At 70.0% G+C, this 57,671-nt stretch carries 45 protein-coding genes and 3 pseudogenes (1 of these 48 running past the window's edge); 33 read left to right on the top strand and 15 right to left on the bottom strand.

The annotated features are described in order from the left end of the window. The 3 genes from trxB to ACILSK_RS14555 all read left to right on the top strand — a co-directional run. A protein-coding gene (trxB, locus tag ACILSK_RS14565; protein WP_395727906.1) for a thioredoxin-disulfide reductase crosses the window boundary here: on the top strand, positions 1–1,007 show its 3' portion. 73 nt of this gene lie to the left of the window's left edge; the window shows 1,007 of its 1,080 coding nt (coding positions 74–1,080); its start codon lies beyond the left edge, outside the window; the stop codon is at positions 1,005–1,007. Positions 1,008–1,057: 50 nt separating this feature from the next. Further along, complete coding sequence (gene trxA, locus ACILSK_RS14560) at positions 1,058–1,381, top strand: thioredoxin (protein WP_395727883.1); 324 nt, start codon at positions 1,058–1,060, stop codon at positions 1,379–1,381. A 283-nt stretch (positions 1,382–1,664) separates the two neighbouring features. After that, complete coding sequence (locus ACILSK_RS14555) at positions 1,665–2,816, top strand: N-acetylmuramoyl-L-alanine amidase (RefSeq protein ID WP_395727882.1); 1,152 nt, start codon at positions 1,665–1,667, stop codon at positions 2,814–2,816. A gap of 59 nt (positions 2,817–2,875) precedes the next feature. Here the strand turns inward: ACILSK_RS14555 and ACILSK_RS14550 are convergent, their stop codons facing one another. After that, complete coding sequence (locus tag ACILSK_RS14550; protein WP_395727881.1) at positions 2,876–3,598, bottom strand: GNAT family N-acetyltransferase; 723 nt, start codon at positions 3,596–3,598, stop codon at positions 2,876–2,878. A gap of 202 nt (positions 3,599–3,800) precedes the next feature. On the opposite strand from ACILSK_RS14550, the gene ACILSK_RS14545 reads away from it, so the two are divergent. Both ACILSK_RS14545 and ACILSK_RS14540 read left to right on the top strand, forming a co-directional pair. Then, a complete protein-coding gene (locus ACILSK_RS14545) occupies positions 3,801–5,090 on the top strand; it encodes a PLP-dependent aminotransferase family protein (protein ID WP_395727880.1) in 1,290 nt (429 codons plus the stop codon). 37 nt (positions 5,091–5,127) lie between these two features. Beyond that, the gene (locus ACILSK_RS14540; protein WP_395727879.1) at positions 5,128–6,075 is read left to right on the top strand and encodes a D-alanine--D-alanine ligase; all 948 of its coding nucleotides are present in this window, start codon (positions 5,128–5,130) and stop codon (positions 6,073–6,075) included. A gap of 124 nt (positions 6,076–6,199) precedes the next feature. Here the strand turns inward: ACILSK_RS14540 and ACILSK_RS14535 are convergent, their stop codons facing one another. The 9 genes from ACILSK_RS14535 to rpmH all read right to left on the bottom strand — a co-directional run bounded on the left by ACILSK_RS14535 (position 6,200) and on the right by rpmH (position 13,511). Continuing rightward, the gene (locus tag ACILSK_RS14535; RefSeq protein WP_395727878.1) at positions 6,200–7,321 is read right to left on the bottom strand and encodes a ParB/RepB/Spo0J family partition protein; all 1,122 of its coding nucleotides are present in this window, start codon (positions 7,319–7,321) and stop codon (positions 6,200–6,202) included. Beyond that, complete coding sequence (locus ACILSK_RS14530) at positions 7,318–8,232, bottom strand: ParA family protein (RefSeq protein ID WP_395727877.1); 915 nt, start codon at positions 8,230–8,232, stop codon at positions 7,318–7,320. Before ACILSK_RS14530 ends, ACILSK_RS14535 begins: the two co-directional genes overlap by 4 nt. Before the next feature lie 469 nt (positions 8,233–8,701). Further along, positions 8,702–10,048: an aspartate aminotransferase family protein gene (locus tag ACILSK_RS14525; RefSeq protein ID WP_395727876.1), complete on the bottom strand. Its 1,347-nt coding sequence runs from the start codon at positions 10,046–10,048 to the stop codon at positions 8,702–8,704. A gap of 83 nt (positions 10,049–10,131) precedes the next feature. After that, positions 10,132–10,914 (bottom strand): 16S rRNA (guanine(527)-N(7))-methyltransferase RsmG, encoded by a 783-nt coding sequence (rsmG, locus tag ACILSK_RS14520; RefSeq protein WP_395727875.1) that lies wholly within the window; start codon positions 10,912–10,914, stop codon positions 10,132–10,134. A 12-nt stretch (positions 10,915–10,926) separates the two neighbouring features. Then, positions 10,927–11,478, bottom strand: coding sequence for a protein jag (locus ACILSK_RS14515; protein WP_395727874.1), 552 nt, complete (start codon positions 11,476–11,478; stop codon positions 10,927–10,929). Between the two features lie 90 nt (positions 11,479–11,568). Continuing rightward, on the bottom strand, positions 11,569–12,513 hold the full coding sequence (locus ACILSK_RS14510; protein ID WP_395727873.1) for a YidC/Oxa1 family membrane protein insertase: 945 nt from the start codon (positions 12,511–12,513) through the stop codon (positions 11,569–11,571). Then, the gene (yidD, locus tag ACILSK_RS14505) at positions 12,510–12,953 is read right to left on the bottom strand and encodes a membrane protein insertion efficiency factor YidD (protein WP_395727872.1); all 444 of its coding nucleotides are present in this window, start codon (positions 12,951–12,953) and stop codon (positions 12,510–12,512) included. The genes ACILSK_RS14510 and yidD overlap by 4 nt, the downstream gene beginning before the upstream one ends. Then, positions 12,950–13,351 carry a ribonuclease P protein component gene (gene rnpA / locus ACILSK_RS14500; RefSeq protein ID WP_395727871.1) on the bottom strand — a complete coding sequence of 134 codons (402 nt, stop codon included), beginning with the start codon at positions 13,349–13,351 and terminating at the stop codon, positions 12,950–12,952. Before rnpA ends, yidD begins: the two co-directional genes overlap by 4 nt. A gap of 22 nt (positions 13,352–13,373) precedes the next feature. Further along, on the bottom strand, positions 13,374–13,511 hold the full coding sequence (gene rpmH, locus ACILSK_RS14495; RefSeq protein WP_395727870.1) for a 50S ribosomal protein L34: 138 nt from the start codon (positions 13,509–13,511) through the stop codon (positions 13,374–13,376). Between the two features lie 455 nt (positions 13,512–13,966). On the opposite strand from rpmH, the gene dnaA reads away from it, so the two are divergent. The 5 genes from dnaA (at position 13,967) to ACILSK_RS14470 (ending at position 20,421) form a co-directional block, all read left to right on the top strand. After that, the gene (gene dnaA / locus ACILSK_RS14490) at positions 13,967–15,568 is read left to right on the top strand and encodes a chromosomal replication initiator protein DnaA (RefSeq protein ID WP_395727869.1); all 1,602 of its coding nucleotides are present in this window, start codon (positions 13,967–13,969) and stop codon (positions 15,566–15,568) included. A gap of 570 nt (positions 15,569–16,138) precedes the next feature. Further along, positions 16,139–17,332, top strand: a complete 1,194-nt coding sequence (gene dnaN, locus ACILSK_RS14485) for a DNA polymerase III subunit beta (RefSeq protein ID WP_395727868.1) — start codon at positions 16,139–16,141, stop codon at positions 17,330–17,332. Positions 17,333–17,363: 31 nt separating this feature from the next. Continuing rightward, positions 17,364–18,275 carry a phosphogluconate dehydrogenase (NAD(+)-dependent, decarboxylating) gene (gene gnd, locus ACILSK_RS14480; RefSeq protein WP_395727867.1) on the top strand — a complete coding sequence of 304 codons (912 nt, stop codon included), beginning with the start codon at positions 17,364–17,366 and terminating at the stop codon, positions 18,273–18,275. Positions 18,276–18,396: 121 nt separating this feature from the next. Beyond that, positions 18,397–19,689 carry a DNA replication/repair protein RecF gene (gene recF, locus ACILSK_RS14475; RefSeq protein ID WP_395727905.1) on the top strand — a complete coding sequence of 431 codons (1,293 nt, stop codon included), beginning with the start codon at positions 18,397–18,399 and terminating at the stop codon, positions 19,687–19,689. A 129-nt stretch (positions 19,690–19,818) separates the two neighbouring features. Beyond that, positions 19,819–20,421, top strand: a complete 603-nt coding sequence (locus ACILSK_RS14470; protein WP_395727866.1) for a DUF721 domain-containing protein — start codon at positions 19,819–19,821, stop codon at positions 20,419–20,421. A gap of 127 nt (positions 20,422–20,548) precedes the next feature. On the opposite strand, the gene ACILSK_RS14465 is transcribed toward ACILSK_RS14470, so the two are convergent. Beyond that, positions 20,549–21,199: a hypothetical protein gene (locus ACILSK_RS14465; RefSeq protein ID WP_395727865.1), complete on the bottom strand. Its 651-nt coding sequence runs from the start codon at positions 21,197–21,199 to the stop codon at positions 20,549–20,551. A 532-nt stretch (positions 21,200–21,731) separates the two neighbouring features. Here ACILSK_RS14465 and gyrB (ACILSK_RS14460) point away from each other — a divergent pair. The 8 genes and pseudogenes from gyrB (ACILSK_RS14460) (at position 21,732) to ACILSK_RS14425 (ending at position 34,467) form a co-directional block, all read left to right on the top strand. Then, positions 21,732–23,737 (top strand): annotated as a pseudogene (gyrB, locus tag ACILSK_RS14460) (DNA topoisomerase (ATP-hydrolyzing) subunit B). 252 nt (positions 23,738–23,989) lie between these two features. After that, positions 23,990–25,604 (top strand): annotated as a pseudogene (locus ACILSK_RS14455) (DNA topoisomerase (ATP-hydrolyzing)); the annotation flags it as partial. A gap of 1,151 nt (positions 25,605–26,755) precedes the next feature. After that, complete coding sequence (gene gyrB, locus ACILSK_RS14450) at positions 26,756–28,762, top strand: DNA topoisomerase (ATP-hydrolyzing) subunit B (RefSeq protein ID WP_395727864.1); 2,007 nt, start codon at positions 26,756–26,758, stop codon at positions 28,760–28,762. A 253-nt stretch (positions 28,763–29,015) separates the two neighbouring features. Beyond that, positions 29,016–31,448 carry a DNA gyrase subunit A gene (gyrA, locus tag ACILSK_RS14445; protein ID WP_395727904.1) on the top strand — a complete coding sequence of 811 codons (2,433 nt, stop codon included), beginning with the start codon at positions 29,016–29,018 and terminating at the stop codon, positions 31,446–31,448. Between the two features lie 77 nt (positions 31,449–31,525). Beyond that, positions 31,526–31,990 (top strand): DUF3566 domain-containing protein, encoded by a 465-nt coding sequence (locus tag ACILSK_RS14440; RefSeq protein ID WP_395727863.1) that lies wholly within the window; start codon positions 31,526–31,528, stop codon positions 31,988–31,990. Positions 31,991–32,031: 41 nt separating this feature from the next. Beyond that, on the top strand, positions 32,032–32,904 hold the full coding sequence (locus ACILSK_RS14435; protein ID WP_395727862.1) for a bile acid:sodium symporter family protein: 873 nt from the start codon (positions 32,032–32,034) through the stop codon (positions 32,902–32,904). A gap of 235 nt (positions 32,905–33,139) precedes the next feature. Next, positions 33,140–33,823 carry a hypothetical protein gene (locus tag ACILSK_RS14430; RefSeq protein ID WP_395727861.1) on the top strand — a complete coding sequence of 228 codons (684 nt, stop codon included), beginning with the start codon at positions 33,140–33,142 and terminating at the stop codon, positions 33,821–33,823. A gap of 215 nt (positions 33,824–34,038) precedes the next feature. Next, entirely contained in the window at positions 34,039–34,467 is a 429-nt protein-coding gene (locus ACILSK_RS14425; RefSeq protein WP_395727860.1) for a hypothetical protein, read from the top strand. Positions 34,468–34,631: 164 nt separating this feature from the next. Here ACILSK_RS14425 and ACILSK_RS14420 read toward each other — a convergent pair whose 3' ends face one another. Then, positions 34,632–35,963, bottom strand: coding sequence for an amidase (locus tag ACILSK_RS14420; RefSeq protein WP_395727859.1), 1,332 nt, complete (start codon positions 35,961–35,963; stop codon positions 34,632–34,634). Between the two features lie 42 nt (positions 35,964–36,005). Beyond that, complete coding sequence (locus tag ACILSK_RS14415) at positions 36,006–36,419, bottom strand: organic hydroperoxide resistance protein (protein WP_395727858.1); 414 nt, start codon at positions 36,417–36,419, stop codon at positions 36,006–36,008. Between the two features lie 97 nt (positions 36,420–36,516). On the opposite strand from ACILSK_RS14415, the gene ACILSK_RS14410 reads away from it, so the two are divergent. The 6 genes and pseudogenes from ACILSK_RS14410 to ACILSK_RS14385 all read left to right on the top strand — a co-directional run bounded on the left by ACILSK_RS14410 (position 36,517) and on the right by ACILSK_RS14385 (position 40,549). Further along, positions 36,517–37,029: a MarR family winged helix-turn-helix transcriptional regulator gene (locus tag ACILSK_RS14410; protein WP_395727857.1), complete on the top strand. Its 513-nt coding sequence runs from the start codon at positions 36,517–36,519 to the stop codon at positions 37,027–37,029. Between the two features lie 131 nt (positions 37,030–37,160). Further along, positions 37,161–37,553: a hypothetical protein gene (locus ACILSK_RS14405; RefSeq protein ID WP_395727856.1), complete on the top strand. Its 393-nt coding sequence runs from the start codon at positions 37,161–37,163 to the stop codon at positions 37,551–37,553. Between the two features lie 46 nt (positions 37,554–37,599). Continuing rightward, positions 37,600–38,379: pseudogene (locus tag ACILSK_RS14400) on the top strand (DNA glycosylase AlkZ-like family protein); the annotation flags it as partial. Next, positions 38,375–38,845, top strand: coding sequence for a MarR family winged helix-turn-helix transcriptional regulator (locus ACILSK_RS14395; RefSeq protein ID WP_395727903.1), 471 nt, complete (start codon positions 38,375–38,377; stop codon positions 38,843–38,845). The pseudogene ACILSK_RS14400 and the gene ACILSK_RS14395, both read left to right, overlap by 5 nt. A gap of 131 nt (positions 38,846–38,976) precedes the next feature. Further along, positions 38,977–39,369 (top strand): hypothetical protein, encoded by a 393-nt coding sequence (locus tag ACILSK_RS14390; protein WP_395727855.1) that lies wholly within the window; start codon positions 38,977–38,979, stop codon positions 39,367–39,369. 46 nt (positions 39,370–39,415) lie between these two features. Further along, a complete protein-coding gene (locus tag ACILSK_RS14385; protein ID WP_395727854.1) occupies positions 39,416–40,549 on the top strand; it encodes a winged helix DNA-binding domain-containing protein in 1,134 nt (377 codons plus the stop codon). A gap of 18 nt (positions 40,550–40,567) precedes the next feature. Here ACILSK_RS14385 and ACILSK_RS14380 read toward each other — a convergent pair whose 3' ends face one another. Further along, a complete protein-coding gene (locus ACILSK_RS14380; RefSeq protein WP_395727853.1) occupies positions 40,568–41,092 on the bottom strand; it encodes a hypothetical protein in 525 nt (174 codons plus the stop codon). Between the two features lie 208 nt (positions 41,093–41,300). Here ACILSK_RS14380 and ACILSK_RS14375 point away from each other — a divergent pair, with 208 nt between their 5' ends. The 5 genes from ACILSK_RS14375 (at position 41,301) to ACILSK_RS14355 (ending at position 50,972) form a co-directional block, all read left to right on the top strand. Beyond that, the gene (locus ACILSK_RS14375; protein WP_395727852.1) at positions 41,301–43,295 is read left to right on the top strand and encodes an alpha/beta-hydrolase family protein; all 1,995 of its coding nucleotides are present in this window, start codon (positions 41,301–41,303) and stop codon (positions 43,293–43,295) included. A gap of 142 nt (positions 43,296–43,437) precedes the next feature. Next, positions 43,438–47,643 (top strand): BTAD domain-containing putative transcriptional regulator, encoded by a 4,206-nt coding sequence (locus ACILSK_RS14370; protein ID WP_395727851.1) that lies wholly within the window; start codon positions 43,438–43,440, stop codon positions 47,641–47,643. Positions 47,644–47,747: 104 nt separating this feature from the next. Continuing rightward, positions 47,748–49,451 carry a calcium-binding protein gene (locus ACILSK_RS14365; protein WP_395727850.1) on the top strand — a complete coding sequence of 568 codons (1,704 nt, stop codon included), beginning with the start codon at positions 47,748–47,750 and terminating at the stop codon, positions 49,449–49,451. A gap of 112 nt (positions 49,452–49,563) precedes the next feature. Continuing rightward, positions 49,564–50,679 carry a WD40/YVTN/BNR-like repeat-containing protein gene (locus tag ACILSK_RS14360; RefSeq protein ID WP_395727849.1) on the top strand — a complete coding sequence of 372 codons (1,116 nt, stop codon included), beginning with the start codon at positions 49,564–49,566 and terminating at the stop codon, positions 50,677–50,679. Continuing rightward, positions 50,676–50,972 (top strand): MoaD/ThiS family protein, encoded by a 297-nt coding sequence (locus ACILSK_RS14355; protein ID WP_395727848.1) that lies wholly within the window; start codon positions 50,676–50,678, stop codon positions 50,970–50,972. The genes ACILSK_RS14360 and ACILSK_RS14355 overlap by 4 nt, the downstream gene beginning before the upstream one ends. Here ACILSK_RS14355 and ACILSK_RS14350 read toward each other — a convergent pair whose 3' ends face one another. After that, positions 50,973–51,353, bottom strand: coding sequence for a hypothetical protein (locus tag ACILSK_RS14350; RefSeq protein WP_395727847.1), 381 nt, complete (start codon positions 51,351–51,353; stop codon positions 50,973–50,975). A 179-nt stretch (positions 51,354–51,532) separates the two neighbouring features. Between ACILSK_RS14350 and ACILSK_RS14345 the strand changes: the two genes are divergently transcribed. From ACILSK_RS14345 to ACILSK_RS14330, 4 genes are all read left to right on the top strand, one after another. After that, positions 51,533–52,396, top strand: coding sequence for a hypothetical protein (locus ACILSK_RS14345; protein WP_395727846.1), 864 nt, complete (start codon positions 51,533–51,535; stop codon positions 52,394–52,396). A gap of 376 nt (positions 52,397–52,772) precedes the next feature. Further along, positions 52,773–55,244, top strand: a complete 2,472-nt coding sequence (locus tag ACILSK_RS14340) for a glycogen/starch/alpha-glucan phosphorylase (RefSeq protein ID WP_395727845.1) — start codon at positions 52,773–52,775, stop codon at positions 55,242–55,244. Positions 55,245–55,357: 113 nt separating this feature from the next. Continuing rightward, on the top strand, positions 55,358–56,485 hold the full coding sequence (locus ACILSK_RS14335) for a flagellar motor protein MotB (protein ID WP_395727844.1): 1,128 nt from the start codon (positions 55,358–55,360) through the stop codon (positions 56,483–56,485). Between the two features lie 465 nt (positions 56,486–56,950). Then, positions 56,951–57,667 (top strand): hypothetical protein, encoded by a 717-nt coding sequence (locus ACILSK_RS14330; protein WP_395727843.1) that lies wholly within the window; start codon positions 56,951–56,953, stop codon positions 57,665–57,667. Positions 57,668–57,671: the final 4 nt, after the last annotated feature.

Raw genomic sequence — 57,671 nt, 5'->3', positions numbered from 1 at the left:
TCGGGTCGGGTCCGGCCGGCTACACGGCCGCCATCTACCTGGCCCGGGCCGAGCTCAAGCCGCTGGTGTTCGAGGGTTACACCTACGGTGGCGCCCTGATGAACACCACCGATGTGGAGAACTTTCCCGGTTTTCCCGCCGGGATCATGGGCCCGGAACTGATGGGCCAGATCCGCGAGCAGGCCGAGCGGTTCGGGGCCGATCTGCGCACGGTCGATGCGGAGGCGGTCGATCTGTCCGGGCCGATCAAGACGGTGACCGTCGACGGGACCGTGCACCGCGCCCGGGCGGTCGTCCTGGCGACCGGGTCGGCGGCCCGGTACATCGGGCTGCCGGAGGAGCAGCGGTTGGTCGGACGCGGCGTGTCCGCCTGCGCGACCTGTGACGGGTTCTTCTTCCGCGACCAGGACATCCTGGTCGTCGGCGGTGGCGACTCGGCCATGGAGGAGGCAACCTTCCTCACCCGGTTCGCCCGGTCGGTGACGATCGTGCACCGGCGGGAGGAGTTCCGGGCCAGCGCCATCATGCTCGAGCGCGCCCGCAAGGACCCCAAGATCAAGTGGCTGACCAACGCCGTGGTCAGCGCGCTGCACGGGGAGACCAGCCTGACCGGGGTCACCGTCACCGACACCCGCACGGGCGAGCAGACCGAGGTGGCCGCCACCGGCCTGTTCGTCGCGATCGGGCACGACCCGCGGTCGGAGCTGTTCCGCGACCAGGTCGCGGTCGACCTCGAGGGCTACGTGCTCACCGGGCATCACGTCGAGGCGATCGCCTCCACCGGCACCAGCCTCGCGGGCGTCTTCGCCTGCGGAGACCTGGTCGACCACACCTACCGGCAGGCGATCACCGCGGCCGGCAGCGGATGTGCGGCCGCCCTGGACGCCCAGCACTACCTCGCGGCGCACCCGGCCCCGGACGGCGAAGCGGTCATCGGCGCCGCGCACCCGAACGATCCGATGCCGGAGAGCCCCCGGGCCGCGTTCTCGGACGCGCTCAGCGTCTGATCGTCCCCACCACCACAGCCATCCCCGCACCACCGACAGAGAGGTCCACCATGGCCACCGTGAAGGTCACCGACGACAGTTTCACCACCGACGTCCTGCAGTCCGAGAAGCCCGTCATCGTGGATTTCTGGGCCGAATGGTGCGGTCCGTGCCGGATGGTCGCGCCGATCCTCGAGGAGATCGCCACCAAGCACGAGGACAAGGTGACCGTCGCCAAGCTCGACATCGACGCGAACCCGCAGATCGCCCAGCAGTACCAGATCCTGTCGATCCCGACCATGCTCGTGTTCAAGGGCGGGAAGCCGATCAAGCAGGTCGTCGGGGCCAAGCCGAAGGCCGCCCTGCTGAAGGAATTCGCCGACGTCCTGGCCTGATCCGGCCTCGCCCGTCACGCCGCCGCCGCCGCCCGGAGGACCCGGTCGGCGGCGGTGCTCGTGTGGCCGGGGGTCGGTGCCGTTCGACGACGTCGGCCCGGCAATGGCGGGCATCGGGCCGGATCGGGGGCACAATGATGGACGGCGCGGGCCCATCGGACCAGTGTGAGAGACGACTGCACGACTGATGTGAACCCGTTCGGGGCTGATGCGTCAGTCGAAGGGGTGGTCGTCCGACCACCGCGGCCGATCCGACCGGATCGACGAGACTTCAGGGAGAACGATGCTGCTGCGGCGCGGAGATCGAGGGCCTGCGGTGGCCGACCTGCGGGACGCATTGGCCAGCCTGCAGCTGCTGCCCGGACTGAACGGCTCGGACCGTATGCAGGTCGAGTTCGACGACGGCGTGGACCGGGCCATCCGGGACTTCCAGCAGCGCCGTGGCCTGATCGCCGACGGCATCGTGGGACCGGTGACCGCACGCTCGTTGACCGACGCCCGGTGGACGTTGGGCGCCCGGATCCTGTCACACACCCTGTCCGCGGCGATGACCGGCGACGACGTGATGGCGCTGCAGACCAGACTGGCCGAAATGGGCTATAACACCGGCCGGCCGGACGGCATCTTCGGTCCGCTCACCGACCAGTCCGTCCGGGACTTCCAGCGGCACCGCGGTCTGACCGACGACGGGGTTTTCGGACCCCAGACCTACAAGGAGCTCAACCGGATCGGCCGGATGGTCACCGGCGGGCGGCCGCAGTACCTGCGGGAGTACCAACTCGTCCGGCAGGCCGGTCCGCGGCTGCACGGCAAGCGCATCGTGCTCGACCCCGCGCACGGGGCGGACGACGCCGGTTGGACATCCGGTGGCGTGCGGGCCGCCGATCTCACCTTCGACGTCGCGCAGCGGCTCCGTTCCCGCATGACGACCGCCGGGATGTCCGTGGTACTCACCCGGGAGGCTCACGAGAATCCCTCGCAGGACGAGCGGGCGGCGTTCGCCAACTCGGTGGGCGCCGACCTGCTGCTCAGCCTGCACATCGACGGCTCGCCATCACCGCACGCCTGCGGGATCGCGACCTTCCACTTCGGCACCGACTCCGGGGCCACCTCCACGGTCGGCGAGACGTTGGCCGGGCTGGTGCAGCGCGAACTGGTGGCTCGGACGCGGTTCGCGGACTGCCGGGTGCACCACCGTCCCTGGGACATCCTCCGGCTCACGCGGATGCCGGCCATCCAGGTCGAGATGGGCTACCTGTCGAATCCGGCGGAGCGTGGGCGGTTGGTGTCCTCCGAGTTCCGCAACCAGCTGGCCGACGGCATGCTCGTCGCGGTCAAGCGGCTCTATCTGGACGGCCGCGACGACCCGCACACCGGGACCTTCACGTTTTCCGATCTGCTGGCCCACGAACGACGCATCCGCGATTCCGCCTGAGCCCCCTGCCCACCGGAGCCATCGGCACCTTTCCGGGGCCTACGGAAGGTGCTTCCGGCTCACGTCGGCGGGGTGCGATTGGCGCCGGCGCCGACCAGTTCGCGGACCGCGGGTGGCGGCGACGCGGGTATCGACACGCTGGCGAACAGCTCCTCCAGGGCCGCCTCGACCTGGGCCTTCCAGCCGATGTCCCGGTTCAGCTCCAACCGGAGCCGCGGGAATCGGTGGTGCGGCTGCACGTCGGTGAAACCGACCGTACGGGCGAAGCCGGCCGGCAACACGCACGACGGTAGGTCGCCCTCGCCGACCGGGTGCGCGTCACCCGGCGACGCGACGGTGCCGACCTCGCCGTCCGGGCCGCCCTCGCGGCCGAACAGCTCGATGGCCCGCACGCCACGCCGGGTGAGCTCGCGGATCACTCCGTCCATCAGATAGCGGGCCAGCCCCTGTCGCCGGTACGCGGGTTCGATCCGCGCGGTGGTGAGCAAGACGGCGTCCGGAGACACCGGCGCAGTCGGGAAGGCCGCTGCGCCGGGAACCGCGGTGGGTGGCGCGAACAGGGCAAAGCCGACCGGCTCGTCGTCGACGGTGACGATCTGCCCGGCGGAACCCCAGGTCAACATGACGCCGGAGAGCCAGATCTCCTTCTCGAACTCGGCCTCGCCGGAATCGGCGGCGGCCCGGGCCGCGGCGGCCTCGAGCTCCCAGGCGACGCAACCGCGGCAGCACTTCGGAATCAGTCCGATCGTCGACATCGACAGTGGCACCAGCGCTTGCGTCACACCGCTCCCTGTCAACGACGTCCGGCAATCGATCGGGTCCGCTCGCGCCTGCGCGCCGGGGGCCGGCGCAAGCCGCGGATCCGCTCCGATCAGGATAGGCGGGTCCGGACGGCCGACCACAGCCGCGCCACCGGCGTCACATCGGCGTTTGCGCCCGGCCGGCCGACTACGATGGCGCCCAACCTTCTGCGGGGTGAGAGCGATGACGGGCACGAGCCTGGACCGGCACGTCCAGCGCTACGCGCAACGCACCAGCGGCATGCGGGCATCCGCGATCCGCGCGCTGTTCGCGGTCGCGAACCGCCCCGAGGTGGTGTCCCTCGCCGGTGGCATGCCGTACCTGCGCTCGTTGCCGCTGGAGTCGCTGGCCGCCGAAGCGGCGGCGCTGGTCGCCCAGGACGGGCTGGTCGCCCTGCAGTACGGATCCGGGCAGGGCATCGTGGAGTTGCGGGAGCAGATCTGCCAGGTGATGTCGCTGGAAGGGATCAAGGCGCATCCGGACGACGTCATGGTCACGGTCGGATCGCAGATGGCGCTGGACCTGACCACCCGGATCTTCATCGACCCGGGCGACGTGATTCTGGCCGAGGCGCCGTCGTACGTCGGCGCGTTGGGCACCTTCCACTCCTACCAGGCCCAGGTCGTGCACGTCGCCATGGACGACGACGGCCTCATCCCCGCGGCGCTGGTCGCCGCAATCGACGCCTGCCGCACGGCCGGGCGCCGGGTGAAGCTGCTGTACACGATCCCGAACTTCCACAACCCGGCCGGCGTGACGCTGGCCGATGCCCGTCGGGCGGAGATCGCCGAGATCTGCCGGACCGCCGGCATCGCCGTCCTGGAGGACAACCCCTACGGGCTGCTCGGGTTCGACGACCGCACCCGCCGGGCGATCCGGGCCGACGACGCCGAGAACGTCATGTACCTCGGCTCCTTCTCCAAGACGTTCGCCCCCGGCCTGCGAGTCGGCTGGGTCCTGGCGCCGCATGCGGTGCGCGAGAAGCTGGTGCTGGCCAACGAGGCGGCGACGCTGAACCCACCGGTGTTCAACCAGATGCTGATCTCCCGCTACCTGGCCACCTTCGACTGGCAGAGCCAGATCAAGGCCTACCGCCACACCTACGCCGAGCGCCGCGACACCATGCTGGCCGCGCTGACCGACCTGATGCCCGAAGGGACGACCTGGACGTCACCGGACGGCGGCTTCTACGTCTGGGTCACGCTTCCTGAAGGTTTCGACGCGTCGGCGATGCTGCCGCGGGCAGTCACCGCCCGCGTCGCCTATGTGCCGGGGACCGCCTTCTACGCGGACGGTCTGGGCACCCGCCAGCTGCGCCTGTCCTACTGCTTCCCGACGCCCGACCGGATCACCGAGGGGATCCGCCGGCTGGCCGGGGTGATCGCCGGCGAGCTGGACGTCATGCGCACGTTCGGTACGAGTCCGCTGCGGGCGGTCGGCGGACCTTCGTCGCCGGCCCCGGACACGGCGTGACCACGCAGCCAACCCGGAGAAGACCGAAGGAACGTCGATGACCCGACATGTGGTGGTGCTGGCCGGCGGGCTCTCGCACGAGCGAGACGTCTCCCTGCGGTCGGGTTCCCGGTTGCTCGACGCGCTGCAGGATCGGGGCCTGGAGGTGACACAGCGGGATTCCGACGGCGAACTGCTCGGCTGGCTCACGGCCACCCGCCCGGACGCCGCGATCGTCGTCCTGCACGGCAGCCGCGGAGAGAACGGGTCGATCCAGAGCATTCTCGAGATGATCGGAATTCCGTACGTCGGTTCGGTCGCGAGCAGCTGCCGGCTCTCCTACGAGAAGAACATCGCCAAGAATCTCGTACGGCGATCCGGGTTTGCGACTCCAGATTGGATTGCGCTGTCACACAGCACTTTTCGCGATCTAGGTGCCGGTGCGCTGATGGACCTGCTGGTCGCGCACCTGGGCCTGCCGTTGATGGTCAAGCCGCAACACGGCGGTTCGGCCCTGGGCGCGGCGTCCGTCCGCACCGCGGAGGAACTGCCGGCGGCGCTGGTCGGGGCCTTCGCCTACGGCGAGATCGCCCTGGTCGAGCAGTTTATCGAGGGTACCGAGGTCGCCGTCACCGTCCTCGACACCCCGGACGGCGCAGCCGCGCTGCCGGCGGTCGAGATCGTGCCGCGGAGCGGGGTCTTCGACTACGAGTCGCGATACACCGCCGGGCTCACGACGTATTACACCCCGGCCCGGCTGCCGGACGAGGTCGGCACCGCGGTGTCCGAGCTGGCGCTCGGTGCGCACCGGACGCTGGGATTGCGCGACGTCTCGCGTACCGACGCCGTCGTCGCGCCCGACGGCACCGTGCTCTTCCTGGAGGTGAACGTCTCGCCCGGGCTGACCGAGACCTCGCTCCTGCCGATGTCCGTGCTGGCCGCCGGACGCGACCTCGGCGGGGTCTACGCGGAACTGGTCGAACACGCCGTCCGACGTGGCGTCTGACCCGTTGTCCCGAGGGGGACGACCCGCCTGGGTGGGCGCACTACCTGCCGCCGCGCCGCGCTGATCATCTCGGCGCATTTCGTCCGAAATGTCGGTCTTTTCGCCGAGATGATCAGCGCGCTCGTCAGCCGGCGGCCTGGTGCGCCGCCACGTCGATCGCTGAGGGCGCCATCACTGCGATGAGCCGCCGAAGATCGTCCTGGGTGGCGAACTCCACAACGATCCGTCCCTTGGTCCGGCCCAGCTCGAGCCGCACCCGGGTGTCGAACGCGTCGGACAGTGCGCCGGCCAGATTCTCCAGCCCGGGGATGGTGCGCTTGGGCGGGGTCGCTCGGCGGCGCGGGGCCGTCCGGCCGATGATCAAGGTGACGGCCTCTTCGGTGCCCCGGACCGACAGTCCCTCGGCCACGATGCGGGCGGCGAGCTGCTCCTGATCCTCGGCGTCGTTCAGCGCCAGCAGCGCCCGGGCGTGGCCCGCCGACAGGACACCCGCCGCGACCCGCCGCTGGACCGGGATCGGCAGCTTCAGCAAGCGGATGGTGTTCGAGATGACCGGCCGGCTGCGGCCGATCCGGGAGGCCAATTCCTCCTGCGTGACGTCGAACTCCTCGAGCAACTGCTGGTAGGCGGCGGCCTCCTCCAGCGGGTTCAGGTTGGCGCGGTGGATGTTCTCCAGCAACGCATCCCGGAGCATGTCGGCGTCCTGGGTGCGCCGCACGATGGCGGCGATGGTGCTCAGGCCGGCCCGCTGCGCGGCCTGCCAACGGCGCTCGCCCATCACCAGTTCGTAGTGCTCGCCAGGGACCTCGCGGACGACGATCGGCTGCAACAGGCCGAACTCCCGGATCGAGTGCGCCAGCTCGGCCATGGCGTCCTCGTCGAACACGGTCCGCGGGTTGCGGGGGTTGCGCCGGATCCGGTCCACCGGTAGCTCGACGTAGCGCGGGCCGCCGGCGCCCGGCCGGTCGGCCGGACGCGCGTCGCCGACCTCGCCAGCGCTCTCCCCGTCGACCTCGACGGCGCGCTCTCCGGCGGGCTGGGGAACCGCCGGTTCCTCGACCGGCTGCGCGACCGCCTGGTCGTCGATGTCGTGTACCGCAGTGGTGACCAGGGACAGGGGTGGCGTGTCGCGCTTCACCGGCGGCCCGCCGTTGATCAGGACGTCGGCGACCGTGGTGGTGGTCGGTCCGGTCGGGATCAACGCGGCCAGTCCGCGGCCGAGTCCGCCTCGTGCCTTCGGCGTCATGAGTGCTCCTTCGTACCGCGATCGGCGATCTCCCGGGCGGCGTCCAGGTAGCACATGGCACCGCGGGAACCTGGGTCGTACGTCATCACCGATTGCCCGAAGCCCGGTGCCTCGGACACCTTCACCGACCGCGGAATCGTGGTGCGCAGCACCAGGTCTCCGAAGTGGTTGCGCACCTCGGTGGCCACCTGTTCGGCCAGCTTGGTCCGGCCGTCGTACATGGTCAGCAGGATGGTGGAGACCACCAGGCGGGTGTTCAGGTGCTCCTGCACCATCCCGATGTTGCGCAGCAGCTGGCCGAGTCCCTCCAGTGCGTAGTACTCGCACTGGATGGGGATCAGCACCTCATCCACCGCCGACATCGCGTTCACCGTGAGGAGGCCAAGGGACGGAGGGCAGTCGACCAGGATGTAGTCGTAGTAGGTGTCGATCGCCTCGATCGCCCGGCGCAGCCGCAGTTCCCGCTCGGGGAGGGGCACCAGTTCGATCTCCGCGCCGGCCAGGTCGATGGTGGCCGGGATGCAGCCGAGGCGAGGAGCCTCCGGGCTCGTCTGGATCGCCTCCGCCGGCGTGATGTGGCCCAGCAGGACGTCGTACACGGACGGCGTGCCGACCTGGCGCTCGACGCCGAGCGCGGTGGACGCGTTGCCCTGCGGATCGAGATCCAGCACGAGCACGTGCAATCCGGCCCGGGCCAGCGCCACGCCGATGTTGACGGTGGTGGTGGTCTTTCCGACACCACCCTTCTGGTTGGCCACCGAGAACACCCGACGGTGTCGCGGCCGGGGCATCGTCAGCTCGCCCGATCGCATCTCGATCGCGGCCAGGGACGCCCTGGCCAGTGGTGTGTCGTCGAGATCGATGTCGCCGACGTCGGACTCGCCGAGGTCGATTGCCGTGTCGATACTCATGAATTCGCCTCCTTCTCCCGCCTGGTCCGGCCGAGATCTCGCGTCATTGCCCCGCCTCACCGGTCGCTTCGCACGCTACGGTGTGACATCGCAGGCGCCACCGCACCACGCCGCAGCCAGCGGGGAATAGCTGAGTTCGTCGGCTGCACGGCCCGTTCCACGTGAAACATGGCGTCTGAGTGGGCCGTGTTCCACGTGAAACACCGTGGCCGGCGCGGGTCAGGCTCCACGTGAAACACCCGGTTCCGCGCTGGCCATCGCGCATCTGACTCGTCTGGCGCGCGACAGTTCGCGCGGAAGCATCATGGCCGGCCTGATCTCAGCCGGTGACGTGCACGACCGGCCAGCGGAGATCGCCGTCGGGCCCGTCGACTACCGGCCGGGAGTGTTTCACGTGAAACGGGTGCCCACCATTTCAGCCGCCGCCCTTCGCCCGTTTCACGTGAAACACGCACGCACGCGGGCCAACTCAGCCGATGATGCCGGTCGCGCATTCACCGATCGCCTGATCGAGGATCTCGCAGCCGAGCCTGACCTCGTCGGCCGAACAGGTCAGCGGCGGGGCGATCCGGAACGTGCCACCGAGTCCAGGCAGTTGCACCACGTTCATGTGCAGGCCGAGCTCCAGGCACCGCGCGGTGACCTCCGCACCCAACGATGCCGCACCCTGCTTGGTCGACCGGTCCAGCACGAGCTCGACGCCTTGCATCAGCCCGCGGCCCCGGACGTCACCGACCACCTGGTGCCGACCCTGGATCTCGGTCAGCCCGGACCGCAGAACATCGCCGAGTTCGGCGGCGCGGGCGTCCATCCGGTCCCGGATCAACACGTCGAGCACCGTGTTCCCGACCGCGGCGGGCAGCGGATCGGACACATGCGTCGTGTAGAACAGGTACCCGCGCTCGTGTGCCCGTTCCTCAATCTCCGCACTGGTGATGGTGGCCGCCAGGGGCAGGCCCGCGCCCAGCGTCTTCGACAACGTCAGCATGTCCGGCACGATGCCGTCCCGCTCGAACGCGTACCAGGAGCCGGTGCGGCACAGACCGGTCTGCGCCTCGTCCAGGATCAACAACATCCCGCGCTCCACGCACTTGCGCTTCAACGCGGCGAAGTAACCGACCGGCGGCTCGATGACCCCGCCGGAGGACAGGATCGGTTCGACCAGACACGCCGCCAGAGCTCCGACGGACTGCGCATCGATCAGATCGAAGCCGAAATCCAGCTGGCGCTGCCAGTCCAACGATCCGTCGGGCCGGGTGAAATCCGGGCGGTACGGATTCGGCGTGGGCAGCACCAGGTTGCCAGGGGAGACGGGGCCGTACCCCTTCCGCCCAGAACTGTAGGTGGCGGCCGCGGCGCCGTGCGTCATGCCGTGCCAGGAACCGGCGAACGAGACGATCTCGTGCCGGCCGGTCACCAGCTTGGCCATCCGGACCGCCGCCTCGTTCGACTCGGCCCCGGTGCTCAGCAACAGCACCCGGTCCAGCGGGGCCGGCAGGCTCTCGGCCAGCCGTCGCGCGAGGTCGACGACCGGCCGGCTCAGCATCCCGCTGAACAGGTGGTCCAACCGGCCGACCTGGGCCCGCACCGTCGACACGATCTCCGGATGCGAGTGGCCGAGGATGGCCGACATCTGACCGGAGGTGAAGTCGAGCAGCCGGCGGCCCTCCTCGGTCACCAGGTAGGCGCCCTCGGCCCGGTCGATGATCACCGGGCTGAACGGCGGACCGTACCGGATCAGGTGACGCTCGGCGTCGGACCAGAATTCACTGGTCGGAGGAAGGTGATCGGTCGAGGATTCGATGTCGATGGACACCACGCGAACCTAACCGAAGCGCCGCCGACGGTGGGGCCAACCCGCTGGGCCGCCGGTCCGTCCGGGCGATCGACGGGGGCGGATCACCCGGCGGACGAACCTGGGCCCGCGGACGAGTCCCGACCCGCAGCTGAAGCCCGCCCGGCGGACGCACGCCGGCCCGCCGAGGAACCCCGACCCGTCGACGGTCGGCGACTCCTGACCTGGTCCGGGCCGCGCACCGCCCGGACGACATGGGCCGGTCCGGCCGGTCCGTCAAGCGCGACGACCTCCGCGTCACGCAGCCCGGCCGCCGCGAGATCGGCGGCGTCCCGGACGAGTTCCTCTTGGGCGGTGGAGCCCTTCAGGGCCAGCACCACGCCGCCCGGCCGGGCCAGGCCGGCACACCACCCGGCCAGCCGGCCCAGCGGAGCGACCGCCCGGGAAACCACCACGTCTGCGCCGCGGGCCTGCGCCGGCGCGTCCTGGGCGCGCGCCCGGACCACCAGGCACTCATTCAGGCCGAGCCGATCGACGACCTCGGTCAGGAAGCGAACCCGCCGCTCAAGGGGCTCGAGAAGCACGACCCGGCAGTCGGGGCGGGCGATCGCCAGCACGACACCGGGTAGTCCGGCGCCGCTGCCGACGTCGACGATCCGCGCGCCCGGCGGGATCAACTCAGCCGGCGCGGCGCAGTTCAGCACGTGCCGGGTCCACAGCCGGCCCGCCTCGCGCGGTCCGATCAGCCCACGAACGACCCCGTCGGTGGCCAGCATCCGCACGTACAACCTTGCGAGCGGGAGCCGGTCGCGGAACACCATCGCCGCCGACGACGGCTCCGGCTCCAGCCCCGCGATCGCATCGACGGGATCTGCCGATTCGAACATATGTACGAGTCGTCAGTTGCTGACGCTGATCACGACCCGGCGCCGTGGCTCCTCGCCCTCGCTCGACGACTCGGCCCCCTCGACCCGGCCGACGGCGTCGTGCACGATCTTGCGCTCGAACGGGTTCATCGGCGACAGCCGCACCGGTTCGCCCGACGCGACCACCTGCGCGGCCAGCGTCCGGCCCAACTCGTCGAGTTCGGTGCGGCGGCGGGCACGGTAACCGGCGATGTCCAGCATCAACCGTGACCGTTGACCCGTCTCGACCGTGGCGGCCAGCCGGGTCAGCTCCTGCAGTGCGTCGAGCACCTCACCGTGCTCGCCGACCAGCTTGCTCAGCTCGCCATCGCCGATGATGGACACCACCGCACGTTCGCCCTCGACGTCCAGGTCGATGTCGCCGTCGAAGTCGAGAATGTCCAGCAGGCGTTCCAGGTAGTCCCCGGCCGCGTCGCCCTCCGCCACCAGCAGCTCGTGCTTGCTCGGTCCCGCAGCGCCCGGATGGTCGTCGCTCGCGCCGGTCACCGCCTCGTCGTCGACGACGGTGGTCACGTTGTCAGTCATGGTTTCTCCCTCGTTGGACACGGCGACACCGCCGCGCCTCGCCCGATCCCCGGGCAGCAGCCGATCCGAACGACCCTGGCCCGGAAACGATCAGCGCTTCTTCTTCGAACCGCCCCGCGGCTTCGCGCCGGGCGCCGGCTTGCTGCCCGGTCCCGGCTTACTACCCGGAGCGGCCTGGTCTCCCACCGGCTTGGACATGGACACGCCGCCGGCGCTGCCGTTGGTGCCCGTCGCGGGCGGTGACCCGTTGCCCGACGGCGCCCCGTCCCCGACCTTCGACGGGTTCACAACGGGCCGGTTGGTCGCCGTCTTCGGTTTGGCCCCCGGCTTGGGCGTGGTGAACCGGCTCGCGTCCTTCTCCTCTTCCACCACCTGCGCCGTGGCGGCCGCGCGCTTGTCCTGGAGCTTGTGGGCCACGTACAGCTGACCGAACGTCCAGGAGTTGTTCGCCAGCCAGTAGAACAGGATGGCCAACGGGAAGAACGGACCGCCGACGATCACGAACAGCGGGAACATGTACAGCATCAGCTTGTTCATGATCGCGGTCTGCGGATTGGCCGACGCGTCGATGTTCATCTGCGCCTGCCGGGCCACCGAACGGCGGCTGGTCAGGTGGGTGGCGATGCCGGCCAGGATGGTCAGCGGCACGCCCCAGACGATGATCGCCGACCGCACCCCGTCCATGAAGGCCAGCTGGTCGGCCGGCATCGTCATAAACCCGACCAGCGGGGCCCCACCGGGCAACTTGTTCAGCTTCATCATCTCTTCGGACAACCGCTGCTTGTCGTCCTTGTACTTCTCCCGCAGCTTCTTCATCTGCGGCTGGACCGCCTGCATCTTGAGCTGCGAGTCCATCTGCTTCATGAACGGCTTGAACAGGATCGCGCGCAGCGTCCAGATCAGGAAGATGACCGACAGCACCCAGGTGACCGCCTGGTCGGGTCCGAACACGGCCCCGAACACCTTGTGCCAGACCCACATGATCCCGGACACCGGGTAGTAGATGTAGTCCAGGGACCAGAAGTTGAATGTCACGCCGCGAATCTCCTGATCGTTGTGCCCGGCCCGCCCGATGGCGGTGGACCGGACAAGTCTGCCGGATCCCCGGCGGGTGGTGCAGTCGGTTCGGACCCGTTGTCGGCTCCGTTGACGGCTCGGTCGTCGGTCCCGTCGCCGGCGACCGGACCAATCGGCTCGTCGTGCGAGGAACTCCGGTCGAGCGCCCCGGGTTCCCGGTGCCGGCCGCGGGCCGGGACGTGATCCAACCCGCCGTCACTCCATGGGTTGCAGCGAAGCAGGCGCCAGATGGTCAACGCGGTGCCGACCAGGGCTCCGCGGGTGCGCAACGCCGTGACCGCATAGGCGCTGCACGTCGGGTAGTAGCGGCAGGTCGCCGGCGTGTAGGGAGTGATGAACCGCTGATAGAAGCGGATCGGCGCAATCAGCACCTCGGCCGGCCATCGGGTGATCCTCATCCCGCACCACCCACTCGGGCCGTCGTCCGGGACGATCCGGCCGCCCGCGCCTTGCGCAACGCGCTCGCGGCGGCGCTACGCAGGTCCCGACCCAGCTCGGCGCTGGACGCCGCGGCCGCGGCCGGCAGGGCTCGGACCACCAGTTCCGATCCGGACGGGAGATCGGTCAGCAGCGGCCGCACCAGCACCCGCAACCGCCGGGTGATCCGATGCCGGACCACGGCGTTGCCGACTTTCCCGGACACCACGAAACCCACCCGCGACGCCCGTCCGGCGGAGGTTCCCGCCGGATCGAGCAACAGGTGGACGACGAGGCCGCCCGATGCCGACCGCCGGCCCGAACGGACCACCGCGGAGAACTCCTCGGACGTGTGCAGCCGGCTGCCGGAAGGAAGCATCGGGTGTCCGGCCCGGGGGCCGTCAGGCCGACAGCTCGACGCGACCCTTGCGTCGGCGGGCGGCCAGGATGGCGCGGCCGGCCCGGGTCCGCATCCGGAGGCGGAAACCGTGGGTCTTCGCACGGCGGCGGTTGTTCGGCTGGTACGTGCGCTTGCTCACGGCTATCTACTCCTACTTCGAAACGACTGGTGGCACCGATACTGCGTCTGTTACCGCAGGTCGGGCGGCCACGCCGACAGCGAGGCCGCGCTGCACTGAGGGCAGCACGAACCGACCGGCGATCACCGGAACCAGTTCAGAGTACGGAACCCGCGGCGGGGTGGTCAAACGCGACCCGAACACGCCGAACCGGACCCGGATCGGGCCCACGGGGCCGGACAAGATCGCGACACGCCGTACCGCCTCCTTGCTTGGCCCGCGGCCTTGTGGCAAGGCCGCGAAAGTTGTTAGCGTCCCTGCCGCGACCGCTCGGGAGTACCGAGCCCCCCGGAGCAGATCCATCCGCGCCACGACCCGGTGCCGCGGGCCGTTGACTATCCTCCCGGGGTTGCCCACAACTGTGGACAACCCCTGTGGATGACGTACGGGGGCGGTACCGGGGTGAGGGGCATCAAGTGACTTCCGAGGACAGCGACAACCTCCTGCTACCCGTGTGGCAGAAGGTGGTGGCCGACCTCGAGCCCACCCTGTCCCAGCAGCAGAAGGCCTGGTTGGGCCTGACCCAGCCGGTCGGGCTGCTCGGCTCGACCGCCCTGCTCGCCGCCCCCTCCGAGTTCGCCAAGGAGGCGATCGAACGCAGCCTGCGCGACGCGATCGCCAGCACGCTCTCCCGGCATCTGGGCATGCCGATCAAGCTGGCCGTCACCGTCTCCGAGGAGACGGCGGTCGAGCCCGCTGCGGGCGAACGATTCGGCGGCGACCGACCGACGCCGGGGACGCCACCCGGTTCGCCGATCAACGGTCGGGCCCCGCTGCCCGGCTTCCGCGATCAGGGCGACGCGCCGCCGACGGGCCGCGATCGGTCCGGCCCCTTCCGGTCGGGTGACGACGACATCGACCGAACCGGCCCCACCGACGCGGTCGACGGCGGCCTGGACGGGGAGGTCGACAACCTGGCCTCCGTCACCGAGATCTGGCCGACCTACTCGACCCGCCGCGACCAGGCGCCGCAGAACCCCGCGCTGAGCCGGCTCAACGAGAAGTACAGCTTCGAGACGTTCGTCATCGGCTCGTCCAACCGGTTCGCGCACGCGGCCGCGGTGGCGGTCGCCGAGGCCCCCGCGGTGGCCTACAACCCGCTGTTCATCTGGGGCGATTCCGGGCTGGGCAAGACCCATCTCCTGCATGGCATCGGCCATTACGCCCAACGCCTGTTTCCCGGCATGCGCGTGCGGTACGTGTCCAGCGAGGAGTTCACCAACGACTTCATCAACTCGCTGCGCGACGACCGCAAGGTCGCGTTCCAACGCCGTTACCGCGACGTCGACGTGCTGCTGGTCGACGACATCCAGTTCCTGGAGGGCAAGGAGGGCACCCAGGAGGAGTTCTTCCATACCTTCAACACCCTCTACAACGCCAACAAGCAGATCGTCATCTCGTCGGACCGGCCGCCCAAGCGTCTGGAGACCCTCGAGGACCGGATGCGAACCCGGTTCGAGTGGGGGCTGATCACCGACATCCAGCCACCCGAGCTGGAGACCCGGATCGCGATCCTGCGCAAGAAGGCCGCCCTGGACCGGATGAACGCGCCCGACGACGTGCTCGAGTTCATCGCCAGCCGGATCGAACGCAACATCCGCGAGCTGGAAGGCGCGTTGATCCGGGTCACCGCGTTCGCCTCGCTGAACAAGCAGGCCGTCGACCTCGCGCTGGCCCAGATCGTGCTCCGCGACCTGATCCGCGACCCGGTCTCCAACGACATCGACGCCGCCACGATCATGGCCGTCACCGCCGAGTACTTCGACGTCACGCTGGACGAGCTGTGCGGGCCGACCAAGACCAAGCACATCGCCATGGCCCGGCAGATCGCCATGTACCTGTGCCGGGAGCTGACCGACCTGACCCTGCCCAAGATCGGTGCGACGTTCGGCGGTCGCGACCACACCACCGTCATGCATGCCACCAAGAAGATCCGCACCGAGCTGGCCGAGCGTCGACAGACCTACGACCACGTCCAGGAACTCACCGCCCGCATCCGCGAGCGCGCCCGTCGGTGACCGCGCGACCCGTCCCACAGTCCGTCACCCACCGGCCGCGCTCGGCCCGATCGACCCGTCCGGCCGGCGCCACGGGGCTCCCGCGCACCCTCGGAGAGCCATGCACATTCTGTGGACAACTCTGTGGACAGCTCGGGCCCCGGCGGGGACAACAAGAAATCGCCGCGCCCGCTCCACAAAGCCGCGCAGCCGTCCCGCCCACCGTCAAGGTGCTGTCCACGTCCGCGACACGCGACGCCGCCTGCGCCGACGCCGGGGAATCCACAGCGTCCACACCGCCTACTACTGCTACTGGTTATTTCTCTTCAGGAGATCTTTAGAACAACAGGCTTGGGGATGAACGGTCGCCCCGCGGATCCGCGGGTGGTCGGGGCCCGCGCCGCCCCGCGGCCCGACGCCACCCCGCCGCGAACGGGGCCGGCCGATGGTCGTACGGTGGACGCCCGGCCTTCGCCCGGCCCGCGAACGATGTGATTTCCCCGTGACACACCGCCCGCCGGTCGCTCCGCCGGCACCCGCCCGCCACCTGCCCGCCCTTCGATCGCCCGGACGCGACTCATGGAGGTCTCGATGAAGTTCCGCGTCGCCCGCGACGACCTGGCCGACGCCGTTGCCTGGGTGGCCAAGTCGCTGCCGGCCCGGCCGCCGGTGCCGGTCCTCGGCGGCATCCTGCTGCAGGTGGACGGCTCGACGCTGACCGTCGCCGGCTTCGACTACGAGGTCTCGACCCGCGCCACGCTCTCGGTGGATGCCCTGGACGAGCTGGACGCCGACGCCGGCGAGGCCGGTACCGACCGCGTGCTGGTCTCCGGTCGCCTGCTCGCCGAGATCACCCGGGCGCTGCCGGCCAAGCCGGTCGACCTCGCGGTGGTCGGCCCCAAGGTCAGCATCGTCGCCGGCTCCGCGAGGTTCACCCTGCCGACCATGCCGGTCGAGGACTACCCGCCGCTGCCGCAGATGCCCGACGCCTCCGGTGCGGTGGACAGCGCCGAGTTCGCCGAGGCGGTCGCCCAGACCGTCATCGCCGCGGGCCGGGACGACACGCTGCCGATGCTGACCGGCATCCGGATCGAGATCGATGGCGACCGGCTGACGCTCGCCGCGACCGATCGCTTCCGGCTGGCCGTTCGCGAGCTCGGCTGGCGACCGGACCGCGCCGAGCTGTCCACTGCGGTGCTCGTGCCCGCCCGCACATTGGCCGACGCGGCCAAGACGCTCGGTGGCGCCAAAGAGGTCACCGTCGCCCTCGGCGACGGACTGCTCGGGCTGCAGGCCGGCGATCGCCGCACGACGGTTCGGCTGCTGGACGTGGAGTTCGTCAAGTACCGGTCCCTGCTGCCGACGTCCCAGACCACCAGCGTCGAGGTACCGGTGTCCGCCCTGGGCGAGTCGATCAAGCGGGTCGCCCTGGTCACCGACCGCGGGCATCACCTGCGGCTCCAGGTCGGCGCCGGTTCGCTGACCCTGACCGCGGGCGGCGACGACGAGGGTCGGGCGGAGGAAGACCTGCCCGCGCAGGTGGACGGCGACGAGTTGCTCATCGCGTTCAACCCGACCTACCTGCTCGATGGCCTGGGCGTGGTGCATGCGGAGACCGTCCGCATCTCGTTCACCACGTCCGCGCGACCGGCGCTGCTGGTGCCGGTGGTCGGCGGCGATGCGGAGTCGGCGGATGCCGGGTCAACGGACGTCGACGCCGATGGCGTCGGGGCCGCCACCCCCGCGTACCGGTACCTCGTCATGCCGGCGCGTCTGCCCGGCTGACCACGCGCTCGCACTCTCCGGAAGGGTCATCATGCAGCTCGGACTCATCGGCCTCGGCAAGATGGGCGGCAACATGGCGCAACGGCTGCGCCAGGACGGTCACCGGGTGGTCGGCTTCGACCGCAGCCCGGGCTCGCCCCGGGACGTCAACTCGCTCGAGGCCCTGGTCGCTGCACTCGGTTCGGACGGGTCGCCGCGCGTGGTGTGGGTCATGGTGCCGGCCGGCGAGCCGACCCGGGCGACCGTCACCGCGCTGGGCGAGCTGCTGGCGGCCGGCGACGTGATCATCGACGGCGGCAATTCCGAGTATGTGGACGACAAGGCACACGCCGCCGCCTTGGCGCCCAAGGGCATCCACTACCTGGACTGCGGCGTGTCCGGTGGGGTGTGGGGGCTGACCGAGGGCTATGCCCTGATGGTCGGCGGCGAACCGGAAGCCGTGGCCGTCGCGATGCCGATCTTCGACTCGCTCAAGCCGCCGACCGGCGGGTTCGTGCACGCCGGGCCGGTCGGCGCCGGCCACTTCGTCAAGATGATCCACAACGGCATCGAGTACGGCATGATGCAGGCCTACGGCGAGGGCTACGAGCTGATGAAGGCCGTCGACTGGGTCACCAACCCGGACGAGGTGATGGCCTCCTGGCAGCAGGGCACGGTGATCCGGTCCTGGCTACTCGACCTGCTGGTTCGGGCCCTGGACCAGGACCCGGGCCTGAGCACCATCCGCGGCTACGCCCAGGATTCCGGCGAGGGCCGATGGACCATCGAGGCCGCGATCGAGAACGCGGTGCCGATGCCGGTGATCACCGCGGCCCTGTTCGCCCGGTTCGCCTCCCGGCAGACCGACTCGCCGACGATGAAGGTGGTCGCCGCCCTGCGCAATCAGTTCGGTGGGCACCCGGTCGGCCAGGAGGGCTCCGACGCCGCGGTGCCGACCGCCTGACCGGCCGCGCTCCGTCTCGCCGGGAACCGCCCACCTGCGCAAGAGGTAGGTCCCTCTCAATCCACCCGCCTCCGCACCTGCCCTTTGTTCACGTCAATGATGGAAAGGGGTGCCCGCGGCGGTGTACGTGCGGCACCTCCAGCTGACCGACTTCCGGTCCTGGGCGTCGGTGGATGTGCCGTTGGCCCCCGGCGTCAACGTGCTGGTCGGGCGCAACGGCACCGGTAAGACCAACCTGATGGAAGCACTGGGGTACCTGGCGACCCTGGGCTCGCACCGGGTGGCCACCGACGCCCCGCTGGTCCGGTCGGGCACGCCGCGGGCGGTGATCCGGGCCGCCGTGGTGTCCGCCGGGCGTGAACTGCTGCTCGAGCTGGAGATCGCCCGCGACCGGCGCAATGCCGCCCGGATCAACCGGGCGCCGCTGACCCGGCCCCGCGACCTGCTCGGCGTGCTGCGGACGGTGCTGTTCGCGCCGGAGGACCTCGTCCTGGTCCGCGGCGACCCGACCGAGCGACGCCGGTTCCTCGACGAGGTGCTCATCATGCGGGCGCCACGCCTGGCCGGCGTGCGGTCGGACTACGACCGCGTCCTCAAGCAACGCAATGCCCTGCTCAAGAGCGCCGGGGCCGCCCGCCGGGGCGGCGACCTGTCCACCCTGGACGCCTGGGACGAGCACCTGGTCGCGGCCGGCGCCGAGCTGGTGCACGCCCGGTTGACGCTGGTGGCGGCGCTGCGACCGCGGGTCGTCGCGGCCTATGCCGATGTCGCCGGGTCCGACCAGGTGGTCGACCTGGTCTACCGGTCGACGATCCCGCTCGACGAGCCGCCGGTGCCGGACCCGGAGTCGGTCGAGCCGGTCGCGGAGCCGGTTGCGCACACGGGCACGAACGACGGCACGGACGAGGACGCCGACCCGGCCGGCGCGGAGACCGCGGTCGCCCCGGGGGCGGCGGTTGCGCCGGAGGGTGGGGCCGACCCGATCGGCGTCCCCGACCCGACCGGCGTTCCCGACCGCGATGAGCTGGCGGCGGCGATGCTGGTGGAGCTCGGCCGGATGCGGTCGCGTGAGATCGAGCGCGGGATCTCGCTGGTCGGTCCGCACCGCGACGACCTGGATCTGCTGCTGCGTGGCGACCCGGCGAAGGGATATGCCTCCCACGGCGAGTCCTGGTCGTTCGCGCTCGCCCTGCGGCTGGCCTCGTTCGCCCTGCTCCGCTCCGACGGGGTGGACCCGGTGCTGATCCTGGACGACGTCTTCGCGGAACTCGATGTCGGTCGTCGCGACCGGCTCGCCGGCCTGGTCGCCGATGCGGAGCAGGTGCTGATCACGGCCGCGGTCGGCGCCGACGTGCCGGCCGCGCTCGGTGGGGTTCGCCTCGCGGTCGCCGGCAGCACCGTCGCGCCGTCCTGAGCCGACCAGACCGCCGGCAACCATGACCGGTGGGCCGGCTGGACCCGGGTGAACCACCGGTGCCGCGATCGACCGGGGATCGGGGTGCCGGCCGACGGCGTGTCGCGGCGGGCGGGGAACAATGGCCGGATGCCTGACGAACCCGCCGCCCGCCCGGCCGGCACCGGTGCAGCCGGGCGGTCCACCGCCCCCCGGCCGGCCGACGTCCCGGGGCCGTCCGGGCCGCGTGGCGCGGACCTGGCCCGGGACGCCTTGGCGGCGGCCCGGGCCGGCAACGCCGCCCGGCGCAAGGCCGCCGGCCGGGCCGCCCGCACCTCGGGCGGGTCCGCCGCGCGGCTGAAGCGCCGCCGGTGGTCCGGTGCCGGACCCGACCCGGCCCGCGACCCGCAGGCGTTGGGATCCACCATGCGCACCTGGGTGAAGGCGGCCGGGGCCGGCGCCGATCTGACCAGGGCGACGTTGTTCGGCCGGTGGGCCGCCATCGTCGGTCCGGAGGTGGCCGGCCGCTGCACCCCGACATCGCTGGTCGACGGCGAACTGGTGCTGCAGGCCGAATCCACGGCCTGGGCCACGCAGATCAGGCTGCTGGCCCCGCAACTGGTGGCCAAGATCAACGCCGAGCTCGGAAGCCGGACGGTGCTGCGGATCCGGGCCAACGGGCCGGCGGGGCCGTCCTGGCGGTTCGGGGTCCGGCACGTCCGCGGCCGCGGCCCCCGGGACACCTACGGCTGACCCGGCCATGGGGACCACCGCGCGGATCAACCGACCCCGAATGTGACCGGTGAGCAGCGAGTTGGCGACTTGATCCGCGCCGACGCAGTTGATCCGCGCGGGAGAGGTGCGGGTGGGTGCGGATCGATCAAAGGGCCGGGCCCGACCCGCCGCCGAACCACATCAGGTGGGCGCGCCGGTTGTACCCGCCGCTGAGCCCGTTCCGCAGCGCCCACCGGGCGGGCCCGCTGAACCCGCCCGTGACGTGCTGCGCCAGCTGTGGGGGCAGCTCGTCGAGCAGCCAGAAGTAGCGGTAGGCCGCGGCGGTGGGCCGCTGGGTGGGCAGATCCCGCAGCCGGACCACGGTTCTTTCGGTGCAGGCAGGTTCCGACCCGGAGTCGCCCCGGGAGGCTGCGCGCGACGCGTCGACCGCTGCCGCCGCGACCTCGACGGCGGCTCGCAGGTCCGCCCGCCGAAGCGGATCCCGGGACCAGAGCCGGGACTCATGGCGGAGCCGGGACAGGGCGGCCGGCTGCCGGCCGGGCGCATCGCCGGCCGGTCGGGCCTGCTCGACCAGGAACCCGACGTGCCCGATCAGGGCCGCGCGCCGCACCTGCGTGACGGGCCCGCCGAGGACGCCGCCCAGCCGGTCGAGATCCCGGGCCACGGCGAACATCGTGATGGTGCGGCGCCGCTGGGCACCGTCGAGCCCCGGTGCCGGAGTGAACGGCGTAGCCGGGCCGAGCGGCGGTGCCGTGGCGGCGGCGTCGCCCCGCGCCTGACTCAGGTCCAGGGTCACGATCGTGTTGTCCTCTCGCTTGCGGCGACCCGGTGGGCCCACCGGAAAGGTGCGCCGGCGGCGCGGGGCTCGAGCCCAGACCGGATGTAACTCCGGTCCGGGTGTCCGAGTGCGGTAGGCGCACCGGTGATACCCGGAAAGGCCCTCGGATTCGCCCGGAGCGGCGCCGACGACCACGGCGGAGGCCGGTCACTATCGGCGCTTCCCGCCGGACCCGCCACGGCATCCCCAGGCATCGGTATTGCCGTGCTGAGCGCCCGCGTACCGGTAGACTCAGGAAGGCTTCGTCCGCAAAGGACCCTGAGATCGCCGCAGACGGATCGAGCGATTCGCTCCGATCCGCCCGCCGACACTGTCGGTGGACGTCGGCGGCCGGGCTCGGCGCGACCGTCGCCCCCGAGCGCTTCCGCCGGCCGATCGGAGCGTCCCGAGCCCGCCAAGGGTGCGGTGGCGCCTCCTGGATCCCTCGACCGACGCCCGTGCCCGGGCCGCAGCGAGCATTAGAGCGAGCACAGGAGCGACGGGCAGATCCGTGACAGCGAAGAAGAGCGAGTACGGCGCATCCTCGATCACCGTCCTGGAGGGGCTGGAGGCCGTCCGCAAGCGGCCCGGCATGTACATCGGATCGACCGGTGAGCGCGGTCTGCACCACCTGGTGTGGGAGGTCGTGGACAACGGCGTCGATGAGGCGATGGCGGGGTACGCCGACAAGGTCGAAGTGATCATGCGGGCCGACGGCGGCGTCACCGTCATCGACAACGGCCGCGGCATTCCCGTGGAGATGCACCCCAAGGAGAAGCGACCGACCGTCGAGGTCGTGCTGACCGTGCTGCACGCCGGCGGCAAATTCGACTCCGACGCGTACGCGGTCTCCGGCGGTTTGCACGGGGTGGGGGTGTCCGTCGTCAATGCGCTGTCCACCCGGCTCGACGTGGAGATTCACCGCGACGGCAAGGCGTACGCGCAGAGCTACCACAAGGCCAAACCCGGCCCGCTGGAGACTCTTGGAGCCAGCTCACGGACCGGGTCGTCGGTGACCTTCTGGCCGGACCCGGACATCTTCGAAACCACCGAGTTCAAGGTGGAGACGATCAGCCGCCGGCTGCAGGAGATGGCGTTCCTGAACAAGGGCCTGACCATCACCCTGCGCGACGAGCGACGCACCGAAGTCGAATTGGAAGAACTGGCTGAGAGCGGTGCCACCGCCGTTCCGGCATCCGCGGAATCGCCGACGAAGGTCTGGAAGCCGCTGGAGAAGTCGTTCCACTATCCGGGTGGGCTGGTCGACTACATCAAGCATCTGAACCACACGAAGGACCCGATCCACCCGTCGATCATCGGCTTCGAGGTCAAGGGCGAGACGATGGAGGTGGAGGTCGCGATGCAGTGGAACTCGTCCTACAACGAGTCCGTGCATTCCTTCGCCAACACCATCAACACGCATGAGGGTGGCACCCACGAGGAGGGATTCCGCGCGTCGCTCACCTCTCAGGTGAACAAGTACGCACGGGACAAGAAGCTGCTCAAGGAGAAGGACTCGAACCTGGACGGCAGCGATGTCCGCGAGGGCCTGGCCGCGATCATCTCGATCCGGCTGCGCGAGCCGCAGTTCGAGGTCAGACCAAGGGCAAGCTCGGCAATACCGAGGCCAAGTCGTTCGTGCAGACCGCCTGCAACGAGTGGATCTCCGACTGGTTCGAGCGGAACCCCGCCGAGGCAAAAACCATTATCAGCAAGGCTGTCTCGTCGGCCCAGGCGCGGGATGCCGCCCGGAAGGCGCGAGATCTGGTGCGTCGCAAGGGTGCTCTCGAGATCGGCGGGCTCCCGGGGAAGCTCGCCGACTGCCGGTCCACCGACCCGAGCCGTTCGGAGCTGTACATCGTCGAGGGTGACTCGGCCGGCGGGTCGGCCAAGTCCGGCCGGGACTCGATGTTCCAGGCCATCCTGCCGATCCGGGGCAAGATCATCAATGTGGAGAAGGCCCGGATCGACCGGGTGCTGCGCAACACCGAGGTGCAGTCCCTGATCACCGCGTTGGGTACCGGGATCCACGACGACTTCGACCTGGCCAAGCTGCGTTACCACAAGATCGTGTTGATGGCCGATGCCGATGTCGACGGCCAACACATCCGCACGCTGCTGCTGACCCTGCTGTTCCGATTCATGCGCCCGTTGGTGGAGGCCGGCCATGTCTACCTGGCCCAACCGCCGCTGTACAAGATCAAGTGGAGCAAGGGTGCGCACGAGTTCGCCTATTCCGATCGCGAGCGTGACGGCCTCATCGCCGAGGGTGAGCGGGCGAACCGCCGGTTGATCAAGGACGAGGGCGTGCAGCGGTACAAGGGCCTGGGCGAGATGAACGCCAAGGAGCTGTGGGAGACCACCATGGATCCGGCCAACCGGCTGCTGTTGCAGGTGACGCTGGAAGACGCGGCCACCGCCGACGAACTGTTCTCCGTGTTGATGGGTGAGGATGTCGAGGCCCGTCGGGCTTTCATCACCCGGAACGCAAAGGACGTTCGTTTCCTCGACCTGTGAATGGCATGGGAAGCCGGTGTGTCCGTTGCGTGAACAACCCACCCCGATCGAGAGCTGCGTCACACGATGAGCCCAATAAGTGGCGCCGGCCGCGACGAAAAGCGCGTTCACCGAGCTATGCACAGCAATCATCCACATGTGGATATGTCCCCGTCAGCGTGACGGTTTCGTGATATTCGAAGGGCACTCGTCGTGACAGGTCCCGACTCAGGCGAACACGATCGCACCGAGCCGATCGATATCCAGCAGGAGATGCAGCGCTCGTTCATCGACTATGCGATGAGCGTGATCGTCTCCCGGGCACTGCCGGACGTCCGGGACGGGCTCAAGCCCGTGCACCGCCGGGTTCTGTACGGGATGTACGACTCGGGGTTCCGCCCGGACCGTTCGACGGTGAAGTCCTCCCGGGTGGTCGGCGACGTGATGGGCAACTATCACCCGCACGGCGATTCGCCGATCTACGACACCGTCGTCCGGATGGCCCAGCCGTGGTCGCTGCGCTACCCGATGATCGACGGTCAGGGCAATTTCGGGTCGATGGGCAACGATCCGCCCGCCGCGATGCGCTACACCGAATGCCGGCTCACCCAGCTGGCCATGCTCATGCTCGACGGCATCGGCGAGAACACCGTCGACATGGTGCCGAACTACGACAACAAGACCACCGAGCCGACGGTGCTGCCGTCCCGGATTCCCAACCTGCTGGTCAACGGTTCCTCGGGCATTGCCGTCGGGATGGCCACCAACATTCCGCCGCACAATCTGCGTGAGGTCGCGTCGGCCGTCGTCTGGTCCCTGGAAAATCCGGAGGCGAGCGCCGAGGAACTCCTCGAGGCGTCGATGGCCCGCGTGCAGGGCCCGGACTTCCCGACCCGGGCCCTCATCGTCGGCAAGGACGGCATCGCCGACGCCTACCGGACCGGCCGCGGGTCGATCCGGATGCGCGCGGTGGTCAACATCGAGGAGGACGCCAGGGTCGCACCATCCTGGTCGTCACCGAACTGCCCTACCAGGTCAACCCCGACAACCTGGTGGAGGCGATCGCGCAGCTGCACAAGGACGGCAAGATCGCCGGCGTCGCCGACATCGCCGACGAGTCCAGTGACCGGATCGGCATGCGGCTGGTCATCACCCTCAAGCGGGACGCGGTGGCCAAGGTGGTGCTGGCCAACCTGTTCAAGCACACGGCGCTGCAGACCAGCTTCGGGGCGAACATGCTGGCCATCGTCGACGGGGTGCCGCGCACCCTGCGGCTGGACCAGATGATCAGCCTGTACGTCGCGCACCAGATTGAGGTCATCGTCCGGCGGACCCAGTACCGCCTGGACAAGGCCGAGGAGCGCGCGCGCACATCCTGCGCGGCCTGGTCAAGGCGCTCGACATGCTGGACGAGGTGATCGCCCTGATCCGGCGCTCACCGTCGGCCGAGGAGTCCAAGGCCGGCCTGATGGAGCTGCTGACGGTCGACGAGATCCAGGCCACCGCCATCCTGGACATGCAGCTGCGCGGGTTGGCCGCCCTGGAACGGCAGCGGATCATCGACGAGCTGGCCGAACTCGAACGGGTCATCGCCGATCTGCGGGACATCCTGGCCAAGCCGGAGCGGCAGCGGGCGATCATCCGGGACGAACTCAACGAGGCGGTCGACAAGCACGGCGACGATCGACGCACCCGGCTGATCCCGTACGACGGCGACGTCTCGATCGAGGACCTGATCGCCGTCGAGGACGTGGTGGTGACCATCACCCGCACCGGCTACGCCAAGCGGACCAAGACCGACCTCTACCGGGCCCAGCGGCGGGGCGGCAAGGGCGTGCAGGGCGCCGCGCTCAAGCAGGACGACATCGTGGCGCACTTTTTCGTGTGCCACATCAGGTGGGCGCGCCGGTTGTACCCGCCGCTGAGCCCGTTCCGCAGCGCCCACCGGGCGGGCCCGCTGAACCCGCCCGTGACGTGCTGCGCCAGCTGTGGGGGCAGCTCGTCGAGCAGCCAGAAGTAGCGGTAGGCCGCGGCGGTGGGCCGCTGGGTGGGCAGATCCCGCAGCCGGACCACGGTTCTTTCGGTGCAGGCAGGTTCCGACCCGGAGTCGCCCCGGGAGGCTGCGCGCGACGCGTCGACCGCTGCCGCCGCGACCTCGACGGCGGCTCGCAGGTCCGCCCGCCGAAGCGGATCCCGGGACCAGAGCCGGGACTCATGGCGGAGCCGGGACAGGGCGGCCGGCTGCCGGCCGGGCGCATCGCCGGCCGGTCGGGCCTGCTCGACCAGGAACCCGACGTGCCCGATCAGGGCCGCGCGCCGCACCTGCGTGACGGGCCCGCCGAGGACGCCGCCCAGCCGGTCGAGATCCCGGGCCACGGCGAACATCGTGATGGTGCGGCGCCGCTGGGCACCGTCGAGCCCCGGTGCCGGAGTGAACGGCGTAGCCGGGCCGAGCGGCGGTGCCGTGGCGGCGGCGTCGCCCCGCGCCTGACTCAGGTCCAGGGTCACGATCGTGTTGTCCTCTCGCTGCGGCGACCCGGTGGGCCCACCGGAAAGGTGCGCCGGCGGCGCGGGGCTCGAGCCCAGACCGGATGTAACTCCGGTCCGGGTGTCCGAGTGCGGTAGGCGCACCGGTGATACCCGGAAAGGCCCTCGGATTCGCCCGGAGCGGCGCCGACGACCACGGCGGAGGCCGGTCACTATCGGCGCTTCCCGCCGGACCCGCCACGGCATCCCCAGGCATCGGTATTGCCGTGCTGAGCGCCCGCGTACCGGTAGACTCAGGAAGGCTTCGTCCGCAAAGGACCCTGAGATCGCCGCAGACGGATCGAGCGATTCGCTCCGATCCGCCCGCCGACACTGTCGGTGGACGTCGGCGGCCGGGCTCGGCGCGACCGTCGCCCCCGAGCGCTTCCGCCGGCCGATCGGAGCGTCCCGAGCCCGCCAAGGGTGCGGTGGCGCCTCCTGGATCCCTCGACCGACGCCCGTGCCCGGGCCGCAGCGAGCATTAGAGCGAGCACAGGAGCGACGGGCAGATCCGTGACAGCGAAGAAGAGCGAGTACGGCGCATCCTCGATCACCGTCCTGGAGGGGCTGGAGGCCGTCCGCAAGCGGCCCGGCATGTACATCGGATCGACCGGTGAGCGCGGTCTGCACCACCTGGTGTGGGAGGTCGTGGACAACGGCGTCGATGAGGCGATGGCGGGGTACGCCGACAAGGTCGAAGTGATCATGCGGGCCGACGGCGGCGTCACCGTCATCGACAACGGCCGCGGCATTCCCGTGGAGATGCACCCCAAGGAGAAGCGACCGACCGTCGAGGTCGTGCTGACCGTGCTGCACGCCGGCGGCAAATTCGACTCCGACGCGTACGCGGTCTCCGGCGGTTTGCACGGGGTGGGGGTGTCCGTCGTCAATGCGCTGTCCACCCGGCTCGACGTGGAGATTCACCGCGACGGCAAGGCGTACGCGCAGAGCTACCACAAGGCCAAACCCGGCCCGCTGGAGACTCTTGGAGCCAGCTCACGGACCGGGTCGTCGGTGACCTTCTGGCCGGACCCGGACATCTTCGAAACCACCGAGTTCAAGGTGGAGACGATCAGCCGCCGGCTGCAGGAGATGGCGTTCCTGAACAAGGGCCTGACCATCACCCTGCGCGACGAGCGACGCACCGAAGTCGAATTGGAAGAACTGGCTGAGAGCGGTGCCACCGCCGTTCCGGCATCCGCGGAATCGCCGACGAAGGTCTGGAAGCCGCTGGAGAAGTCGTTCCACTATCCGGGTGGGCTGGTCGACTACATCAAGCATCTGAACCACACGAAGGACCCGATCCACCCGTCGATCATCGGCTTCGAGGTCAAGGGCGAGACGATGGAGGTGGAGGTCGCGATGCAGTGGAACTCGTCCTACAACGAGTCCGTGCATTCCTTCGCCAACACCATCAACACGCATGAGGGTGGCACCCACGAGGAGGGATTCCGCGCGTCGCTCACCTCTCAGGTGAACAAGTACGCACGGGACAAGAAGCTGCTCAAGGAGAAGGACTCGAACCTGGACGGCAGCGATGTCCGCGAGGGCCTGGCCGCGATCATCTCGATCCGGCTGCGCGAGCCGCAGTTCGAGGGTCAGACCAAGGGCAAGCTCGGCAATACCGAGGCCAAGTCGTTCGTGCAGACCGCCTGCAACGAGTGGATCTCCGACTGGTTCGAGCGGAACCCCGCCGAGGCAAAAACCATTATCAGCAAGGCTGTCTCGTCGGCCCAGGCGCGGGATGCCGCCCGGAAGGCGCGAGATCTGGTGCGTCGCAAGGGTGCTCTCGAGATCGGCGGGCTCCCGGGGAAGCTCGCCGACTGCCGGTCCACCGACCCGAGCCGTTCGGAGCTGTACATCGTCGAGGGTGACTCGGCCGGCGGGTCGGCCAAGTCCGGCCGGGACTCGATGTTCCAGGCCATCCTGCCGATCCGGGGCAAGATCATCAATGTGGAGAAGGCCCGGATCGACCGGGTGCTGCGCAACACCGAGGTGCAGTCCCTGATCACCGCGTTGGGTACCGGGATCCACGACGACTTCGACCTGGCCAAGCTGCGTTACCACAAGATCGTGTTGATGGCCGATGCCGATGTCGACGGCCAACACATCCGCACGCTGCTGCTGACCCTGCTGTTCCGATTCATGCGCCCGTTGGTGGAGGCCGGCCATGTCTACCTGGCCCAACCGCCGCTGTACAAGATCAAGTGGAGCAAGGGTGCGCACGAGTTCGCCTATTCCGATCGCGAGCGTGACGGCCTCATCGCCGAGGGTGAGCGGGCGAACCGCCGGTTGATCAAGGACGAGGGCGTGCAGCGGTACAAGGGCCTGGGCGAGATGAACGCCAAGGAGCTGTGGGAGACCACCATGGATCCGGCCAACCGGCTGCTGTTGCAGGTGACGCTGGAAGACGCGGCCACCGCCGACGAACTGTTCTCCGTGTTGATGGGTGAGGATGTCGAGGCCCGTCGGGCTTTCATCACCCGGAACGCAAAGGACGTTCGTTTCCTCGACCTGTGAATGGCATGGGAAGCCGGTGTGTCCGTTGCGTGAACAACCCACCCCGATCGAGAGCTGCGTCACACGATGAGCCCAATAAGTGGCGCCGGCCGCGACGAAAAGCGCGTTCACCGAGCTATGCACAGCAATCATCCACATGTGGATATGTCCCCCGTCAGCGTGACGGTTTCGTGATATTCGAAGGGCACTCGTCGTGACAGGTCCCGACTCAGGCGAACACGATCGCACCGAGCCGATCGATATCCAGCAGGAGATGCAGCGCTCGTTCATCGACTATGCGATGAGCGTGATCGTCTCCCGGGCACTGCCGGACGTCCGGGACGGGCTCAAGCCCGTGCACCGCCGGGTTCTGTACGGGATGTACGACTCGGGGTTCCGCCCGGACCGTTCGACGGTGAAGTCCTCCCGGGTGGTCGGCGACGTGATGGGCAACTATCACCCGCACGGCGATTCGCCGATCTACGACACCGTCGTCCGGATGGCCCAGCCGTGGTCGCTGCGCTACCCGATGATCGACGGTCAGGGCAATTTCGGGTCGATGGGCAACGATCCGCCCGCCGCGATGCGCTACACCGAATGCCGGCTCACCCAGCTGGCCATGCTCATGCTCGACGGCATCGGCGAGAACACCGTCGACATGGTGCCGAACTACGACAACAAGACCACCGAGCCGACGGTGCTGCCGTCCCGGATTCCCAACCTGCTGGTCAACGGTTCCTCGGGCATTGCCGTCGGGATGGCCACCAACATTCCGCCGCACAATCTGCGTGAGGTCGCGTCGGCCGTCGTCTGGTCCCTGGAAAATCCGGAGGCGAGCGCCGAGGAACTCCTCGAGGCGTCGATGGCCCGCGTGCAGGGCCCGGACTTCCCGACCCGGGCCCTCATCGTCGGCAAGGACGGCATCGCCGACGCCTACCGGACCGGCCGCGGGTCGATCCGGATGCGCGCGGTGGTCAACATCGAGGAGGACGCCAGGGGTCGCACCATCCTGGTCGTCACCGAACTGCCCTACCAGGTCAACCCCGACAACCTGGTGGAGGCGATCGCGCAGCTGCACAAGGACGGCAAGATCGCCGGCGTCGCCGACATCGCCGACGAGTCCAGTGACCGGATCGGCATGCGGCTGGTCATCACCCTCAAGCGGGACGCGGTGGCCAAGGTGGTGCTGGCCAACCTGTTCAAGCACACGGCGCTGCAGACCAGCTTCGGGGCGAACATGCTGGCCATCGTCGACGGGGTGCCGCGCACCCTGCGGCTGGACCAGATGATCAGCCTGTACGTCGCGCACCAGATTGAGGTCATCGTCCGGCGGACCCAGTACCGCCTGGACAAGGCGGAGGAGCGCGCGCACATCCTGCGCGGCCTGGTCAAGGCGCTCGACATGCTGGACGAGGTGATCGCCCTGATCCGGCGCTCACCGTCGGCCGAGGAGTCCAAGGCCGGCCTGATGGAGCTGCTGACGGTCGACGAGATCCAGGCCACCGCCATCCTGGACATGCAGCTGCGCCGGTTGGCCGCCCTGGAACGGCAGCGGATCATCGACGAGCTGGCCGAACTCGAACGGGTCATCGCCGATCTGCGGGACATCCTGGCCAAGCCGGAGCGGCAGCGGGCGATCATCCGGGACGAACTCAACGAGGCGGTCGACAAGCACGGCGACGATCGACGCACCCGGCTGATCCCGTACGACGGCGACGTCTCGATCGAGGACCTGATCGCCGTCGAGGACGTGGTGGTGACCATCACCCGCACCGGCTACGCCAAGCGGACCAAGACCGACCTGTACCGGGCCCAGCGGCGGGGCGGCAAGGGCGTGCAGGGCGCCGCGCTCAAGCAGGACGACATCGTGGCGCACTTCTTCGTGTGCTCGACCCACGACTGGATCCTGTTCTTCACCAACAAGGGACGGGTGTACCGGGCCAAGGCCTACGAGCTGCCCGAGGCCAACCGCAACGCCCGTGGGCAGCACGTGGCCAACCTGCTGGCCTTCCAACCGGATGAGCGGATCGCCGAGGTCATCCAGATCCCGCACTACCTGGCGGCGCCGTACCTGGTGCTGGCCACCAAGGGCGGTCTGGTCAAGAAGAGCGAGCTGGCCGCGTTCGATTCCAACCGGGCCGGCGGCATCGTCGCCATCAATCTGCGCGACGACGACGAACTGGTCGGCGCGGTGCTGTGCGACGCCGCGGCCGACCTGCTGCTCATCTCGGCCGAGGGCCAGTCCATCCGATTCCACGCGACCGACGAGGCGCTGCGACCGATGGGTCGGGCCACGTCCGGTGTCCTGGGCATGCGATTCAACGCCGGCGATGAACTTTTGTCGATGTCAGTCGTCTACGAGGGGGCGCAGGTGCTGGTCGCAACGGAACGCGGCTATGCCAAGCGCACCGATATCGAGGAGTACCCGGTCCAGGGCCGGGGTGGCAAGGGCGTCTTGACGATTCAGTACGACCGTCGTCGTGGCAAGCTGGTGGGCGCCCTGATCGTCGATCTGGACACCGAGGTGTATGCGATCACCTCGGGCGGCGGGGTCATCCGGACCCAGGCGCGGGAAGTGCGTAAGGCGAAGCGACAAACCATGGGAGTGCGGTTGATGAACCTGTCCGAGGGGGACAGCCTGGTGGCCATCGCCCGGAACGCCGACGACGAGGTCGCGCCGGCCGGTCCCGCCGGGGAATCCTCGTGAGCGCGCCGTCCGGTCCGGGCGCACCCGCGCCGACCGGAACGTCGGGCGGTCCCGGTCCGACCGCCCCCGACGGGTCGATGGCATCCCCCCAGCAGGTCGGCGCCCGTCCGGCGCCGCCGCCTCCGCGCGCCGGTTCCGAGGCCGCCCGCCGGGGGAAGGCCACCCGCCGCCCGCCGCGGCTCGCCTCATTGCAGCTCAAGCGGGTCGATCCGTGGACGGTGCTGAAGATCAGCCTGATCGTGGCGATCGTCATGTTCTTCGTCTGGATGATCGCGATCGGCATCCTGTACCTGACGCTCGGCGCGATGGACGTGTGGGGTCGCATCAACGACACGTTCTCCACGCTGACCTCGACGCCCGACACCCAGGCGGCCGGCAAGACCGACCTGATCACCGCGGGCCGGGTGTTCGGGATCACCGCGATCATCGGGGCGATCAACATCGTGCTGTTCACCGCGCTGGCCACGGTGGCGGCATTCATCTATAACGCGGCGGCCGCGATGTCGGGTGGGGTCGAGCTCACCCTGGGCGAACGCGACTGACCAGTTCACGACCGGGTGTCCGATAAGGCAGACTCTCCGGCATGGGATCAGTGTTCACCACGGTCGCCCTGCCCGTCGCCCTGGCCATCGTCATGCTCGGCCTGGGCCTCGGCCTGAGCCGAGCGGACTTCGAACGGGTCCTGCGGCACCCGAAGGTCACGATCGTCGCGCTGGCCTGCCAGATCCTGGTGCTGCCGGCGATCTGCTTCGTCCTGATCCTGGCGTTCGGTCTGCCGCCGATCCTGGCCGTCGGCATGATGCTGCTCGCCGCCGCACCCGGTGGCACCTCGGCCAATCTGTTCAGCCATCTCTTCCGGGGCGACGTTGCGCTCAACATCAGCCTCACCGCGGTGAACTCGGTGCTCGCGCTGATCACCCTGCCCGTGCTGGTCAACCTGTCCATCGGCTATTTCGGCGCCGGCACCGCGGAGGTCGGAACGCAGGCCAAGACGGCGGTCGACGTGTTCGTCATCGTGCTGTTGCCGGTCATCGTGGGCATGCTCCTCCGGTCCCGGCGCCCGGCCTGGGCCGATCGGATGGAGCGCCCGGTGCGGATCGCGTCGTTCGCGATCCTCGTCGTGGTGCTGCTGGCCGCGATCGCCACCAATTGGAACCTGCTCGCCCAGGAGTTCGGCCGGCTGAGCGTGATCACGGTGCTGTTCTGCCTGCTGAGCCTGACGGTGGGTTTCGCGGTGCCACGATTGTTCGGCGCGCCCCGCCGGCAGGCGATCGCAACCTCGTTCGAGATCGGCATCCACAACGCGACCCTGGCCATCGTCGTGGCGCAGACCGTGCTGGGCTCGACCGAGCTGTCGTTGCCGGCCGCGGTCTACGGGGTGCTCATGCTGCCGCTCGCCTTCGCCTTCGGCACCCTGATCCGGGATCGGTCCGTCGTGCGGCCGGGAGTCGTCTGAGCTGCGCTGTTGCGCTCACTGTGCCGCGCGTTCGCTGGCCCCCGCTGATTGAGGTCCCACTGTCATACCCGCGTCGTGCTCGTTGATGGGACTCGTATCAGCGCGACGACGTGGCGGGGTTTGCGTTCGCGCCGGGCGCGACCGAGTTATCCACAGACGTCGGGATCGAACTATCGATCATGGCCGGCCGCTGCGTATGGTGCGGCAACAACGTCGTCGAAGGGACACCTCGGGCATGGTCAAGCGCACCCGATGGGTGTTGGGCGTTGTGGGGATACTCGCGCTGAGTGGGTGCACCATGTCGAGCGGCGACGCTCCCGCGTCGATCTCGTTGCAGTCGACGGCATCCGCGACGCCGAGTGTGGTGGACCCGTCGACCTATCTGTCGGCGACCCCGAGCGCTATCGATCCTTCCGAACTTGCCCCACCCAGCAGCGATGGCGTTGCGACGAGCAGCGGCGGTGTCAGCCTCGCGCCGTTGCCGGCGGGACTGACCGCCGACCAGATTGCGGATGCCAAGGCTGCGGTCGAGGTGTATCGCGCGTACTGGTCGGTGAGTGACCAGGCGTTGGCTGATCCCACCAATGATTGGGCTCAGCAGATCGCCGCTGTGGCGGATGGGACCGCTGGCGACCTGCTTCTCAACGACATCCATTCATTGGCGAACGCGGGCCGACACACCACTGGTCGGACCGTCGTTGATGCCATGGTGATCAAGGTGGAGCCGGCCAACGTCCATCTGGTCGGATGCGTCGACGTGTCCGGGACGGATGTCGTCGACGCCAACGGCCAGTCGGTCAAGGTGCCTGATGGTCCTGGAACCTACGAGCGGTTCCAGACAGCGACTCAAGTTGGACAGGTGCAGGGCGGCGCTTGGCTTGTCGCGGTCGATACTTTCGACCGGGACTCCACGTGTTGATCTGGGCACCGGTCGTTGCAGTCATGCTGGTGTCGGGATCCCTGGTGACTGGAGCTGCGAACCCCCGGTCAGATCCAGTCAGCTGCAGCGGACGTGTGGCATGCCAGCTCACCGCTACTGGCGCAGGGGCGCCCGGGGCCGGGGGCGATGGCTCCTCAGCCGGCTCGCAACCAGCAGGCGGCGCTCCCTTCGTGCCGGACTGCTGGGAGCAGCCCATGGAGCAACAACCGGAGGCCGAATCGCCGTACTGGGGCAGGGGGAATGCCGGCCAGGGTGAGGTTGTACGGCAGAAGTGCAGCGAAGAGTCGGGTGTCAAGCCGCAGGTCCTGGTCCCCTACTTCCGCGCCTTCGGTGCGGCGGCGGCCCCCGCGGCCCCGCCACCGCCCTCGCCGGAGGTCCTCGCCCAGCAGGCGATCGCCAACCTTTACATTCCGATGCCGAGGATCGGCATCGGTCTGATCGTCGATCCGCGCCAGGATCTGGCGGTCAGCACGCTGGCCGACGAGCCCGACATGGCGGCCCTCCGGTCCGGCCTGGCCCCGCTGCTGCGATCGCCGGGGTTGCCCCGACCGGGTGTGTCCGGATCATGGACCGGGGTCGCCGCCGACCGGGCGGCGTTGGAGAAGGTCCAGGCCGGCCTCTGATCCCGCCGACCCGACCCCGACCCGCGCCAACCGACCCGGGCACATCCGTTGTTGATCATGGGCTCGCGGCCGTTCTGACCGCGGTCAGAGCGGCCACGCGCCCATGATCAACAGGAGTGTGGGGACCGCGTGGGGACCGCGTCGGGACGGCGTGGGGGCGGGCGTCAGCGCCAGGCCCGCTCCAGTGCAGCGGCCACGTCGAGGATGCCGTGCTCGTCCAGGCCCACCCCGACGATCTGCACGCCGATGGGCAGCCCGTCCACCGGGGCGGGCACGGACACCGCCGGCCAGCCGGACAGATTGAACGGCGAGTTCAGCGCCAGCAGCGCCGGGCGGACGTCGACGTCGACCCCGTCCATCGGGACCGACGCGGCACCGATCGGGGTGGCCCGAAGGCGGGTGGTCGGCAGCACCAGCACGTCGACATCGCCGACCGCGGCTCGCAGTTCCGGCACCAACCGGCGCCGGGTGCGTTGGGCCCGGATGTACTCGACGGCCGGCCGGTCGGCGAAGGACAGCAGCCGTTCGCGGACCAGCGGCTGGTAGTCGGCGGGCCGTCGGGCCAGCCACCGCGCGTGGGTGGTGTAGGCCTCGTTCCCCACGATCAGCGGGTAGGCGGCGACCAGCTCGTCGATCATCGGGGTGCGCACCTCGACCACCCGGGCGCCGGCCGCGGCGAGCGCGGCGACGGCGGCGGCCGGCCAGGGTGCGATGGCCGGGTCGGCCGGCTGCCAGTAGTCATCGACGGGCACGCCGATCCGCAGCCCGTCGAGGGTGACCGGAACGGCGGCGTCGCGGCCGTGCAGCACCGACCAGGCCAGGGCCGCGCCGGCCGCGTCACTCGTCAGCAGACCGACGTGGTCCAGGGTCTCGGCCAGCGGGAAGACCCCGTCGGTGCTCACCGCACCGTAGGTCGGCTTCAGCCCGACCACCCCGCATAGGGCGGCGGGAGTCCGCACACTGCAACCGGTGTCGGTACCCAGGGCGAGTGGGAGGTACCCGGCGGCGACGGCCGCGGCGGACCCGGAGGACGACCCACCGGTGATCCGGGTCGGATCGTGCGGGTTGCGCGCCGGCCCGGTGGCGGCGACGTCACCGGTCGGGCCGTGCGCGAACTCCTGGGTGTGCAGCTTGGCCACGACCACCGCGCCGGCCGTCCGAAGCCGGGCGACCACTGGCGCGTCAACGGAAGCCGGCGGTGCGCCCTGCAGCACATTGGATCCGCAGCGGGTGGGCAGGCCCACCACGTCGATGAGATCCTTGACGCCTAATGCGATCCCATGCAACGGCCCACGCCATTGGCCCTGGTTCGCCTCGTCGGTCAGCACGGCGGCCGCGGCCGTCGCCCGCTCGACGTCCAGCGTGATCACCGTGTTGAACGGGTCCGCGGCCAGCCGGTCCAGCACCTGGGCGACGTGCTCGGCCGGGGTCAGCCGGCCGGAACGGATAGCGTCGATCAGCGTGGGCAACGACGGCCCGGGAAACGGCTCGGTCACCGCTTCACTGTGCCCCATCGCCGTACCGGGCGAACCGCCGGATCAGACGACCTGCAGGTCGACCTCGATGTTGCCGCGGGTGGCATTCGAGTACGGGCACACCTGGTGGGCCTTCTCGGTCACCGCGGCGACCGCGGCCGGGTCGGCGTTCGGGATGCGGACGACCAGGCGCACGCCCAGGCCGAAGCCGACGTCCTGCCTGGAGATGTCGACCTCGGCGGTGACGGTCGAATCGGTCACGTCGATCTTCTCCTGGCGGCCGACCAGCTTGATGGCGCTATGGAAGCACGCGGCGTAGCCGGCGGCAAAAAGCTGCTCCGGGTTGGTGGCCCCACCCGGGCCGCCCATCGCCTGCGGGACCCGCGTGTCGGCGTCGATCAGGCCGTCGTCCGTCCGGACATGCCCGTTCCGACCGTCCCCGCTCGAGGTGGCGACGGCGGTGTACAGCGCGCTCATGGTGTCTCCTTCATGTCGACCCGATCGGGTCGGTTGCCAGCAACTGTATTGCGCACAATCTAATAGGGCAACATCGAGACGCTGTAGGATGGGCCACATGGGCGCGGGGCCGAGCGGGAACCAGGATCGACACCCGGACCCCACGCCGGGCGGGGACTATCGCGATCTCGAGCTGGACAACCAGATCTGCTTCGCCCTGTACTCGGCGAGCCGGGCGATCGTCCGCGCCTACACTCCGCTGCTCGCCGACCTGGGTCTGACCTACCCGCAGTACCTGGTGCTGCTGGTGCTCTGGGAACACCCGGACGAGGCCGTGGGCGTCTCCGAACTGGGTCGGCGACTGCACCTGGACAGTGGGACCTTGACGCCGCTGCTCAAGCGTCTGGCGGGCATGGGCCACGTGACCAGGCGCCGCCACGCGACGGACGAACGCCGGGTCGTGATCGCGTTGACCGCGGCCGGGCTGGCGATCCGCGACCGGGCGGTCGGCGTTCCCCGCCAGATCGGGCAGCGCACCGGACTGTCCGTCGGCCGGCTCACCGAACTGCGGGACGAACTGACCCGCATGGTGGCGGCGCTGGAATCACCGACATATCGCCGGAAAGACTGACCCAATTGCGCTCCCAGGTTGCTGTGATGAGGGCAACAGGCGATTCACATCCAAGTAACATTGTCGTATTCGTCCGAGACGGAACGTCGCGCACTCTTATCTGGAAAGCGACGAACCGGAAGGGGCGACTCGTGAGCATCAATGAGGAGATTTCCGCCGATCAAGGGCTACCGGCCTTCGCCGCCGCGCCGATCGGCGAGGCCAAGAGTGGTGGACTGGCCGCTTTCGGCCGGCCCGACGCGGAATCGATGACACCGCAAGGATCCGCCGACGGTCCGGCCGTGGTCGCCCGTCCCCGGGCATTGCGCATCGGCGACAAGGTCAGGTCTTTCGTCGACGACGTGTGCGTCAGCGTCGGCCTGACCGGGCTTGTCGTGAATGTCGCGCCGCCGCGTTACGGCGCGCCCGCCCGGGCCCGCATTCTGTGGGACAACGAGACCGTGTCGATGGCGGACGCCACCACGTTCGAGGTCATCACCGGGCTTGACGAGGTCGCCGCCGACGACGAATCCCGGGTCGCCTGACCAATTGCCCGGGCGCGGGATCCGTCGCCCGGGATAACGTCGCCGGGTGGCGGTGACCACCCGGCAACTCACCCGGGCGACCCTGGATCGACAGCTCCTGCTGGGTCGGACGGCGCTGCCGGTCGACGAGGCCGTCCGGCGCACCGTCGCGTTGCAGGCCCAGGAACCCGCCTCCCCCTACCTCGCGTTGTGGAACCGGCTGGCGGGTTTCGTCCCGGCCGACCTGACCGCGGCATTCACCGACGGTCGGGTGATCAAGGCCCCCCTGATGCGGATCACCCTGCAGGCGGTGCACCGCGACGACTATCCGGCGTTCCGGCACGCGATGGCCTCGTCCCTCCGGGCCTCCCGGGTGTATGACCGGCGGTTCCGGGGCCTGGGGCTGACCCCCGCCGACGCCGACGCCCTGATCCCGGACCTGCTCGCCTTCACCGGCGAGCCCCGCAGCAACGCCGACCTCGACTCCTGGGCCCGGGATCGACTCGGCGAGTTGCCGCCGCCCGGCGTGTGGTGGGCGCTGCGCACCTACGGCCCGTTCGTGCACGCGCCGGCCGGCACCACCTGGACGTTCGGTCCCCGCCCGGCGTACGCGGCCGGCCCGGTCGCGGACTCCGCCGATCCGCCCGACCGGTCGATCGAGCACCTCATCCGCCGCTACCTGGCCGGATTCGGACCCGCGGGCGTGGTCGACATCGCGCAGTTCACGCTGCTCAAGCGGTCCGTCGTGCGGGCCGCCGTCGCGGCCATGGCCGGGACGCTGCGGGATCGGCCCGGTCCGGACGGGGTGGAATTGCTGGATCTGCCGGACCTGGGCGTGCCCGATCCGGACACCCCGGCCCTATCGCGATCTCGAGCTGGACAACCAGATCTGCTTCGCCCTGTACTCGGCGAGCCGGGCGATCGTCCGCGCCTACACTCCGCTGCTCGCCGACCTGGGTCTGACCTACCCGCAGTACCTGGTGCTGCTGGTGCTCTGGGAGCACCCGGACGAGGCCGTGGGCGTCTCCGAACTGGGTCGGCAACTGCACCTGGACAGTGGGACCTTGACGCCGCTGCTCAAGCGTCTGGCGGGCATGGACCTCGTGACCAGGCGCCGCCACGCCACGGACGAACGCCGGGTCGTCATCGCGCTGACCGCGGCCGGTCTGGCGATCCGCGACCGGGCGGTCGGCGTTCCCCGCGAGATCGGGCAGCGCACCGGACTGTCCGTCGGCCGGCTCACCGAACTGCGGGACGAACTGACCCGGATGCTGGCGGCGTTGGAATCACCGGCCGGGCGCCGGAATGACTGACACCATTCCTCCCCCAGGTTGCTGTGATGAGGGCAACAGGCGATTCACATCCAAGTAACATTGTCGTATTCGTCCGGGACGGAACGTCGCGCACTCTTATCTGGAAAGCGACGAACCGAAAGGGGCGACCCGTGAGCATCAACGAGGAGATTTCCGCCGAGCAAGGGCTACCGGCCTTCGCCGCCGCGCCGATCGGTGAGGCCAAGAGCGGTGGGGTGGCCGCTTTCGGCCGGACCGACGCGGAATCGATGACACCGCAAGGATCTGCCGACGGTCCGGCCGTGGTCGCCCGTCCCCGAGCCTTGCGCATCGGCGACAAGGTCAGGTCTTTCGTCGATGACGTGTGCGTCAGCGTCGGCCTGACCGGGCTCGTCGTGAATGTCGCGCCGCCGCGCTACGGCGTGCCCGCCCGAGCGCGCATTCTGTGGGACAACGAGACCGTGTCGATGGCGGACGCCACCACGTTCGAGGTCATCACCGGGCTTGACGAGGTCGCCGCCGACGACGAATCCCGGGTCGCCTGACCAATTGCCCGGGCGCGGGATCCGTCGCCCGGGATAACGTCGCCGGGTGGTGGTGACCACCCGGCAACTCAACCGGGCGACCCTGGATCGACAGCTCCTGCTGGGTCGCACGGCGCTGCCGGTCGACGAGGCCGTCCGGCGCACCGTCGCGTTGCAGGCCCAGGAACCCGCCTCCCCCTACCTCGCGTTGTGGAACCGGCTGGCGGGTTTCGTCCCGGCCGACCTGACCGCGGCATTCACCGACGGTCGGGTGATCAAGGCCCCCCTGATGCGGATCACCCTGCAGGCGGTGCACCGCGACGACTATCCGGCGTTCCGGCACGCGATGGCCTCGTCCCTCCGGGCCTCCCGGGTGTATGACCGGCGGTTCCGGGGCCTGGGGCTGACCCCCGCCGACGCCGACGCCCTGATCCCGGACCTGCTCGCCTTCACCGGCGAGCCCCGCAGCAACGCCGACCTCGACTCCTGGGCCCGGGATCGACTCGGCGAGTTGCCGCCGCCCGGCGTGTGGTGGGCGCTGCGCACCTACGGCCCGTTCGTGCACGCGCCGGCCGGCACCACCTGGACGTTCGGTCCCCGCCCGGCGTACGCGGCCGGCCCGGTCGCGGACTCCGCCGATCCGCCCGACCGGTCGATCGAGCACCTCATCCGCCGCTACCTGGCCGGATTCGGACCCGCGGGCGTGGTCGACATCGCGCAGTTCACGCTGCTCAAGCGGTCCGTCGTGCGGGCCGCCGTGGCGGCCATGGCCGGGACGCTGCGGGATCGGCCCGGTCCGGACGGGGTGGAATTGCTGGATCTGCCGGACCTGGGCGTGCCCGATCCGGACACCCCGGCCCCGGCCCGGTTGCTCGGCATGTGGGACAGCCTGCTGCTGGCCCACGCGGACCGGAGTCGGCACATCCCGCCGCGGTACCGGTCGCACGTGATCCGGCGCAACGGCGACGTCCTGCCCACCTTGCTGGTGGACGGCCACGTGGCCGGGGTCTGGCGGGCGACCGAGAACGGCATCGAGGCCGGCGCGTTCGAGCCGCTCACCGACGAGCAGTGGGCCGAATTGGATCGGGAGGGCGCTGCGCTCACGGCGTTCCTGGCGGACCGGGACCCGTTGATCTACCGCCGCTTCGGACACTGGTGGGCCAAGGGACTGCCGATCGGGCAGTCCCGCACCCTCGGCTGACCTCGGGTCGAGAGACGGTCAGGCCAGGGTGGCCAGCTCGGCGCTCACTGCATCCGGGTCGGCCTTCAACTCCTTGCGCACCTGCTTGTCGGCCCGCTTGATGGCCTTGTCCAGCTTGTCCTGCAGGTCGGTCGCGGCGACCAGGACGAAGCCGCTCTGGCCGGCGTCCAGCAGCTCGCCCAACTCCTTGAGATCGGATCGGCTCAACCCGGCCGCGGCGTGGCCGGCCAACGCTCCCACTCCGGCGCCGGCCGCACCGCCGAACAGCAGCCCGGCGCCCAGCCCGACCGCGGGGAACAGCGCCACCAGTGCGCCGACCGCCAGACCGACCCCGAGGCCGCCCTTGGCCGCGTCCCGGGTCGGCTGCTCGTGCCGCTTGACGATCTTGACCTTGCCATCGGCGTCCTTGGAGACCACTGCGGCGTCGAAGGTATCGATGATGTGCGTCTCGTGGTACACCGCCTTGACCGACTCGTAGTCGGCGACCGCGGCCTCCTCGTTGTCGTACTGGGCGGCGATCAGCAGGAACGTGTCCATCGGCATGGCGACTCCTCGGGTGTGCGTACCGCCGACGATGCCTCCGGCCAGGCCTTGTCGGCCTCATCCGGATCGGGCTAACTCGCGGCTGGCTCGGGACTGGCTTCGATTCGGCCCCGCATGACCCGTCCTGGGCGGTGCCGAATCGGCCGGTGACAGCCATGATGCGCAAACACACGTCGGCGCGGTGGCCGATACGACGAAACGGAGCGTCATGGGAGTCCAGCAGTGGGTGGCCCGACTGGCCGGGCCGGGCGATCAGACCGGCCTGTTGGTGGCCGCCGCGGGTGCACCCGGCACCTTCGAGCCGTCCCTGGTCCCCCGGAGCCTGCAGGATCAGGCGATCGTCACCGGGATCGGGACGAGCCTGTCCTATCTGCTGACCACGGCCACCCAGGACAGCATCGAGGCGCTGACCGCGGGTGTGCTCGGGTGGGTGGCCGGCCCGGACGACCCGGCTCGGCAACGCCGCGCATCCCTGATCGCCGACCTCGCCGTCATTCCACTGGGCATCGCCGTGCACCAGGTGCTGACCCGCCGGTCCGGGGAGCCGATGCTGCGCGGTATCGCCCGGCAGGTCGCGTGGCGAACCGCGGTGACCGGCTTCGGCGGCACCGTCTTCACCCTCAGCCGCACCGGGATGGCCGCCGCGGATCGGGCCGTCGGAGCGGGCGGTCGGCTCGCCGCAATCCCGCTGGGCGCGCCGATCGGGCTGGGGATCGGCCTGGCTCTGGAGGCCTACCGGCGGCGCGGACTGCCGGACGAGCCGGCCACCACCGACGCGCCGGTCGTCGAGCCGCTGCGCGCCGCGCTGGCCAGCGCCGGGGTGGTCGCCGCGGTGTCCGGAGCCGCGCTCGGCCAACGGCTGCTGGCCGACGGCACCGGAGCCCTGCTGGCCACCGCGCTGCCCGGCGGCCGCGTGGTCTGGCGGCCCGTCGGGCACGTCATCACCCTGGCCGCGCTGGTCGCCGGCGGAACCGTGCTCTGGCACCGTGCCATCCGGTCGATCGAGGCCGGCACCAATGTCATCGAACCGATCATCGACGACGAGGGCGGGCACCGGTGGGTCGGACCGACCGCCAGCGGGTCGGCCGCCAGCCTGGTGCCGTGGCCGACGTTGGGCCGGGAGGGCCGGCGGCACGTCCTGCTCTACCCGCGGCCCGAACCCGTCTCCGGCCTGCCGGTCAGCCTGCCCGACCTGGCGATCTCGTCGGTGATGGGTGAACCGGCGGTCGCTGCCCCCGCGCTGATCTACGTCGGGCTGGACAGCGCGCCGACCATCCGGGCCCGGGTCGACCTCGCGCTGGCCGAGATGGACCGGGTCGGCGCCTGGGACCGGTCGATGATCATGCTGTGCTCGCCGACCGGGTCCGGGTACATCAACTACTGCGCGACCGCAGCCGCCTCCTACCTGACCCGCGGCGACGTGGCCATCGTGACCATGCAGTACTCCAAGCGGCCATCCCCGCTGTCGCTGTTCAAGGTCAAGGACGCCCGGGAGCAGAACCGGCTGCTCTGGCTGGCGATCAGCGCGCGGCTGCGCGACCGGCCCGGCCCGCGACCGAAGGTGGTGCTGTTCGGGGAAAGCCTCGGCGCCCACACCAGCCAGGACGTGCTGCTGCACTGGGGCACGCTGGGCCCCGAAGCGCTGGGCATCGACCGGGCCTTGTGGATCGGTACGCCGTACGCCAGCGGATGGATGCACCAGGTGACGGGCGCGGCCCGACCGGACGTCGACCCCCTGCTGGTGGCCAAGCTCAACGACTTCGACCAGCTGAGTCAGCTCCCGGCCGAGCACCGGGCCGCGCTGCGCTACGTCATGGTCAGCCACGACAACGACGGCGTCACCAAGTTCGGCGTCGACCTGCTGTCCTCCAAGCCCGGCTGGCTCACCGACGCGCGACCGAAGGTGGAGATCGTGCCGGGGGCGAGCCCTCGTGGGGTGCCCGCGCGGATGCGGTGGCGGCCGGTCACCAGCTTCCTGCACGGCCTGATGGACATGAAGAATGCGCAGAAGATGGCGGGGTACCGGGCCTGGGCGCACGACTACCGGCCGGATCTGGCCCGATTCATCTCGGCGGTCTATGACCTGCCGGCCACCGCCGAACAACTCGAGCGGATCGAAAAGGCGCTCCGGGCCCGTGAGGAGATCCGGGACACCCTGCTGTCCCAGCACCTGGAAGCGATGCACGCGCCCGGTCCGGGCTGAGCCCGGCCCGGCGCGGACCCGATGTGCCCAGCGGATCCGCGCCGGCGACCGGTCGGCCGTGCCGGAACGGACTATCAACCTGCGGTATCAGTCCGTTATCAGTCCGTTTGACCGTTAATCTTCGTCACTGAAGACTGCTCCCATGGATGTGGCGACGATTGCCCTCCTCGGTCCGGTGGCGATCAACGGCGAAGCCGGGGCGTTGGCGCCACGCGATCGCGTCGTGCTGTCGGCGTTGGCGCTGAGCCCCACCGAGATCTCAAGCGTCGAACGGCTGGCGGACGCCCTCTGGGGACCGGCCCCGCCACCGTCCTGGCCCAAGGTCGTGCCGGGTTGTATCCATCGGCTGCGTCGGACCCTGGGACCGGCGGCGATCGAGACGACGCCGTACGGATACCGGCTGGCCGTCGACGACGAGGACATCGACGCCCGACGCTTCGAGTCCCTCCTCCGCCACGGACGCGAACAGCTCGCTCGGGACGATGTCGATCGAGCGGCCTACAGTTTCGGCGAGGCCGTCGATCTGTGGCGCGGTGCCGCCTACCCGGACCTGGACCACTGGGAGCCGGGCCGGATCGAGGCGGCCCGGCTTGCCGAGCTGCGGTTGGAGGCGCAGGAATGCCGGATCGACGCCGGCCTGCGGGCCGGCCGACACGCCGACATGCTCGCCCCGGCGCAGGCAGCCGTGGCCCAGTCGCCCCTGCGGGAGATGCGCTGGGGTCTGCTGGCCCTGGCCCAGTACCGGTGCGGGCATCAGGGGGAGGCGCTGCAGACGTTGCGCCGGGCCCGCCGCATGCTGGTCCACGAGCTCGGCCTGGACCCCGGGCCCGACCTGGCCGCTTTGGAAACGGCGATCTTGCGCCAGGACCCGGTCCTGTCCGACGGAGCGCAGCGGGCGGATGACGGGATCTGCCCGTTCCTCGGGCTGGTCGGGTACGACATCGAGGACGCCGACGTCTACTTCGGTCGCGAGTGGGAGGTCGCGGACTGTGTTTCCCGGCTGACGGAACGTGGCGTCCTCGCCGTGGTGGGCCCGTCGGGGAGCGGCAAGACCTCGCTGGTGCGAGCCGGCGTCGGTGCCGCGCTGGCCCGCGACGGCTGCCGTCCCATCGTCATGACCCCGGGATCGCACCCGATGGAAGCGATCGCCGAGCTCGACCAGGTCGGGGTCGCCTTGATCGTCGATCAGTTCGAGGAGGTCTTCACCCACTGCGCCGACCCCGTGGAACGCCAGGCGTTCTGCGCCGAGCTCGCCGCCCGGGCGACCTGGTGCCGGGTGGTCATCGCGCTGCGGGCCGACCACCTAGGCGAGCTCGCCGCCCATCCGGACCTGGCCCGGACCGTCGAGCGGGGTCTGTACCTGCTCGGCCCGATGGGAGCGGACGCACTTCGGACGGCGATCACTGGACCGGCGGACCGGTCCGGCCTCCTGCTCGAGCCCGGTCTTGTCGACCTTCTGGTCCGGGAGGTGGAGGGCGAGCCCGGGGCGTTGCCGTTGCTGTCGCACGCCCTGCGGCAGACCTGGGAGCGGCGGTCCGGCCGAACCCTGACGGTGGCCGGCTACCGGGCCACGGGGGGCATCCGCGAGAGTGTGGCGCACTCCGCCGAGGGCCTGTACGAGTCGTTGACGGTGCCGCAGCGGGAACTGCTTCGCCGGCTCATGCTGCGGCTGATCACGACGACGGCTGACGGTGAGCCGATCCGCACGCGGGTGCCGCGCGGCCAACTGGTCGCCGACCCGGAACGGGAGGGGATGGTCGACCGGCTGGCCGACGCCCGGCTGGTCACCACCGACCACCAGACCGTCCAGGTCGCGCACGAATGCCTGGCCCGGGCCTGGCCGCGGCTGGCCGGTTGGCTCGACGAGGACGTCGATGGCCAGCGCATCCTGCGGCACCTGACGGCCACCGCGGACGCCTGGCAGGACTTGGGCCGGCCGGACAGCGAGCTGTACCGAGGGGTCCGGCTGGCCCAGGTCGTCGACTGGCGCGACGCCACCGGGCCGACCTTGACCTCCACCGAGTCCGACTTCATCGAGGCCGGCGTCGGCGCCCGGGACGCCGAGCAGCAAGCCGCGCGGGCGCAGGCGCGGCAGCGGGTCCGGGTCCGGCGCCGCAACCGGCTGCTGGCCGGCGCGCTGGTCGCGGTGCTGATCGTGGCGCTGGTGACCGGCCTGCTCGCCCTGCGGCAGCAGCGACAACGGGAAGCGGCCGATCTGGCCACCGGCCTGGCCGAGGCGACGCGGGTGGACGACGCCGCCCGCGGCGCCGGCACCCTCAGCGAGTCGCTGCTGCTGGCGGTGGAGGCGAACCGGATCCAGGACTCGCCGGCGACCCGGAACCAGCTCGTGGACGCGGTCTCGGCCCATCCGGCGCTGATCCGTTCGCTGGTCGCGCAGGACGTGGTGCGCGCGCTGGCCGTCAGCCCCGACGGTGGCACCCTGCTGACCGGCGAGAGCGATACCGGTATCTCGGTCATTCGCACCGATACGCTCGAACAGGTTGCATTCTCGGAAATCAACGGCTGGTCCATCGAATACCGGCCCGACGGTGAGCAGCTGCTGTTGGCCGGCAAAGGGTCCGGAGGGCTCGGCGAGGGGCTGAACGAGCTGACCGCGGCGGTCAGCGACTCGCACCTGAACAACGTGCACCACCTGTCGGGCGAAGGCCTGCTGGGCTACTGGCAGTACGCCGAAGACGTGGCCTTCAGTGCGGACGGCCGGCACGTCGCCGTCTACGCCGAGGGGGGCGACGGCTCGGCGGTGTCGGACACCGCGTACCTGGTGTGGGAAGGCCCGGACCCGGAGGGACCGGCGGCACGTGTGGCGGCGGTACCGTCGCTGGCGATCGCCCTGAGCCCGGGCGGTGATCGGCTCTACGTGCTCACCCAGCAGCCCATGCTGGCGGTGATCGACACCGAATCCGGTGAATTGCTCGAATCCGTACCGGTGCCGCCGGGAATCGTTCCGCTGCGCGACGACCGGCCCGGCGAGGAAACGTTCGACGTGCTGGCGGACACGCTGGCGATCAGTCCTGACGGAACCACACTGGCCATCGGCGAAGGCCGTGATGTCGTCCTGTTCGACGCGTCGACGCTGACCGAGCGGACCCGGCTGCACGGACATACCGACCGGGTGTTGACCGTCCGGTTTTCGCCCGACGGCCGATCACTCGCCGCCGGCGGCGCCGACCGCTCCGTCCTCGTGTGGGACCCCACCTCGTACCGGCAGACGGCGCGGCTGACCGGGCACGGCGGCCCCGTCCTGGCACTCGTCTTCGCTCCGGACTCGGCCACCCTCTACAGCGGCGGGGAGGACAAGCGGGTCCTGGTCTGGGATCTCGACGGCCGGCGCCGCTTCATCACCCGGCTGGTCGCGCCGACGGGTCCGGCCGGAGTGGGCTCGATCGTGCCGTCCCCTGACGGCCGGGCGGTGGCGTACACCGGACAGAAGGATTCCGCCGGAAAGTTGGAGTTCCTCGACGCGACCACCGGTGACCTGGGGCCCCCGTTGGCCGACCCGGACGCCGGCCAGGTCGCCGCCTGGCTCTCGCCCGGCGCCGCAACGGTGCTCACCGCGGCCGGACCGAACCTTCGGGCGTGGGATCGGGCCGGCGGTCGGATCCGGGACGATCAGTGGGTCGCGGCCACCGAGATCAGCGCGGTCGCCGTGGCCCCTGACGGCGCGTTCGTCGTGGTCGGCGACCGGGCCGGTGACGTGCAGCGGGTCGACCCGCGGTCGTTGACGCCGGCCGGTCCGGCGGTGCCGCTCGGCCGCGCCATCAGCACGTTGACCCCGGTGCCCGGCTCCGACCGAGTCGTCGCGTTTCCGGACGACCGGACCTGGGTGGAGGTCGATCTGGCGACCGGCACGGTTCTGCAGCGGGGCGATCTCGGTTTCGAGGTGCGGGCGGCGGCGATGTCCCCGGACGGCACGCGGGTGGCCGTCGGCGGACTGCGCGGCGAGGTGGGCCTGCTGGACCTCGGCCGGAACCAGTGGATCACGCCGCCGCGGCCGGTACCGCCGCCCTACCTGCTGGGCGTCGCGTTCGCCGGCGACGGCTCGTTCTTCACGACGTCGTCCTTCGACGGCAGCGTGCACGTGTGGGACGGCTCGACCGGCGACAGCGTCCTGGCCGTGCCGGTGAGCGATTCACCGTCGGTCGCCGTGGTGGCCGCGGACGAGCGGATGGTCGTTGCCACCCAGGACGGTGCCGTCTACCGGATCGATCCGGCCTTCGTCGACTGGATCGCCGCCGCCTGCGCCATCGCCGGGAGCAGTCTCACGCCCGCCGAGTGGAGCGCGGTGTTCGGTGAAAGGCCCTATCACGAGACTTGTTCCGGGAGCTGAGAACCGGCTGAGAACCGTTCGCGATGTTTCTCCGTACTGCTGATCCGGACGGCCACATCGGCCGCGGATCGACCGGACGGAGAACGACCGACATGCACCGCATCATGAAAGACCTGCGCCTCGCGCGCCTCGGCAGTCGCCTGCTGGTGGGCGCGATGATCGCCGGTGGCGTGACCCTGGGCACCGCCCTGCCGGCCAGCGCCGCCACCACCGCCGGCTTCTCGGCCGGCGTGCTGTCCGTCACCGGCGACAATGCCGACAACACCATCACCATCAGCCGCAACGCCGCCGGGACGATCCTGGTCAACGGCGGCGCGATCGCGGTCACCGGCGGCACCCCGACCGTCGCCACCACCTCGCTCATCCGGGTCTTCGGGCTCGGCGGCAACGACGTGCTCACCCTGAGCGAGGTCAACGGCGCCCTGCCGAAGGCCAACCTGTTCGGCGGGCAGGGCAACGACACGCTGACCGGGGGTTCGGGCGCCGATCAGTTGTTCGGCGAGGCCGGCAACGACACTTTACTGGGCAAGGGCGGCAACGACTTCCTGTTCGGTGGCACCGAGAACGACACGCTCACCGGTGGCGACGCCGACGATCAGGTGTTCGGTCAGGGCGGCGACGACCGGATGATCTGGAACCCGGGCGACGACACCGATCTCAACGAGGGTGCCGGAGGTACCGACACGGTGGAGGTCAACGGCGGCAACGGCACCGAACAGTTCACCACCACCGCCAACGGTTCCCGGGTACGGTTCGACCGGCTCACCCCGGCACCTTTCTCCATCGACATCGGCACGTCGGAGAAGCTGGTGGTGAACGCCAACGGCGGGGACGACTCCTTCTCGGCCACCGGCAATCTCGCGGCGCTGATCAAGATCACGGTGGACGGCGGGACCGGCAACGACACCCTCCTGGGATCCAACGGCGTCGACCTCATCTCCGGCGGCGACGGCAACGATCTGGTCGACGGCCAGCAGGGCAACGACACGGTCCTGCTCGGCGCCGGCGACGACACCTTCCAGTGGGACCCGGGCGACGGCAGCGACGTCGTCGAGGGCCAGGACGGCACCGACAAGATGGTCTTCAACGGCGCGAACATCAATGAGAACATCGACATCTCGGCCAACGGTGGGCGAGTTCGTCTGTTCCGCAACGTCGCGGCGATCACCATGGACACCGACGACGTCGAGACCTTCGACGTGAACGCACTGGGTGGTGCCGACCGGCTGGCGGTCGGTGACCTCAGCGGCACGGATCTGACCAGGGTGAACGCCAATCTCGCGGGCAACGGTGGCGGCGACGACGGGGCGGCCGACGAGGTCGTGGTGAACGCGACCCAGGGCGACGACGTGGTGTCGGTGAACGGCGAGACCCGCACCGCGACGGCCACCGGGCTGCCGGCCACGGTGGCCCTCACCGGCAGCGGACCCGGCGTCGATCGGCTGACCGTCGACGCGCGCAACGGCGATGACGTCATCGACGCCTCCGGGGTGGCCGCCGGGGCCACCCTGCTGACCCTGGTCGGTGGCGACGGCGACGACGTGTTGATCGGCGGCGCCGGCAACGACACCATCACCGGGAACGCCGGCGACGACGTGTTGATCGGCGGCGGAGGCACCGACGTGCTCGACGGCGGCGCGGGTGACAACGTGGTGATCGGCTTCGCCGCGCTCACCTCGCGGTCGGCCGGGGCGGCGAGCACCGACTGGGTGGCCACCCGCGCCGGCACGGTCGACGGCAAGACCGTGCTGAACCTGGGTGAGCGGACGGTGACCCTGCCGCAGGCGCAGCTGTCCCAGCTGCACTAGCCCCGCAGGTGGCCCCCGCGCCGCCGGACCGATGAGATTTCGCGGCGTCGGGGGTCTACTGGGAGGGCCGCGCCGACGCGGCCGGACTGATCGTGAACCGGAAGGAGCTCGGATGACCGGAGTGCGTGTGCTGGTGGGTACCCGCAAGGGGGCGTTCGTGTTGACCGCCGACGGTACCCGGCGGGACTGGCAGGTCAGCGGGCCGCACTTCGCGGGCTGGGAGATCTACCACGTCAACGGGTCCCCGGCCGACCCGAACCGCATCTACGCGTCGCAGTCCAGTGGCTGGTTCGGCCAGGTGATCCAGCGGTCCGACGACGGCGGAACGACCTGGGAGCCGATCGACAGCGCGTTCACCTACGCCGGCGAGGTCGGCCCGCACCAGTGGTACGACGGCACCCCGCGGCCGTGGGCGTTCACCCGGGTCTGGCACCTGGAGCCGTCGCTGGACGATCCGGACACCGTCTACGCGGGGGTCGAGGACGCGGCTCTGTTCCGGACCCGGGACGGCGGCCGCACCTGGACCGAGATGCCCGGCCTGCGCACGCATCCCAGCGCATCGGGGTGGGCCCCCGGCGCCGGCGGGATGTGCCTGCACACCATCATCCTCGACCCGAGCGACGCCAAGCGGATGTACACCGCGATCTCCGCGGCCGGCACCTTCCGCAGCGACGACGCGGGTGAGTCCTGGCGGCCGATCAACCGCGGCCTGCACTCCGAGGGGATCCCCGACCAGCAGGCCGAGGTCGGGCATTGCGTGCACCACGTGGCCATGCATCCGGCCCGGCCGGATGTGCTGTACATGCAGAAACACTGGGACGTCATGCGCAGCGACGACGCCGGCGAGTCGTGGACCGAGATCAGCGGCAACCTGCCCACCGACTTCGGTTTCCCGATCGCGGTGCACGCCCACGAGCCGGAGACGATCTACGTCCTGCCGATCACCAGCGATTCCAATCACGTGGTGATGGACGGCCGGCTCCGCGTCTACCGCAGCCGCACCGGCGGACACGAGTGGGAACCGCTGACCAGCGGGCTGCCGCAGGAGAACTGTTACGTCAACGTCCTGCGCGACGCCATGGCGGTGGACTCGCTGGACGAGTGCGGCCTGTACTTCGGCACCACCGGCGGCCAGGTGTACGCCTCGGCCGATTCCGGGGACAGCTGGGCGCCGATCGTCCGGGACCTGCCCGCGGTGCTGTCGGTGGAAGTGCAGACGCTGCCGTGATCCGGGTCGTGCTGCCGGCCCATCTGAAGGAGCTGGCCCGGGTCCACGGCGAGGTCGAGCTCCGGGTGGACGGGCCGGTCACCCAGCGCAGCGTGCTCGACTCCCTCGAGGCGCAACTGCCGGTCCTGGTCGGCCGGGTCCGCGACCACGACACCGGGAAGCGGCGCGGTTTCGTCCGGTTCTACGCGTGCCAGGAGGACCTGTCCCACGAGCCGCCGGACGACCCGTTGCCGTCGGAGGTGGCCACCGGCAAGGAGCCGTTCCTGATCGTGGGGGCGATGGCCGGCGGCTGATCAGAGCAGGCGCGGCTGATCGCCGGGATCGGCCGCCCGACCGGCCCCCGCCGACGTCGCCGATTCCAGCACGTGCCGGGCCCGCCGGCTCAGATCGCCGAGGTCGACCCGGCCCACCTCGGCGGCCCGGAGCAGACGCTCGGCCAGCTCGAGGGCCTCCTCGAGGATGGCCGGATCGGCGGCCCGCTCCTGCCCCATATCGCCGAGGATCGTCCGCTCGGTCCGGGACGCGATGATCGGGCTGCCGACGCCGTCCACCCAGACCTCGGTGCGGCGGCCGTCGCCCCGGTCCTCACCGCGGATGGGTTCCAGCGCGAAGATCTTGTCCGACCGCGCGTACTTCCCGAAGCCGAGGAACACCATGTGCGGGTCGGTCGCCATGCCTCACAGTATCGGCGTGGTCGTGCCCGCGGGGATCGCCGACGGTCCGACCCTCGGTGGCTCGCAGCCATAGCGCGAACGGCTGATGCAACGCCCCTTTCGGGGGATAATAACGGCGTGCGACGCTCTCTGTGAGTTACCTTCGCCTGAAGCGGCTGGCCATTTGGGGAGGAACGATCGTGCGGCGTCACTCATCTCTTGCCCTCGTCGCCGGCGTGGTGTTGCTGGCCGGCTGCGGTGGCGGGACTGCCGGCCAGCCGGCCGTCGCCACGTCGGTCGCGGCCGCCGGGCCCTCGTCCAGCCCTGCGGATCCACCCTCCGGCTCCGGCTCCGGTGATGCCGGACCGAAGGACGGCGGCGGCGGGGTGATGGTGGACGCCTCGGTCGTCGAGCGGAGCGCGCTGCGGCCGATGCAGGTCGAGACCGACGACTTCTGGGAGGAGATTCTCGGGATCGCCCAGGTGCCGGTGACGGTCAGCGCTCCGCTGGAGTTCCTCGTCGGCGCCGAGACCTTCGACTGCGGCGGGGTCGAATTGAGCGCGACCGACCAGTACGGCCCGACCTACTGTGCGCCCGAGGACACGATCGTGGTGTCCGAGACCTTCATGACCTCGATGGGTGAGTCCGCGGCGCTGCGGACGGACGGCACCTTCGCCGACCAGTCCGCGGAGGTGGGCCTGTACTTCCTGCTCGCGCACCAGTGGGGTCACAACATCCTCGAGGAGATGATCGCCGACCGGAAGGCCGACGTGACACTCGTTCCGAGCAACCAGATCGAGGCGACGGCTGACTGTTTCGCCGGCCTGGCCATCGCCGGGGTGCCCCGGGTGTTCGCCGACAAGGATCCCGCCGCCGTCCTGAGCCTGGTCCCGATCTACGGTGAGCGGTTCAGCGGGATCGCACCATCGCCGGTGACGCGGCAAAAGGCTATTGCCCTGGGTCTGGCCAAGAGTTACGACGATCGGGCGGCCCTGGCCGCCGGGGTCGGCGAGTGCCTGACCGAGCAGGCGCCTGCGCTGGCCAACGCGCTCGGGGTCCGCTGACCCCCCACCGGTTGGCCGCGCTGTGGGTCGTGGTGACTGTGGTCAGCCGGCTCCGGCGGGCTCAATCGTGGGGCTCGTCACACTTCCGGCCGCGGCCGCCGGCGTCCCATCGGCGGGCGCGTTGCGCCGCCGGGCATCGCCGGCCGACCGTGCGTCCCACCGGTTGGGCCGTCGGTTCCGGCGTTGACCGTGGTCACCACGGCCGAGCCGGCTCCGCCGGCCGCCGGCCGCTGGCGAAGGAGGCCGGCGACGCCGGTTCCGGCGCGCGAGTGTCGCCGGTCCGTTCGCCCCGCGCACGTCGAGTCCCGCGGAGCGGACGGTGCCGATCGGCCTTCGTTACCGCATCCGTCACAAACGATCGCTACTATCCGCGCTCGTGACCAAATCGAGTCGACCTGCGATCGTGCCGTCCGACCTTGACGACGTCGAGCGATTCACGCAGGAATTTCTCAAGCGCCTCCAGTTCGGGCAGGGCGTGGCCCTGGCCCGGGCCACCCGCAACGACCTCTACTACGCCCTGGCCCGCACGGTCCGGCAGCAGCTCATGGCCCGCTGGCTGGAGACCGTGCAGAAGCAGATGCAGGCCAAGGCCAAGGTGGTCGTCTACCTGTCGGCGGAATACCTGCTCGGCCGGCAGCTGGACAATGCCCTGCTCGCCTCCGGGCTCACCGACACCGCCGAGCAGGCGATCGGCAACCTCGGCCTGGACATGCAGAAGATCCGGGACACCGAGGTGGAGCCGGGCCTGGGCAACGGTGGCCTCGGCCGGCTGGCCGCCTGCTTCATCGATTCGCTGGCCACCCTGCGGATCCCGGCCATCGGCTACGGCATCCGCTACGAGTACGGCATCTTCCGGCAGACCTTCGAGGACGGCCATCAGGTCGAGCAGCCCGATTCGTGGCTGACCCTCGGGTCGCCCTGGGAGTTCCCGCACCCCGAGATGGGTGTGAAGGTCCGATTCGCCGGCCACACCGAGAAGTACCTCGGCGACGACGGCGTGGAGCGCACCCGGTGGAACAACGACTGGGAGGTGACCGGGGTCCCCTACAACTACATGGTCCCCGGCTACCGCACCGGCAACGTGAACACCCTGCGGCTCTGGAGCGCCCGGGCCACCCAGGCCTTCGACCTGCACGTATTCAACAACGGCGACTACCTGCAGGCGATCCGCGCCCAGGCGTTCGCGGAGAACATCAGCAAGGTGCTCTACCCGGAGGACTCCACCCCGCAGGGCAAGGAACTGCGCCTGCAGCAGCAGTACTTCTTCGTCGCCTGTTCGATTCGCGACTTCCTGAACAACGTCCTGCCGCCCGGCTTCGACCTGCGCAAGCTGCCCGAGCGGGTGATCTTCCAGCTCAACGACACCCATCCGGTGATCGCCATCCCCGAGCTGATGCGGATCCTGGTCGACGAGAAGGACATCCCCTGGGACGAGGCCCTGGACATCTGCCGCCGGTGCTTCGCCTACACCTGCCACACCCTGCTGCCCGAGGCACTCGAGGTGTGGCCGGTCGAGCTGCTGGGCCGGCTGCTGCCCCGGCACCTGGAGATCATCTTCCGGATCAACGAGGAGTTCCTGGCCGAGCTGCGCGAGGTCTACCCCGACGACGAGCTGCGGGTGCGCAGCATGTCGATCATCCAGGAGCACCCGTCGCGCGCCGTCCGGATGGCGTACCTGGCCACCGTCGTCGGCGCCAAGGTCAACGGCGTCGCCGAACTGCACAGCCAGCTGCTGCGGGACAAGGTGCTCACCGACTTCTCGGCCTACTGGCCGGACAAGTTCACCAACGTCACCAACGGCATCACTCCCCGCCGGTTCATCGGGCTGGCCAATCCCGGCCTGACCGAGCTGATCACCGACACCATCGGAGACGGTTGGCTGCGGGATCTGGACCGGCTGCAGGAGCTGGAACCGTATGCCGACGATCCGGCCTTCCTGGACGCGTTTGCCGCGGTCAAGTCGGCGAACCGCAAGCGGCTGGTCGAGTTGCTGGATCGGCGGGACGGCATCGCGCTGCCCCAGGACGCCATGTACGACGTCATGGTCAAGCGGCTGCACGAATACAAGCGGCAGACCCTCAAGCTCCTGCACGTGGTCACCCTCTACCAGCGGCTGCAGGAGAACCCGGACCTGGACCTGGTGCCCCGGGTGTTCCTGTTCGGCGCCAAGGCCGCGCCCGGGTACTGGATCGCCAAGCAGACGATCGCCCTGATCAACGCGGTCGGCAAGGTGATCGACAACGACCCGATCGTGGCCGGCCGGCTCAAGGTGGCGTTCCCGGCGAACTACAACGTGACGCTGGCCGAGACGCTGATCCCGGCCGCGGACCTGTCGGAGCAGATCTCGCTGGCCGGCAAGGAGGCCTCCGGCACCGGCAACATGAAGCTCGCGTTGAACGGTGCCCTGACCATCGGCACCCTGGACGGCGCCAACGTGGAGATCCTCAAGGCGGTCGGCGAGCAGAACTTCTTCCTCTTCGGCCTGACCGAGCCCGAGGTCGAGGCCATCTACGAGACCGGATACCAGCCCCGGGAGTACTTCCAGACGAACCCGTCCCTGCGCAAGGCGCTGGGCGCGATCGCATCGGGCAAGTTCTCGGACGGCAACCGGGAGACGTTCGCGCCGATCGTCGACTCGCTTCTGCACGAGGACCGGTTCCTGGCGCTGGCCGACTACCAGAGCTACATCGAGGCCCAGGACCGGGTCGACCTGGCCTACCGGGATCAGCGGGCCTGGAACCGCAGCGCCGTGCTCAACGTGGCCCGGAGCGGCTTCTTCTCCAGCGACCGATCCATCCAGGACTACCTGGACCGCATCTGGAAGGTGGCCCCGGTCGACGCCGGCTGACAAAATCTGTGCAGGTCAGAGGTATTACCAGGGCACGTTGCGTCACCGTGGCATAGTTCGCAGTTCTGGCGCTGAACCCGGGCAATCCCCCGATCGGTGGATAGCCTGGGCCCATGGATCGAAGACGCTTGTTGTCCATCCGCTCGCTCGGTACCGCTCTCGCCGCCGGTGTCCTGACCACAGTCGTGGCCGCCTGCGGCTCCTCGACCACCGGTGATTCGGGGTCGGCCACCTCGTCCAGCTCAGCGCCGGTCACCGTGGCCGGCAGTGTCGTCAGCACGGCCGGATCGTCGAACGAGGCACAGATCGTCGTGCCGGACGTCATCGCGGCGGAATGGTCGGCCCTGGGCTCCGGGAACGGCGTGGAGTGGGTCGCGGTCGCCGGTGACGGCACGACGACCACTGCGCCGGTCGCCGTCGCCGACGGCGACGCGGCCACGGCGTTCGCGGCCAAGCTGAACGCCCACCAGGCGGAGCAGCCCGGCCGGGACGCCCTGGCCGGCCTCGACGCGATCGCCTCGCCGGCCGGTGCGCCGGTCTGGGTGTTCTCGCCACTGCTGGACACGGCCGGCGCGCTGGACATGAATCAGCTGGCGTTCGACCAGTCGCCGCCGGATGTCGTCACCGCGGTCACCGCCGCCGGCGCGCTGCCGAATCTGACCGGGCGTGACGTGAACTTCGTGGTCACCCCGGTCGCCGGGCAGCAGAACGCCCTGTCCGACGCGCAGGTGGGTTACCAGCACGCGATCTGGGAGGGCGTCGCGACCGCGGCGGGAGCCTCGAAGGTGACCTTCTACGACGGCACCGGTACCGGGGCCGGTACCGGCACCATCCCGGTCGTCGCGACCCCGGATCCGAGCGACAAAATCAGCTCCGAGGGGTCCGGTCCGACCCGGACCTGCACTCTGCCCACGCCGGCGCTGTTCCTGCCCAATGAGGCGACGCTGATCGACAAGCAGGCCACCTTGACCGCCCTGGGCGACTGCGTCGGCACCGTCGACCCGACGACCAAGATCACCGTGCAGGGCCACACCGCCGCCGTCGGTGGGGGTGATCCGCAGGGTGCCGTTGACCTGTCCACCCAGCGCGCCACCGAGGTGGCCGCCCTGTTGCAGGAGGTTGGCGTCCCCGGGGAAAACATCACGTCGGTCACCGGTCTCGGCGATTCCGCCCCACTGGTGCAGCCGGCCTCCGATCCGGGCAATCGCGCGGTCGTCGTCACATTCACCACGACCGGCTGAGCCGTCCGAACCCCCGCTGAATCGGTTGAATTTCGGCGGGTGTATTCCGTGGCATGGGCCCCGGGTCGGTTGCGACTGCGCGAATGCCGCTGGTCCGTTGTGGTGGCGGCTCATGCGTCCGCGCCGTGACCGGCCCGGGTCTTGGTGTTTCATGTAGCGCAACGCGACCATTGGTCGGCAAGCGCTGCTCCGAAAGGCGGAAACCTGACGACGCGACCGCACGAATGAGCGACGAATTGGGTCCTTCTTGCATATTATCGGCAACGGCCCTGCGGGCCGTCGCTGCGAATGTCTGCACCACGGTCCCAATGGAGGAAAGTTCGTGCCCGTGATTTCGATCAATGCCGGTCGAACGGCCTGATGGGGTACCCGACGGCCGGCACGGAATATCGGTCAGCCCGCTCCTCGCGGGTGACCGAGCTCCCCGCCGCGAATCAGGATGGAGCCGCAACCCGGCGCCCACCGGTGAGCCGGGGCCAGGCCGGCGCGCCGGCGGCCCGACGTCCGGTGGCGCCGTCCCCGCCCGCCCGGGGCCGGCGGGGCGTCCCGCTGCGGCTGACCATCGCCCTACTGGTCACGGTCGGCGCCGTAGTCCTGCTCGGGATGGCCGACGGTGCCGCCTCGGACGACCTGGCCGGTGCGGACTGCGCGACGAGCCCCGTCACCGTGGCGGATCTGAGTGCGGTGCAGACGCGCAACGCCCGGGCGATCACCGAGGTGGCCCGGGAGCGGGACCTCGACCGCTCGGCGGCCGAGATCGCGGTAGCCACTTCGCTGGCCGAGACCGGCCTGATCAACTTCGCCAACGACGGGACGTCCGAGCTGTACGCAGCGGAGATCGATCGGCCGCTCAGCGACCTGGAGCGGGACGTGGCCCGTCGATCGCTGGCGTATCCGCACGACGAGGTCGGCAACAACCTGGACTCGATCGGCCTGTTCCAGCAGCGTCCGACCACCGGCTGGGGGGCTCCGGAGAAGCTGATCGACCCCCGGTCGGCGTCCGGCCTGTTCTACGACCACCTGCTGAAGATTCCCGACTGGGCCGCCGGCGTCCCCTGGCAGACCGCGCAGAAGGTGCAGAGTTCGCCGTCGGCGGACGGTGGCATCTATGAGAAGTCCTACGAACGCGCGGTGCTGGTCGTCGGCGCCCTGTGGGCCGAGCCGATGTGCCCCTCCGCCTGACCGA

The organism is Nakamurella sp., assembly GCF_044224575.1.
GTDB lineage: Bacteria > Actinomycetota > Actinomycetes > Mycobacteriales > Nakamurellaceae > Nakamurella.
This window is presented reverse-complemented; position numbering and strand designations above follow the sequence as displayed.

Excerpts from the sequence above, each read along its gene's own strand:
- dnaN (WP_395727868.1), top strand. The coding sequence starts at position 16,139 with ATGAAGTTCCGCGTCGCCCGCGACGACCTGGCCGACGCCGTTGCCTGG.
- ACILSK_RS14440 (WP_395727863.1), top strand. The coding sequence starts at position 31,526 with ATGGCATCCCCCCAGCAGGTCGGCGCCCGTCCGGCGCCGCCGCCTCCG.
- ACILSK_RS14415 (WP_395727858.1), bottom strand. The coding sequence starts at position 36,419 with ATGAGCGCGCTGTACACCGCCGTCGCCACCTCGAGCGGGGACGGTCGG.
- ACILSK_RS14425 (WP_395727860.1), top strand. The coding sequence starts at position 34,039 with ATGGAGCAACAACCGGAGGCCGAATCGCCGTACTGGGGCAGGGGGAAT.
- gyrA (WP_395727904.1), top strand. The coding sequence starts at position 29,016 with ATGCAGCGCTCGTTCATCGACTATGCGATGAGCGTGATCGTCTCCCGG.
- ACILSK_RS14410 (WP_395727857.1), top strand. The coding sequence starts at position 36,517 with ATGGGCGCGGGGCCGAGCGGGAACCAGGATCGACACCCGGACCCCACG.
- ACILSK_RS14435 (WP_395727862.1), top strand. The coding sequence starts at position 32,032 with ATGGGATCAGTGTTCACCACGGTCGCCCTGCCCGTCGCCCTGGCCATC.
- ACILSK_RS14370 (WP_395727851.1), top strand. The coding sequence starts at position 43,438 with ATGGATGTGGCGACGATTGCCCTCCTCGGTCCGGTGGCGATCAACGGC.
- ACILSK_RS14360 (WP_395727849.1), top strand. The coding sequence starts at position 49,564 with ATGACCGGAGTGCGTGTGCTGGTGGGTACCCGCAAGGGGGCGTTCGTG.
- ACILSK_RS14375 (WP_395727852.1), top strand. The coding sequence starts at position 41,301 with ATGGGAGTCCAGCAGTGGGTGGCCCGACTGGCCGGGCCGGGCGATCAG.
- yidD (WP_395727872.1), bottom strand. The coding sequence starts at position 12,953 with ATGAGGATCACCCGATGGCCGGCCGAGGTGCTGATTGCGCCGATCCGC.
- gnd (WP_395727867.1), top strand. The coding sequence starts at position 17,364 with ATGCAGCTCGGACTCATCGGCCTCGGCAAGATGGGCGGCAACATGGCG.
- ACILSK_RS14545 (WP_395727880.1), top strand. The coding sequence starts at position 3,801 with ATGACGGGCACGAGCCTGGACCGGCACGTCCAGCGCTACGCGCAACGC.
- trxA (WP_395727883.1), top strand. The coding sequence starts at position 1,058 with ATGGCCACCGTGAAGGTCACCGACGACAGTTTCACCACCGACGTCCTG.
- ACILSK_RS14470 (WP_395727866.1), top strand. The coding sequence starts at position 19,819 with ATGCCTGACGAACCCGCCGCCCGCCCGGCCGGCACCGGTGCAGCCGGG.
- ACILSK_RS14380 (WP_395727853.1), bottom strand. The coding sequence starts at position 41,092 with ATGCCGATGGACACGTTCCTGCTGATCGCCGCCCAGTACGACAACGAG.
- ACILSK_RS14335 (WP_395727844.1), top strand. The coding sequence starts at position 55,358 with ATGGATCGAAGACGCTTGTTGTCCATCCGCTCGCTCGGTACCGCTCTC.
- ACILSK_RS14350 (WP_395727847.1), bottom strand. The coding sequence starts at position 51,353 with ATGGCGACCGACCCGCACATGGTGTTCCTCGGCTTCGGGAAGTACGCG.
- ACILSK_RS14555 (WP_395727882.1), top strand. The coding sequence starts at position 1,665 with ATGCTGCTGCGGCGCGGAGATCGAGGGCCTGCGGTGGCCGACCTGCGG.
- ACILSK_RS14540 (WP_395727879.1), top strand. The coding sequence starts at position 5,128 with ATGACCCGACATGTGGTGGTGCTGGCCGGCGGGCTCTCGCACGAGCGA.
- rnpA (WP_395727871.1), bottom strand. The coding sequence starts at position 13,351 with ATGCTTCCTTCCGGCAGCCGGCTGCACACGTCCGAGGAGTTCTCCGCG.
- ACILSK_RS14515 (WP_395727874.1), bottom strand. The coding sequence starts at position 11,478 with ATGACTGACAACGTGACCACCGTCGTCGACGACGAGGCGGTGACCGGC.
- ACILSK_RS14430 (WP_395727861.1), top strand. The coding sequence starts at position 33,140 with ATGGTCAAGCGCACCCGATGGGTGTTGGGCGTTGTGGGGATACTCGCG.
- rsmG (WP_395727875.1), bottom strand. The coding sequence starts at position 10,914 with ATGTTCGAATCGGCAGATCCCGTCGATGCGATCGCGGGGCTGGAGCCG.
- ACILSK_RS14530 (WP_395727877.1), bottom strand. The coding sequence starts at position 8,232 with ATGAGTATCGACACGGCAATCGACCTCGGCGAGTCCGACGTCGGCGAC.
- ACILSK_RS14365 (WP_395727850.1), top strand. The coding sequence starts at position 47,748 with ATGAAAGACCTGCGCCTCGCGCGCCTCGGCAGTCGCCTGCTGGTGGGC.
- ACILSK_RS14535 (WP_395727878.1), bottom strand. The coding sequence starts at position 7,321 with ATGACGCCGAAGGCACGAGGCGGACTCGGCCGCGGACTGGCCGCGTTG.